Annotated in this window: 53 protein-coding genes (2 of these 53 cut by a window edge); 14 read left to right on the forward strand and 39 right to left on the reverse strand. The window is 59.4% G+C overall.

The window, feature by feature from the left end; genetic code table 11:
• Both CFB10_RS09150 and CFB10_RS09155 read right to left on the reverse strand, forming a co-directional pair.
• A protein-coding gene (locus CFB10_RS09150) for an SDR family oxidoreductase (RefSeq protein WP_020010908.1) crosses the window boundary here: on the reverse strand, positions 1-704 show its 5' portion. The gene continues 79 nt to the left of window position 1, outside the view; only the first 704 of its 783 coding nucleotides appear in the window; it begins with the start codon at positions 702-704; its stop codon lies beyond the left edge, outside the window.
• 84 nt (positions 705-788) lie between these two features.
• On the reverse strand, positions 789-1,652 hold the full coding sequence (locus CFB10_RS09155; protein ID WP_026363771.1) for a MurR/RpiR family transcriptional regulator: 864 nt from the start codon (positions 1,650-1,652) through the stop codon (positions 789-791).
• 243 nt (positions 1,653-1,895) lie between these two features.
• Here CFB10_RS09155 and CFB10_RS09160 point away from each other — a divergent pair, with 243 nt between their 5' ends.
• Positions 1,896-2,381, forward strand: a complete 486-nt coding sequence (locus CFB10_RS09160; protein WP_020010906.1) for a hypothetical protein — start codon at positions 1,896-1,898, stop codon at positions 2,379-2,381.
• A gap of 151 nt (positions 2,382-2,532) precedes the next feature.
• Here the strand turns inward: CFB10_RS09160 and CFB10_RS09165 are convergent, their stop codons facing one another.
• From CFB10_RS09165 to CFB10_RS09190, 6 genes are all read right to left on the reverse strand, one after another.
• Complete coding sequence (locus CFB10_RS09165) at positions 2,533-3,645, reverse strand: ABC transporter ATP-binding protein (protein WP_020010905.1); 1,113 nt, start codon at positions 3,643-3,645, stop codon at positions 2,533-2,535.
• Positions 3,646-3,830: 185 nt separating this feature from the next.
• Positions 3,831-5,063, reverse strand: coding sequence for an ABC transporter substrate-binding protein (locus CFB10_RS09170; RefSeq protein WP_026363770.1), 1,233 nt, complete (start codon positions 5,061-5,063; stop codon positions 3,831-3,833).
• Positions 5,064-5,101: 38 nt separating this feature from the next.
• Positions 5,102-5,959 (reverse strand): carbohydrate ABC transporter permease, encoded by an 858-nt coding sequence (locus CFB10_RS09175; protein WP_004443724.1) that lies wholly within the window; start codon positions 5,957-5,959, stop codon positions 5,102-5,104.
• Complete coding sequence (locus tag CFB10_RS09180; protein ID WP_020010903.1) at positions 5,956-6,840, reverse strand: carbohydrate ABC transporter permease; 885 nt, start codon at positions 6,838-6,840, stop codon at positions 5,956-5,958. Before CFB10_RS09180 ends, CFB10_RS09175 begins: the two co-directional genes overlap by 4 nt.
• Positions 6,841-6,851: 11 nt before the next feature.
• Positions 6,852-8,033: a Gfo/Idh/MocA family protein gene (locus tag CFB10_RS09185; RefSeq protein ID WP_020010902.1), complete on the reverse strand. Its 1,182-nt coding sequence runs from the start codon at positions 8,031-8,033 to the stop codon at positions 6,852-6,854.
• Between the two features lie 115 nt (positions 8,034-8,148).
• Positions 8,149-8,331 carry a hypothetical protein gene (locus CFB10_RS09190; RefSeq protein WP_020010901.1) on the reverse strand — a complete coding sequence of 61 codons (183 nt, stop codon included), beginning with the start codon at positions 8,329-8,331 and terminating at the stop codon, positions 8,149-8,151.
• Between the two features lie 153 nt (positions 8,332-8,484).
• Here CFB10_RS09190 and CFB10_RS09195 point away from each other — a divergent pair, with 153 nt between their 5' ends.
• The 4 genes from CFB10_RS09195 to CFB10_RS09210 are packed head-to-tail and all read left to right on the forward strand — an operon-like array spanning position 8,485 to position 12,385.
• Complete coding sequence (locus CFB10_RS09195; RefSeq protein ID WP_003504923.1) at positions 8,485-9,237, forward strand: GntR family transcriptional regulator; 753 nt, start codon at positions 8,485-8,487, stop codon at positions 9,235-9,237.
• 26 nt (positions 9,238-9,263) lie between these two features.
• Positions 9,264-10,286 carry an SIS domain-containing protein gene (locus tag CFB10_RS09200; RefSeq protein ID WP_020010900.1) on the forward strand — a complete coding sequence of 341 codons (1,023 nt, stop codon included), beginning with the start codon at positions 9,264-9,266 and terminating at the stop codon, positions 10,284-10,286.
• On the forward strand, positions 10,283-11,455 hold the full coding sequence (nagA, locus tag CFB10_RS09205; RefSeq protein ID WP_020010899.1) for an N-acetylglucosamine-6-phosphate deacetylase: 1,173 nt from the start codon (positions 10,283-10,285) through the stop codon (positions 11,453-11,455). The genes CFB10_RS09200 and nagA overlap by 4 nt, the downstream gene beginning before the upstream one ends.
• 3 nt (positions 11,456-11,458) lie before the next feature.
• A complete protein-coding gene (locus CFB10_RS09210) occupies positions 11,459-12,385 on the forward strand; it encodes an ROK family protein (protein WP_020010898.1) in 927 nt (308 codons plus the stop codon).
• 6 nt (positions 12,386-12,391) lie between these two features.
• Here the strand turns inward: CFB10_RS09210 and CFB10_RS09215 are convergent, their stop codons facing one another.
• Both CFB10_RS09215 and CFB10_RS09220 read right to left on the reverse strand, forming a co-directional pair.
• Positions 12,392-13,645, reverse strand: a complete 1,254-nt coding sequence (locus CFB10_RS09215) for an FAD-dependent oxidoreductase (protein WP_020010897.1) — start codon at positions 13,643-13,645, stop codon at positions 12,392-12,394.
• Positions 13,646-13,675: 30 nt separating this feature from the next.
• Entirely contained in the window at positions 13,676-14,377 is a 702-nt protein-coding gene (locus CFB10_RS09220) for a phosphatase PAP2 family protein (protein WP_020010896.1), read from the reverse strand.
• Between the two features lie 188 nt (positions 14,378-14,565).
• Between CFB10_RS09220 and dxr the strand changes: the two genes are divergently transcribed.
• Positions 14,566-15,759: a 1-deoxy-D-xylulose-5-phosphate reductoisomerase gene (dxr, locus tag CFB10_RS09225; protein WP_026363769.1), complete on the forward strand. Its 1,194-nt coding sequence runs from the start codon at positions 14,566-14,568 to the stop codon at positions 15,757-15,759.
• 35 nt (positions 15,760-15,794) lie between these two features.
• Here the strand turns inward: dxr and hemA are convergent, their stop codons facing one another.
• Positions 15,795-17,012: a 5-aminolevulinate synthase gene (hemA, locus tag CFB10_RS09230; protein ID WP_003504938.1), complete on the reverse strand. Its 1,218-nt coding sequence runs from the start codon at positions 17,010-17,012 to the stop codon at positions 15,795-15,797.
• Between the two features lie 371 nt (positions 17,013-17,383).
• Here hemA and CFB10_RS09235 point away from each other — a divergent pair, with 371 nt between their 5' ends.
• The 5 genes from CFB10_RS09235 (at position 17,384) to CFB10_RS09255 (ending at position 26,779) form a co-directional block, all read left to right on the forward strand.
• Positions 17,384-17,635, forward strand: a complete 252-nt coding sequence (locus CFB10_RS09235; RefSeq protein ID WP_003504940.1) for a YMGG-like glycine zipper-containing protein — start codon at positions 17,384-17,386, stop codon at positions 17,633-17,635.
• 175 nt (positions 17,636-17,810) lie between these two features.
• Positions 17,811-19,736: an autotransporter assembly complex family protein gene (locus tag CFB10_RS09240; protein ID WP_026363768.1), complete on the forward strand. Its 1,926-nt coding sequence runs from the start codon at positions 17,811-17,813 to the stop codon at positions 19,734-19,736.
• A 45-nt stretch (positions 19,737-19,781) separates the two neighbouring features.
• The gene (locus tag CFB10_RS09245) at positions 19,782-23,942 is read left to right on the forward strand and encodes a translocation/assembly module TamB domain-containing protein (RefSeq protein ID WP_020010892.1); all 4,161 of its coding nucleotides are present in this window, start codon (positions 19,782-19,784) and stop codon (positions 23,940-23,942) included.
• 265 nt (positions 23,943-24,207) lie between these two features.
• A complete protein-coding gene (locus CFB10_RS09250) occupies positions 24,208-24,684 on the forward strand; it encodes a chemotaxis protein CheW (RefSeq protein WP_003504949.1) in 477 nt (158 codons plus the stop codon).
• Between the two features lie 325 nt (positions 24,685-25,009).
• Entirely contained in the window at positions 25,010-26,779 is a 1,770-nt protein-coding gene (locus CFB10_RS09255) for a methyl-accepting chemotaxis protein (protein WP_020010891.1), read from the forward strand.
• 45 nt (positions 26,780-26,824) lie between these two features.
• Here CFB10_RS09255 and fdhD read toward each other — a convergent pair whose 3' ends face one another.
• From fdhD to CFB10_RS09300, 8 genes are all read right to left on the reverse strand, one after another.
• Positions 26,825-27,640: a formate dehydrogenase accessory sulfurtransferase FdhD gene (fdhD, locus tag CFB10_RS09260; protein WP_020010890.1), complete on the reverse strand. Its 816-nt coding sequence runs from the start codon at positions 27,638-27,640 to the stop codon at positions 26,825-26,827.
• A 354-nt stretch (positions 27,641-27,994) separates the two neighbouring features.
• Complete coding sequence (locus CFB10_RS09270) at positions 27,995-28,405, reverse strand: F0F1 ATP synthase subunit epsilon (RefSeq protein WP_003492358.1); 411 nt, start codon at positions 28,403-28,405, stop codon at positions 27,995-27,997.
• A gap of 130 nt (positions 28,406-28,535) precedes the next feature.
• Positions 28,536-29,990 carry a F0F1 ATP synthase subunit beta gene (atpD, locus tag CFB10_RS09275; RefSeq protein WP_026363767.1) on the reverse strand — a complete coding sequence of 485 codons (1,455 nt, stop codon included), beginning with the start codon at positions 29,988-29,990 and terminating at the stop codon, positions 28,536-28,538.
• 23 nt (positions 29,991-30,013) lie between these two features.
• Positions 30,014-30,892: a F0F1 ATP synthase subunit gamma gene (locus CFB10_RS09280; RefSeq protein ID WP_020010887.1), complete on the reverse strand. Its 879-nt coding sequence runs from the start codon at positions 30,890-30,892 to the stop codon at positions 30,014-30,016.
• Between the two features lie 30 nt (positions 30,893-30,922).
• Positions 30,923-32,452 carry a F0F1 ATP synthase subunit alpha gene (atpA, locus tag CFB10_RS09285; RefSeq protein ID WP_020010886.1) on the reverse strand — a complete coding sequence of 510 codons (1,530 nt, stop codon included), beginning with the start codon at positions 32,450-32,452 and terminating at the stop codon, positions 30,923-30,925.
• Entirely contained in the window at positions 32,452-33,018 is a 567-nt protein-coding gene (locus CFB10_RS09290) for a F0F1 ATP synthase subunit delta (protein WP_026363766.1), read from the reverse strand. Before CFB10_RS09290 ends, atpA begins: the two co-directional genes overlap by 1 nt.
• 261 nt (positions 33,019-33,279) lie before the next feature.
• Positions 33,280-33,666 carry a phage infection protein gene (locus tag CFB10_RS09295; RefSeq protein WP_020010884.1) on the reverse strand — a complete coding sequence of 129 codons (387 nt, stop codon included), beginning with the start codon at positions 33,664-33,666 and terminating at the stop codon, positions 33,280-33,282.
• Positions 33,667-33,745: 79 nt separating this feature from the next.
• The gene (locus CFB10_RS09300) at positions 33,746-35,962 is read right to left on the reverse strand and encodes a primosomal protein N' (RefSeq protein ID WP_020010883.1); all 2,217 of its coding nucleotides are present in this window, start codon (positions 35,960-35,962) and stop codon (positions 33,746-33,748) included.
• 121 nt (positions 35,963-36,083) lie between these two features.
• Here CFB10_RS09300 and CFB10_RS09305 point away from each other — a divergent pair, with 121 nt between their 5' ends.
• A complete protein-coding gene (locus CFB10_RS09305; protein ID WP_020010882.1) occupies positions 36,084-37,031 on the forward strand; it encodes a tyrosine recombinase XerC in 948 nt (315 codons plus the stop codon).
• Between the two features lie 80 nt (positions 37,032-37,111).
• Positions 37,112-38,212: a TraB/GumN family protein gene (locus tag CFB10_RS09310; protein ID WP_026363764.1), complete on the forward strand. Its 1,101-nt coding sequence runs from the start codon at positions 37,112-37,114 to the stop codon at positions 38,210-38,212.
• On the opposite strand, the gene CFB10_RS09315 is transcribed toward CFB10_RS09310, so the two are convergent.
• The 16 genes from CFB10_RS09315 to sdhC form a co-directional block, all read right to left on the reverse strand.
• The gene (locus CFB10_RS09315) at positions 38,196-38,684 is read right to left on the reverse strand and encodes a DUF2867 domain-containing protein (RefSeq protein ID WP_020010880.1); all 489 of its coding nucleotides are present in this window, start codon (positions 38,682-38,684) and stop codon (positions 38,196-38,198) included. The genes CFB10_RS09310 and CFB10_RS09315 overlap by 17 nt on opposite strands.
• Before the next feature lie 79 nt (positions 38,685-38,763).
• Positions 38,764-39,264, reverse strand: a complete 501-nt coding sequence (locus CFB10_RS09320; protein WP_026363763.1) for a cytochrome b — start codon at positions 39,262-39,264, stop codon at positions 38,764-38,766.
• 127 nt (positions 39,265-39,391) lie between these two features.
• Positions 39,392-40,798: a dihydrolipoyl dehydrogenase gene (gene lpdA / locus CFB10_RS09325; protein WP_020010878.1), complete on the reverse strand. Its 1,407-nt coding sequence runs from the start codon at positions 40,796-40,798 to the stop codon at positions 39,392-39,394.
• Positions 40,799-40,862: 64 nt separating this feature from the next.
• A complete protein-coding gene (locus CFB10_RS09330) occupies positions 40,863-41,507 on the reverse strand; it encodes a LysE family translocator (protein ID WP_020010877.1) in 645 nt (214 codons plus the stop codon).
• Positions 41,508-41,521: 14 nt separating this feature from the next.
• Positions 41,522-41,935 carry an MAPEG family protein gene (locus tag CFB10_RS09335; RefSeq protein ID WP_020010876.1) on the reverse strand — a complete coding sequence of 138 codons (414 nt, stop codon included), beginning with the start codon at positions 41,933-41,935 and terminating at the stop codon, positions 41,522-41,524.
• A 69-nt stretch (positions 41,936-42,004) separates the two neighbouring features.
• Positions 42,005-43,237 (reverse strand): 2-oxoglutarate dehydrogenase complex dihydrolipoyllysine-residue succinyltransferase, encoded by a 1,233-nt coding sequence (gene odhB, locus CFB10_RS09340; protein WP_020010875.1) that lies wholly within the window; start codon positions 43,235-43,237, stop codon positions 42,005-42,007.
• 53 nt (positions 43,238-43,290) lie between these two features.
• Positions 43,291-46,287 carry a 2-oxoglutarate dehydrogenase E1 component gene (locus CFB10_RS09345; RefSeq protein WP_020010874.1) on the reverse strand — a complete coding sequence of 999 codons (2,997 nt, stop codon included), beginning with the start codon at positions 46,285-46,287 and terminating at the stop codon, positions 43,291-43,293.
• A gap of 175 nt (positions 46,288-46,462) precedes the next feature.
• A complete protein-coding gene (gene sucD / locus CFB10_RS09350; RefSeq protein ID WP_003504982.1) occupies positions 46,463-47,365 on the reverse strand; it encodes a succinate--CoA ligase subunit alpha in 903 nt (300 codons plus the stop codon).
• Positions 47,366-47,383: 18 nt separating this feature from the next.
• Positions 47,384-48,577 carry an ADP-forming succinate--CoA ligase subunit beta gene (gene sucC / locus CFB10_RS09355; protein ID WP_020010873.1) on the reverse strand — a complete coding sequence of 398 codons (1,194 nt, stop codon included), beginning with the start codon at positions 48,575-48,577 and terminating at the stop codon, positions 47,384-47,386.
• Between the two features lie 31 nt (positions 48,578-48,608).
• Positions 48,609-49,571, reverse strand: coding sequence for a malate dehydrogenase (gene mdh, locus CFB10_RS09360; RefSeq protein WP_003504984.1), 963 nt, complete (start codon positions 49,569-49,571; stop codon positions 48,609-48,611).
• A 178-nt stretch (positions 49,572-49,749) separates the two neighbouring features.
• A complete protein-coding gene (gene zapE / locus CFB10_RS09365) occupies positions 49,750-50,913 on the reverse strand; it encodes a cell division protein ZapE (RefSeq protein WP_020010871.1) in 1,164 nt (387 codons plus the stop codon).
• A 92-nt stretch (positions 50,914-51,005) separates the two neighbouring features.
• Positions 51,006-51,548, reverse strand: coding sequence for a protease inhibitor Inh/omp19 family protein (locus CFB10_RS09370; RefSeq protein ID WP_003504986.1), 543 nt, complete (start codon positions 51,546-51,548; stop codon positions 51,006-51,008).
• A 205-nt stretch (positions 51,549-51,753) separates the two neighbouring features.
• Positions 51,754-52,533: a succinate dehydrogenase iron-sulfur subunit gene (locus CFB10_RS09375; protein WP_003504987.1), complete on the reverse strand. Its 780-nt coding sequence runs from the start codon at positions 52,531-52,533 to the stop codon at positions 51,754-51,756.
• A gap of 15 nt (positions 52,534-52,548) precedes the next feature.
• Complete coding sequence (gene sdhA, locus CFB10_RS09380; protein WP_020010870.1) at positions 52,549-54,390, reverse strand: succinate dehydrogenase flavoprotein subunit; 1,842 nt, start codon at positions 54,388-54,390, stop codon at positions 52,549-52,551.
• 7 nt (positions 54,391-54,397) lie between these two features.
• A complete protein-coding gene (gene sdhD / locus CFB10_RS09385; protein WP_020010869.1) occupies positions 54,398-54,778 on the reverse strand; it encodes a succinate dehydrogenase, hydrophobic membrane anchor protein in 381 nt (126 codons plus the stop codon).
• An 11-nt stretch (positions 54,779-54,789) separates the two neighbouring features.
• Positions 54,790-55,182 (reverse strand): succinate dehydrogenase, cytochrome b556 subunit, encoded by a 393-nt coding sequence (gene sdhC / locus CFB10_RS09390; protein WP_020010868.1) that lies wholly within the window; start codon positions 55,180-55,182, stop codon positions 54,790-54,792.
• 306 nt (positions 55,183-55,488) lie between these two features.
• On the opposite strand from sdhC, the gene CFB10_RS09395 reads away from it, so the two are divergent.
• The gene (locus CFB10_RS09395; protein ID WP_026363762.1) at positions 55,489-55,869 is read left to right on the forward strand and encodes a hypothetical protein; all 381 of its coding nucleotides are present in this window, start codon (positions 55,489-55,491) and stop codon (positions 55,867-55,869) included.
• Between the two features lie 54 nt (positions 55,870-55,923).
• Here the strand turns inward: CFB10_RS09395 and CFB10_RS09400 are convergent, their stop codons facing one another.
• The 4 genes from CFB10_RS09400 to CFB10_RS09415 form a co-directional block, all read right to left on the reverse strand.
• Positions 55,924-56,568 (reverse strand): methyltransferase, encoded by a 645-nt coding sequence (locus CFB10_RS09400; protein ID WP_020010866.1) that lies wholly within the window; start codon positions 56,566-56,568, stop codon positions 55,924-55,926.
• Positions 56,569-56,575: 7 nt separating this feature from the next.
• Entirely contained in the window at positions 56,576-57,019 is a 444-nt protein-coding gene (locus CFB10_RS09405) for an EVE domain-containing protein (protein ID WP_003504993.1), read from the reverse strand.
• Between the two features lie 6 nt (positions 57,020-57,025).
• Entirely contained in the window at positions 57,026-57,319 is a 294-nt protein-coding gene (locus CFB10_RS09410; RefSeq protein WP_003504994.1) for a YciI-like protein, read from the reverse strand.
• 89 nt (positions 57,320-57,408) lie between these two features.
• Positions 57,409-57,671, reverse strand: partial view of an NAD(P)H-dependent glycerol-3-phosphate dehydrogenase gene (locus CFB10_RS09415; RefSeq protein ID WP_020010865.1) — the final stretch only. Its footprint extends 721 nt past the window's final position; the window shows 263 of its 984 coding nt (coding positions 722-984); its start codon lies beyond the right edge, outside the window; it ends in the stop codon at positions 57,409-57,411.

The raw sequence follows: 57,671 nt of genomic DNA on the forward strand, positions 1-57,671 counted from the left end.
ACGCCGCTGATGGCGGCGGCCTGCGGACTGGCGAGGAAAGCGACCGCATTGGCCACATCTTCGGGCCGCACGATCCGCTGCAGCGGATACCAGTGCTTTGCCTCCTCAAAGACCTGAGGATTGACGGCGGCCCGCGCCTCCCATGCCTGCGTGCGCACGGTGCCCGGCGCAACGGCGTTGGAGCGGATACCGAATTTGCCGTATTCGACAGCGATCAGCTTCGTCAGATGGATCAACCCGGCCTTCGCCGCGCTGTAGGCCGGGTGGCCGAATACCGCCATGCCATTGACAGACGTGATGTTGACCACCGACCCTTGCGTCCGCTTCAGCGCGTCCTCGAAAGCCCTGAAGCAGAGAAACGGCGCTTCGAGATTGAGGGCATTATCCTTGCGCCATATATCGGCGGTCGTGTCATGCAGGCTGACGGCCCTTGCGGCACCCGCATTGTTGATGAGGGTCGCAACATCGCCCAGTTCCGCAACCTCAGCGGCCAGCCTCGCAAGGTCCTGCGGATCGGTGACATCGCAGGTTTTCGCAACGAAATGCGGACCGGAAAGCAGGGATAGCGCGCCCGAAAGAGCGTCGGAATCGATATCGACCAACATTACCTTTGCATGGCTTTCAGCGAGCGCCGCGGCAATTGCCCGGCCAATATCACCTGCTGCGCCGGTAACGACGGCGAGCTGATCTTTCCTGTCCTTCATCTCCTACCACTCCCTTGAAGCTTTCCGACCCGCCCAAAAGCCGGGTCTCAGGCAAAGCAGCCTGTATTTTTCGGCATACCGCCCTCAATCACCGAGCAATTGCTTGTCATCCGGGTCACGGTGTTCCACGAGCTGCTGCTTGATATGACGCAACGTCACCATCGATCGTTGCCGTTGGTGATAGGCAGCAAGCGTCGCCAGAACATCGACGGCGGCCAGATAGGCGTAGCGCGATGAGGTGGGGCGGAAGATATTGTTTCCCTCGGGTACATTGACGGCCACCACCATGTCGGCGGCCGCAGCGACAGGCGTGTCACTCTGGGTGAGCGCAATGGTGGTTACCCCCATTTCCCGCGCCAGCCTGAAACATTTCACCAGTTCCATGTTACGGCCGGAAAAGGACGAACCAATGATGACGTCTTCCTTGCGCGCTGCAGCCGTCATCATCAGCTGCATGCTGTGATCGGCGCTGGTCGAAACGCGCAGGCCAAGGCGGAACAGCCGGTTCTGGATTTCCGAAGCGATCATCGAGGAATTGCCGCCTGCGCCGAAAGCATAGATCATGCCGCTATTGGCGATCTTGATCGCCGCTTCATCGGCAAGGGCGGGATCGAGCGTCCTGTGCAGCAGGAAAAGCGCTTCCTGCGCCTTGGCAAGCACCTCTTCCGCAACATCCGAGGGGCCAGTGCTGGACGGTTCGGAGGTGAGGTATCGGATACCCACATAGGCGGTCTTGGCGAGGCTGACCTTGAAATCTGAAAAGCTCTGGCAGCCGAGACGCCGGCAGAACCGCGTCACCGTCGGCGGAGACACTTCGGCCCGGGCCGCAAGCTCGATAATCGAGGCATTGACGGCGAATTCGAAGTCCGAAACCAGAATATCGGCGATCCGCCGTTCCGATTGCGAGAACTGCCCCTTGTCTTCCTGTATCCTTGCGAAAATATCCATGCTCATCGGTCTCCGTTCCGCCAAAACTTAAAGCCTGGCCCTGTTACCGATGCACCCTAATAAAGCGCGCCCGTCAACCGCATAGACCCCTGAATCGACCTTGTTTCGTCCCACTGACGACACGGCGGACACCTCTGATTTGAAAATTATTTTCTCTGTTGATTGACAGATGAGCATATGCCAACAATCCTCGCCAGAGAAAACTCCAAATCTTGAAAATAATTTCAAAAACGGACCCAAACCATGCGTGACCCCTTCAAAAACCCCTTTCCCGCAACGGACGTCGCCCGCCATTCCATCTGGGAGATGCTGGTGACGCGGGACATCGACGCATTCCTCGCCGCCGACTGGTCGAAGGTCGCGGATGATTTCGTCGAGGACGGCTTTCTCGGCATCAACGCCAACCGGGATGCGAACCCGGACAATTGGCGCCTGTCCTTCCCTTCGCTTGCCGCCTATCGCGACGAATGGCTGCGGCAGGCGCGGGATTTTCAAACCCAGCAATTCGCGGAGAATCCACGCGATGCGATCTTTGCGACCACCACGCTGGAAGAAATCGAAGTGGAAGGTGAGACCGCGCTGGTGCGCAAGAAGTTCGACGGCGGGCTTCGCAAGGCGGACGACAGCTTCGACGTCATGAAATGGCAGACGCTCTATTATTGCCGGCTGCATGAGGGACGCTGGAAGATCAGCGGTTTCACCGGCTACATGCCCAACCCCATGCCGTGATCCAGTGGACATGCAGTAAGGCTTTGCACGCCGGGCCAAAAGCCCGGCGTTGTTTTTTTGTCTGGAAGGAACGGGAAAATACTGCCTGAGACGGATCGCGTCAGGAACAGCCGGGCACGGGGAAACAGATTTCATGGCCCGTTTCCTGCCCCTATTGGATCAGCTTGAGAACTGAGAGATCAACGCGCCGTTCCAGCGCGATGCCGCTCTCATCGAACAGATGGCAATCCGATGCGTTGATGCCGGTGACGATCGGCTCATCCACGACTACAGGTGCGGAGCCGGAAAGCAGGGCGCAATAATTCTCACCCGTCGGCGCAACGCCATAAGCAATGGTATTTACCCCAAGCCGTTCGATCACGCTCGGCGCAACCTTGATATTGAGGTCTGCCGTTTCGAGGCCGGTATGTTCCGGGCGGATTCCGAGCGTCAACTGCCGGCCTTCAAGACCGGCACGCGGCTCGACCGGCACCGTAATCGTCTGGCCTTCATATTCCACCGTCACGCCCTCGGCGCTGACGGATTTACAGGTCACCTTCAGGAAATTCATTTTCGGATTGCCGATGAAGCCGGCCACGAACAGGTTAGCTGGCTTGTGATAAAGCTCGAGCGGCGCACCGACCTGGGCGATTTCACCGGCATTCAGCACCACGATCCGGTCCGCCATGGTCATGGCTTCCACCTGATCGTGGGTGACATAGATCATCGTCGCTTTCAGCGTGCGGTGAAGATTGGTGAGTTCGATGCGCATATCGGCGCGAAGCGCCGCATCAAGGTTGGAAAGCGGCTCATCGAACAGAAATATCTTCGGCTCTCGAACGATGGCACGGCCGATCGCCACGCGCTGGCGCTGGCCGCCGGACAACATGCCGGGGCGCTGCTGCAGGCGCTGATCGAGCTGGAGGATTTTCGCGACACCCTCGACCTTCTGCTTGATCTTGTCCTCCTCCATCTTCTCGACGCGGAGGGGAAAAGCGATGTTTTCGAAGACCGTCATATGCGGATAGAGCGCATAGGACTGGAACACCATGGCGATGCCGCGCTTGACCGGCGGCAATTCATTGACCTTCACGCCGTTAATGACGACGTCGCCACCGGAAATATCCTCAAGGCCCGCGATCATGCGCAGCAATGTGGATTTGCCACATCCCGAGGGGCCGACAAAAACGACGAACTCGCCATCCCTGATGTCGAGCTGAACACCCTTGATGACTTCGAAATGTCCATAGTTCTTGCGGACGTTGTTGAGATAAAGCTGACCCAAAACTTGCCTCTCCCGTCACCAGCCGACATCAGGCTGCGTTCAGAGACGTTCCGCAACACGGAAAAATCGCGTCGAACCGGAACGGTTGAAAAACACGAGACGCCCCTTCCGTCATAACGGCAGGCATTCCCGCGGCGGATTATGGGGTTGCGGGCGACCTGCGCCCGCAACCGTATCAATGTGGATTACTTGTACTGCTCGAGAGCGGCAGAGGCCTTCTTTGCGGCATCTTCCGGTGTTGCCTTGCCGGTGACGACAGACTGCACCATCTCGATCATCGTGTCCTGGAAGCCCTTGTAGTCGGTGAAGAGCGGCTCGGGGCCGCCATAGGCGATACCGTCGATCAGCGGCTTCCAGAAGGGATCCTTGGCGATGAATTCATCGACCTTCGGCGACGGACGCAGCGGAGTCAGACCCGCGCCGCCCTGCAGTTCGTATTCGCCCTGCGGGCCGGGAGAGGTGATGAATTTGGCGAATTCGGTCGCCTTTTCTTCCACGCCGGTTCCCTTGAAGATCGCCAGGCTGTCGGTGATGAGCAGCGTGCCGGGACCCTTAGCTTCCGGGCCAAGCGGCAGCGTCGCAATGCCCCAGTTGATCTTGGTTTCCTGCAGACGGGTGGCCGCACCGGAGCCAGCCTGGATCATACCAACCTTGCCATCGAGGAAGATGGCGCGGATTTCGTTCTGCTCATAGGCCGTCGGACCTTCGACGGAATAGGGCGTGATGTCCTTGTAGGCCTTCAGCGCCGCTACAACCTGCGGGCTGTCGACCGTGATCTTGTCACCGTCGATAACCTTGCCGTTATTGGTGTAAACCCAGTGCATGAACTGGTGCATGGTGTTGTCGAAGGTCTTGGCGGGCAGGCCGTAACCGGCAATGCCGGTCTTTTCCTTGATCTGCTTGGCGAAGGCGATTTCTTCAGCCCAGGTCTTCGGCGGCGTTTCCGGATCGAGACCAGCCTGCTTGAACAGGTCCTTGTTCCAGTAAAGCGCCTTGGTCGAGAATGCGACCGGCACGCCCCACTGCGTGTCCTCGAAGGTCACCGTGTCAACGATATTGGGGTAATAGGTCTTCTTTTCGTCTTCCGTCATCGGCACCGGAACGATCAGATCGTTCTGCGCGAACTGCTTCAGCGTGCGCGAACCGACATAGGCCATGGCGACAGGCGTGCCGGCAGCGGCAAGCGTGGTCGCCTTGTCCTGGCACTGCGCCCAGCCGACGACCTCAGGCACAACCTTCCAGCCCTCGTTCTTGCCTTCCCATTCCTTGATGTATTTCTCATGGATAGGGTCCATCTTGTCGCCGCAATAGATCCAGCTGATCTCCTTGTCGGCGGCGTGCGCCGTCACCGTGGTAAGGGCAGTGGAACCGGCAAATGCGAAAGCGCAGAGCGCCAATCCGTAATGTTTCAGTGCCATAGGTAGTCTCCCGTTTTGGTGGTCGTTCCGGTTGTTGTTTATTTCACCGCGCCGGCGGTAAGGCCGCTGACGAGATATCGTTGCATGAAGAAGATCACGACCATGGCCGGCGCAATGCCGACGAAACTGGCCGCCATCAACTCATTCCAGATGACTTCCTGACGACCGAAATAGGCGAAGAGGCCGATGGGCAGCGGCATATATTCGGTCTTGGAATTGAAGGTGAGCGCAAAGATGAACTGCTGGGCATAGGCGCCGATGAATGTGGTGATGGAGACGACAGCGATGCCCGGCATCGCCAGCGGCAGGATCACCCGGCGGAAGGTGTAGAAGTAGCTCGCGCCATCCACATAGGCCGCTTCTTCCAGTTCCCGCGGGATACGCAGCATGTAGGTGCGCAACAGCCAGATGGCGGTCGGGATAAGGAAGGCGGCGCCGGGAATGATCATCGCCAGATAGGTGTTGAGCACACCCATGTTGCGCATCAACCGGTAAAGCGGGATCAGAAGCACCGCGCCGGAGAACATGTTGATCGCCAGAAATGCGCCAAGCAATTGCCCGCGACCGCGAAACTGGAACCTGGCAAAGGCATAGGAGGCCGGAACCACCAGAAGCAGAACGATGATCGTCGAGATCGTCGAAATGAAGAAGGAGTTGAAGACGTAGCGGGCAAAGCCCGGAACGCTGACCCACATGGTGCGGTAGGCCTCGAAGGAACCGTTCGTCGGCCAGAATTTGTAGGGCGAGGAGAAAAGCAGGCTCAGCGGTTTCAGCGAAACCAGAAACCCTTCCACGAAGGGCGCCAGCACGAAGGTCAGGAATACGGCGATGCCGCAATAGATCCCGACAATTTCATACCACCTGTAGCGGTTGATCATCGCATTCTTGTCGGTCATCGGCTGGCCTCCTGCGAGATACGGCTGGTGATGCGGAAGTAGAAATAGGTGAAGATCGACAGGAAGATGCAGATCAGCACGGCGCGCGCCGCACCCTCACCGTATTTGTAGGAGCCGATCGCCGTCTTGTACGTGTCGATGATCATGGTCGTGGTCTGGCCGGTCGGGCCGCCCTGCGTCAGGATCCAGATGATATCGAAGGAATTGAAGGTCGAAATCAGCGAGATCATCGACATGGTAATCATGGCGGGCAGCATCAGCGGCAGCGTGATACGGCGGAAGCGGTAGGCGCGGCTGGCGCCGTCCGTCCACGCCGCCTCATAGAGATCCTGCGGAATGGCCTGAATGGCCGCCAGCAGATAAAGCGTCACCATCGGCACACCGATCCACACGTCGGTGATGATCGTCGCCCAGAAGGCGGTGTTGCCATAAGCAAGGAAAGCAACAGGCCCATTCACAAGCCCGAGATTTTGCAGCACGCCGGAAATCATGCCGAACTGGCCGTTATACATCCAGCCCCACATGAAGATACCGATAGCCATCGGCACGATCCATGGCGGCATGGTCAAAAGGCGAAACAGCGCCCGACCGGGAACGGCCGAATTCAGCAGTACTGCACCAAATGTGCCGATGATCATCTTTATCGAGACGGAAAAGAACGTCCAGATAAAGGTCCGCGTGATGACCTCGGCAAAAGTCGCGTTGAAAATTTTCTCGTAGTTGATGAATCCCACCCAGTTCGTCGTTTTTCTAAGCGACGCATCGGTGAAGGACAGGATGAAGGTATCGACGAGCGGATAAGCAACGATAACCGTGATGTATAAAAGCGCCGGCAGAAGAAGAAGCCAGGCGAAGACGACCGCGCTGCGTTTCGCATCCATCGCCGCGCCCCTCAAGCCGATTTCACGGCGGGGGATTTGGGCTGCCCGTGCAGCGCCAGATCATATTCCTCCCACACCGGCTTGAGATCGATCACTTTACGGCCATGGCGCGCTTCATCCATGGCAAGCGCCAGAATTCCGGCCTCGATCGCGTCGAGCGCGGAAACCGGGAGCGGCGTACCCTTGACGATATGAGCGATAACGTCCTCGGCCATCTGCTCATCCGCGCCATAATGCTGCGAGAGCGTGGTTGCCGCCGAATAGGTCTTGGCGACAGTCTTTTCATTGGTCCGGGCGTTGTGCACGTTCAGAAAACCGCGAACAAAATCGCCCTCGGCCATGCCCTTGGCGCCGATCACGCAGAAGCGGCGGAAATCGTCGGGAACGTTGAGATTGGTATGGAAGGCAAGCGACGCGCCGTTCTCGTATTCGACGATCGCCGTCTGGTAGTCGATGATATCACCGTCGCTGTCGAAGACCTTGTCGGAACCCATCCATCCGCTCGGCTTGCGATGGTAAACCTCCATGTCGTTGATGCCGTCATTCTGCGGCGCGTTCGCCGGCGTGAAGCTCTTGCGCCCGCCGAAACTCGATACGAAACGCGGCCGCGCGCCGACCACGCCATTATAGAGATCGAGGTCGTGGCAGCATTTTTCCAGCATGAAGGAACCGGAATAATTCTCGTAACGCCGCCAGTCGCGCATGAAGAATGCGCCGTGATAGGGCGGAATATGCTCCGAGGCCTCGATGGAAACGACATCACCCAGCTTGCCTTCGGCCTGCGCGGCGCGCAGATCGCGGTAAAGCGGGGAGTAACGCAGGACCAGACCAACGAGCAGCCGCTCGTGGCCGTGCTTGTTGAGCAGCCGGGCGAGTTCGAGGCTTTCCTCGATGCTGACGACGATGGGTTTTTCGGAGAAGATGGTGCAACCGGCCTCAAGCCCGATACGGATATGCTCAAGATGCATATGGTTCGGCGAGCCGATCATCAGCAGATCGAATTTTTCGTTTGCGATCAGCGCCTCGGGGCTATCGTAAGCCTTGCCGGCCGAAATGCCCTTCTCCTGCAGGCCCGGCAGGCCCGCCGGCGCGGGATCGACATAACCGACGATCTCGAAATCCCTGTCGATCTCATGAAAAACGTAGCCCAGATAACCGAGACGGAATCCGAGTCCGATAATTCCCACCTTCATGAACTTTGTTCCCTGTTCATTCGTAATTCATTTTCGCAGAAGCGACCATTTCTGTGCTGGCCATCCAGTTATCTGCGATAATTTTCCGCCACGATGAAATTAATTTTCACGACGGTCAAGTTAAATTCGATTTCACAAATGCTGCCGCCAGCTCGAAACCGACTTTTTCGTCGAGACCGGCGCGAAACAGATCGCCGCCCGCCTCCAACGCAAAAAACAATACCAAAAAAATGCCAATCGTCCAGAGCAATTCCGCTATCGAGAAATTTTTTTTGGTTAATGCGAAAATATCAAGCATGTAGCCTTATTATCAGGCAAAACATCGAAAAAATCACCGATTAATCGTACAAATCCGACAATGGTTTTATTTTGGTATTGCCGATTACGCGGCATATGATATAGCCAGAGCCGGCCATATCGCCGACCACATGGATCGTGACAGAGGTTATGGATGAACGGGGCAGCGCTTAATCTGGATGACCTGCAATCAGGCGGCGGCCCGCTTTACCTGAAACTGCGCCAGACGATTGAAGACGCCATCAATGGCGGCCGCCTGAAACATGGCGACGCTTTGCCGCCGGAGCGCGATATTGCCGAAAGCGCCTGCGTCAGCCGCGTCACGGTGCGCAAGGCGGTGGACGATCTCGTCCGCGATGGTCTTCTGGTCCGCCGGCACGGCTCAGGCACTTTTGTCGTCAAGCCCATCACCCGCATGCAGCAGCCCCTGACCAAGCTCACCTCGTTTACCGAGGACATGCGCCGGCGCGGGATGACGGCGAGCACCCGCTGGCTGGACAGGGGCCTGTTCCACCCGACCGGCGACGAGATGATGGCGCTCGGGCTTTCCCAATCCGCCATGGTGGCGCGGCTCACACGTCTGCGTCTCGCCAATGACCAGCCGATCGCACTCGAAGTCACGAGCCTGCCAGGCGATATTCTGCCCGACCCGCAACTGGTTGAAAACTCGCTTTATCTGGAGCTCGAGAAAAGCGGCATCCGCCCCGTGCGCGCCATTCAGCGCATCTCCGCCCGCAATCTCACCGATGAGGAAACATTGCTGCTTGGGGTCCCGCCGGGCTCGGCAGCGCTTTCCGTTCAGCGAATGGCCTATCTGGAAAGCGGGCGCCTCATGGAAATATCCCGCGCACTGTACCGCAGTGACGCCTATGACCTCGTCGCCGAACTGACGATGGGTCCCGAGTGACAAACCCTGATCAAGGACACGAAACGATGACAACCCTGATGCGCCAGGAAATCGATGAGATTCCCGATGCAGTCGCCCGCCTGCTGGACAATGCCGATGCCGATTTCCGGGAAGCCGGCGCTCACCTGAAGGCCCGTGACCCGGCCGTTATCGTCACCATCGCACGCGGTTCCTCCGACCACGCCGCGCATTTCCTGAAATATGCGATCGAATTGCAGACCGGGCTGCCGGTCGCCTCGCTCGGCCCCTCGCTCGCCTCGATCTACCAGACGAAGCTGCGGCTGGAACGGGCGGCGGCCTTCGCCGTCTCACAATCCGGTAAAAGCCCTGACATCGTCGCTCTCGCAGAAAGCGCCCGCAGGGGTGGCGCGCTTACCTTCTCGCTCGTTAACACCCTACCCTCCCCGCTCGGCGACGCGGCGAATCACGCCATCAACATCCAAGCGGGTCCTGAAAAAGCTGTGGCGGCAACCAAATCTTTCGTCAACTCCATCGTCGCCGGCCTCGCGATCCTTGCCGAATGGACGGAAGACAGCCTGCTTGCCAAGGCCGTCAGCGCCCTGCCGCAGAATTTCGCCAAGGCCATCGCGCTGGACTGGAGCCAGATCGGCGAAGCAGTCAAGGGCGAGGAATCGCTTTATATGCTAGGCCGCGGTCCGGCTCTCGCCATTGCCGCGGAAGCGGCCCTGAAATGCAAGGAAACCTGCGAACTCCACGCGGAGGCCTATTCTTCGGCGGAAGTCATGCACGGCCCCGTTTCGCTGGTCGCGCCGAAATTTCCCGTCATCGCTTTTGCCGCGCGTGACCGCGCCGAAACCTCCGTGACTGACATAGCGGCCGGTCTCGCCGGCAAGGGCGCAAGCGTTTTCGTCACTTCCACAAAAGGCAACCCGGCCAAGCCCCTGCCGTTTGTGGAAACCAATCACCCGCTCACCGACGCCCTGTTGCTGATCGCGCCATTTTACGGCTTCATCGAGCAATTGTCGCGCGCACGGGGCTTCAATCCGGATGCGCCCGTGGCGTTGAAGAAGGTGACGGAAACCCAATGAGCAGCAGCAAGGCATTTGTCGGCGCCCGCATTTTCGATGGCGCCGCATGGCACGATGGCAAGGTGCTGGTGATCAGCGACGGCCGTGTCGGCGACATCGTCGACCGCGTGTCCGTGCCCGCGGACGCCGACATTATCGATGCGGAAGAACTGCTCATTGCGCCGGGCTTCATCGACCTTCAGGTCAATGGCGGCGGCGGCGTGATGTTCAACAACAAGCCGGATGTAGAGGGCATTGCCCGCATCTGCTCGGCCCATGCGCAATTCGGCACCACGGCGCTGATGGTCACCCTCATCACCGACCGGCCGGATATAACAGCCAAAGCCGCCGAAGCCGGCATCGCCGCCCACAAGGCTGGGGTGCCCGGCTTCCTCGGCCTGCATTTCGAAGGGCCGCATCTTTCCGTCGCCCGCAAGGGCACCCATGATCCAGCGCTGATCCGAAAGATGGAAACGGCCGACCTTGCGATTCTGACCGGCTGCAAGGCGAAACTTCCTTTCGTGCTGACAACCATCGCCCCGGAAAACGTAACCGAAGAGCAGGTCGCAGCGCTGCGCAAAGCCGGTATCGTTGTCAGCCTCGGCCATACCGATGCGGGTCTCGGCGTGGCGACGGCCTATGCCGAGGCCGGCGCCTCCATGGTGACACATCTCTTCAACGCCATGAGCCCGCTCGGCCACCGCGAGCCGGGGCTGGTGGGAGCGGCACTTTCGAACGGCAAGCTGGATTGCGGGCTGATCGCCGACGGTTTCCATGTCGATCCCGCGGCGATCGGCATCGCGCTTCGCGCCAAGAATAGTCCCGGCCGCATTTTTCTCGTTACCGACGCCATGTCCACCATCGGCACGGACGATGATGGTTTTGAACTGAATGGCAGGCGTGTCTATCGCAACGGCGGCCGGCTGACGCTTGAAGACGGCACGCTGGCGGGGGCGGATATCGATATGCTCTCCTGCATCCGCTTCATGCATGAAAAGCTGGACACACCTTTGGAAGAGGCCTTGAGAATGGCTTCCGCCTATCCCGCCGACGCGGTCGGCGCTTCCGGCAAGGGCAAACTCCTGCCCGGTTTCGATGCGGATTTCGTCATGCTGACACCCGACCTTCAGATGCATTCGACATGGATATCAGGAGAAAAAATCCACGATGCCGCACGTTTCGGAGCCTGAATCATGATCGTTTGTTTCGATATAGGCGGAACGACCATCAAGGGTGCGATTGCATACGCTCCCGACGATATTCGCCCCGTGCCGCGCATCCCGACGCCCAAGACCAGTTTTGAAGACTTCGCCGCCGGCCTGAAATCCGTCATCGATAATAGCGGCGGTACACCCGCCTGCGTGTCGCTGTCGATTGCCGGCGTCATCGACGCCGACACCGGTAAGGCCACTGTCGCCAATATTCAGAGTATCCACGGCAGGGTATTGAAGGACGAGCTGGAAAAGGCGCTGCACCTTCCCGTCATCGTATCGAACGATGCCGATTGTTTCGTGATCGCCGAATCGGAAATCGGTTCCGGGCGCGGCCATCGCGTGGTCTTCGGCGTTATCCTCGGAACGGGTGTCGGTGGCGGCCTTGTCATCGACGGCAAGCTCATCAACAGCGACGGCGGTTTCGCCGGCGAATGGGGACACGGACCGGTGGCAGCGACATTGGCCGGAAACCCGCCGGTTTCACTGCCGCGTTTCGAATGCGGTTGCGGCCTTGCCGGCTGCGTCGACGCAATCGGCAGCGCCCGTGGCATGGAAAAACTGCATTCGCATCTTCACCGGCAGGAGATGACCAGCGAGGACATCATTGCGGCCTGGCAGGCGGGCGATGCGAAGGCCACAAGAACCATTGATGTCCTCATCGATATTCTCGCCTCGCCTCTGGCGATGGTAATTAACGTCACCGGCGCAACCATCGTGCCGGTCGGCGGCGGACTTTCCAATTCGAAGGCGCTTCTCGCGGCTCTGGACGAGGTGGTCAGGAGCCGCATTCTCAGACGCTTCGATCGCCCTCTGGTCGTGCCCGCGATCTGCCGCATTGAGCCGGGGCTGATCGGTTCCGCCGTTATCGGGCTGAAACATGAGAAAGAAACCGCCGGCGCTGCCTGAGCGGCGTCACACCGTCTCGATCTTTTCCCGGCGGAAACCCAGCCCTACCAGCCGGCCGGTCAGATGTGAAAGGAGCGGAAACCGCATGATGGCCAGCACAAAGGCTGGCGGTCCTTTCGGTTTTTCCGCATCGGCCCGTCCCTTTTTGCCGCCGATACGCATCATCCGCTGCAGAAATTGCGTGGCCTTGGTCGGGAAGGATCGCCGCTTTTCAATTGCGGCGAGATCGTCGTCGGTAACGGCGCGGCCGGATACGAGCACCGGCACCAATATATTGGCCGCCGCAACCGCATCCTGAATGGCCAGATTAATGCCGACACCGCCGACAGGCGACATGGCATGGGCCGCGTCACCAATACAGATCAGACCCGGTTTCCACCAGCGCTTCAGCCGGTCGATACGGACGGTCAGGAGATGCACGTCATCCCAGCTCTTGAGCTCATCCAGCCTTTCGCGCGGGAAAGGGCAGATTTCCGCAACCCTGTCCCTGAAGGCTTCAATTCCCTGCAGCTTTATGTCCGCGAAAAATCCCTTTCGCACCACATAACCGCATTGCCAGTAGTCACCCCGGTTGATCATGACGAAACCCTGACGCGAGCCGGCATGCCCCATGGTTTCCGTTGGATCACCGGGCTGTTTCGAAAGACGCAACCACAGCACCTCGGTCGGAATGCCGAAACGCTGCACCTCCAGCCCCGCCGCCTCGCGGACGGTGGAGCTACGCCCATCCGCCCCCACCACCAGATCGGCCTCGATCTCGATGATGCCTTCCGGTGTGCTGACCGTGAGACCGCCAACATGCCCGCCACGCTCGATCAGGCCGGTCACCGGCGCATTCATCAGCAATCGGAAATTTTCGTATTGCCCCGCCTTGCCGACGATGAAATTGAGAAAATCCCATTGCGGCATAAAGGCGATGAAGCGGTGGCGGACCGGCAGGCGGGAAAAATCCGCTATCGTGACACGCTCGCCGCCGATGACGGCATTCAGCCTTGGCGCACGCGTATGCGGCAGGCTCAGGAACTCATCGACAAAACCGAGTTGCTCCATCAATTCAAGCGTTGAGGGATGGATGGTGTCGCCACGAAAATCGCGGAGAAAATCCCCATGTTTTTCGACGACGACGACATCGATACCGCTGCGCGCAAGCAGCAGGCCAAGCATCATGCCCGCCGGCCCGCCGCCGGCCACGGCGACGGTTGTACGGATATGCTGAACGGACTTGCCGTCATTTTCCGGAGCGTTTGTCGCTTCCTCCATCACCTTCCCCCTATGGCCCGCTGAAAGTCTCTATCGTGTATCCGCCGCCGGAAGATTTGCATTTTTCGGTTGCGGCCAGCCCTGCGCATCGAACCGGAACAGCATTTCGGACCGGGCAAAGATAAAGGCGAAGGCCATGGCCGTCCACATGCCGAGCAACAGTCCGGCGGCGACATCGCTTGGATAATGTGCGCCGACGATGACACGCGAAACACCGATGACGAGGGCAAACAGGAGAAACACCCAGCGGAAGCGCGGCATCAACATGGCGAAAACACCGAAAAACGCCCCGGCAGCTGTCGAATGGCCGGAGGGAAAACTTTCATAGAGATTGTCGCCGGTGAAAGGAGTGAGGCTGTAGGCACCCATTTCAAGAAGAAGCTCCGGCCTTGCCCGACCGATCAGGAATTTCAGCGTATGGACGAGAATGCTCGCCGTTCCGATCGTCAGGAAGAAATAAGCCAGAAGCCGCCATGCCGTCCTCAGGCGTCCATTGTAGGTCTGTGCCTTTAAAACCCGTGCGGCAACATAGGCCAATATCGCCAGAAGGCCGGTGGAATAGAGCATCCAGCGGAAGGTTCCGAAATCGGTAATCGCGCGGTTAAAGGAAACCACCCCACCCGGCAGGGCCTGCGCACTTTCGGAAAGACGCGGATCAAAAGGAATGAAGACCAGGACCAGCACAAGGCTTGCCGCAAAAATCCACCCGCTGGAAACCAGGAAACGTCGCATCAATATCCTCTCATTGTTTTTCTTGCATATGGCTTTGCCCTCCGCAAAAACAATAGCCCGGGCTTTGTCCTTGTTATGGCTGGTTTTCGCGAGTAGAGGCTAATGCATGTTGCCCGAAAGTGCGTAGCGATTTCGGGAGAACGACAGGCACCAAGAGGTGCGAACCGGAAAAGACCGACGGACTGAAAATGACGGATGCCAGTGAAATGCCACGCAAGCTGACAATATTGGGTTCGACGGGTTCGATCGGCACCAGCACGCTGGATGTGGTCCGTCAGCTGGGTGGCCGCGACGCGTTCGAGATCACGGCGTTGACCGGCGCAGGCAACATTGCTCTCCTTGCGGAACAAGCGCGGGAATTCGGCGCGCGGCTGGCAGTCACGGCTGAAGATGACAAATACGAAGCGCTGAAATCGGCCCTTGCCGGCACCGGCATAGAGGTTGCGGCAGGCAAATCCGGCCTCGAAGAAGCGGCATCGATGGATGCCGGCTGGGTGATGGCAGCGATTGCCGGAACCCCCGGTCTCGCGCCGACGCTGACAGCCGCGCAGCGTGGCGCAGATATAGCCCTCGCCAACAAGGAATGCCTGGTTTCGGCTGGTGATGTTTTTCTGCGTACGGTCAAGCAGGGCGGCGGCAGACTGATCCCCGTTGACAGCGAGCACAGCGCAATCTTCCAGTGCCTGACGGGCGAACATAAACAGGCCGTGGAGCGCATCGTGCTGACGGCCTCCGGCGGGCCGTTCCGCACCTGGTCGCGCGACGAGATGGCCAATGTCACGGCGGATGTCGCCCGCGCCCATCCCAACTGGTCGATGGGGCTGAAGGTCTCCATCGGCAGCGCCTCGATGTTCAACAAGGGGCTGGAAATGATCGAGGCGAAATATCTCTTCGATCTCAGGCCCAATCAGGTGGAGGTGATCGTCCACCCGCAGTCGATCATCCATTCGATGGTGGGTTATACCGATGGTTCCTATATCGCCCAACTCGGCTCTCCCGACATGCGCACCGCTATTTCTTATGCCCTCACCTATCCGCAACGCGGCAATCTGAATGTCGAGCGGCTGGATTTCGCAAAACTGGCGCGGCTCGATTTCGAAGCACCGGATGAAGCCCGCTTCCCGGCGATCCGTCTGGCCCGCACGGCGCTGGAACGCGGCGGCTTGCAGGGCGCAGCCCTGAATGCCGCCGAAGAGACCGCCTTCCACGCCTTCGTCGCAGGCGGCATCGGTTTTCTCGATATGGCCGAGATCGTCGAAACGGTCATGGACCGCATGCATGACGGCCGATCTGCCGCGACCATTGAAGACGTCTTCGCAGCGGATGAGGAAGCCCGCCGTCACGCCCGTGAATTGATCGCCACAAAAGAAAAGGCCGCGTAAACGCGGCCCGGTCTTCTTTTATCTTAACTGCGGCCTCACGCCACCGCACGCGCCAGTGCACAATGTGACCAGAGCTGGTGCAACGCGCCAACGAGATGCTCGATATCCGCATCGCTGTGCAGCGGCGTGGGCGTGATACGCAGGCGCTCGGTCTTGCGCGGCACGGTCGGATAGTTGATCGGCTGCACGTAAACGCCGTGACTGTCGAGCAGGATATCCGAAATCCATTTACACTTGGCGGCATCACCCACCATGACCGGCACGATGTGGCTGGGATTGTCCATGTGCGGAATACCGCGTGCATCGAGAAGACCGCGCAGCTTGCGCACGCGATCCTGATGGCGGGCGCGCTCGAAGGGGCTTGCCTTCAGATGCTGGATCGAAGCGATCGCGCCGGCGGCAAGCGACGGCGGCAGGGCCGTCGTGAAGATGAAGCCGGAGGCGAACGAGCGAATGAAGTCGCAGACCGCGGTGGACCCGGTAATATAACCACCCATCACACCGAAGGCCTTTCCGAGCGTACCCTCTATGATCGTCAGACGATCCATCAGGCCTTCGCGCTCGGCAATGCCGCCGCCGCGCGGACCGTACATGCCGACAGCGTGAACTTCATCGAGATAGGTCATGGCGCCATAACGGTCGGCCAGATCGCAGATTTCCTTGATCGGCGCGATGTCGCCATCCATCGAATAGACGGATTCGAAAGCGATCAGCTTCGGCGCGTTCGGATCGGCGGCCTTGAGCTTGGCTTCGAGATCTTCGAGATCGTTGTGTTTCCAGATCACCCGCTCGCAACGGCCATAACGGATGCCTTCGATCATCGATGCATGGTTCAGCGCGTCGGAGAAAATGATGAGGCCCGGAATTTTCTGGCCGAGCGTGCCGAGGGTAGCCCAGTTGGAAACATAACCCGACGTGAAGATCAGCGCCGATTCCTTGCCGTGGAGGTCGGCAAGTTCCTGCTCCAGCAGGACGTGATAATGGTTGGTGCCAGAAATGTTCCGGGTGCCTCCCGCACCCGCGCCACAGTGATCGATGGCGGCTTTCATGGCTTCGATGACCTTCGGGTTCTGGCCCATGCCGAGATAATCGTTGGAACACCAGACGGTTACGTCCTTGCGTTCGCCATTGGCGTTGTACCGTGTCGCGCGGGGAAAATTGCCCTGCTGGCGTTCGATATCCGCAAAAACGCGATAGCGTCCCTCAGAATGCAGGCTCTGCAGTTCCGTTGTGAAAAATGCCTCGAAGTCCATGCCATGCTCCAGAATTGACCAGATCGTTTTCTGCCTCGACACCGGGACCGTCAACCCTTGCGAGCTGCTTTAACCACGTCTGCGTCAATTCGCCGTTGTTTTGAACCATTCCAATAAACCGTTTATAGACGCTGATGAAAAGTACAAAATTGATTCACATCAAAAAACCGCGAGATTTGGAACCTTTTTCGCGTGGCGCCGTTGTCTGGCACACAATCGATTTACGCTCGCAGGAATGCCTGGAAGATGAGGCTTCCCTAAACGACATCGAATTGTTAGTTATCTGTGGCGGTCGGAGGTAGCAGTCGCCGCAGATAAATATGGGACGCCTACCGAGCCGAAGAGCTCATTGTAACGTTGGAGAGAGTTTCATGAAAAAGGCAATCATATTTGCGCTGGTCGGCCTGTCGCTTGCAAGCTGCACGCAGACGGAAAAGGGCGCTTCGATCGGTGCCGTTTCCGGCGCTGTTATTGGTGGAGCCATCACGGGTAACGTTCGCGGCGCAGCAGTTGGCGCAGCGATCGGCGGTGTTGGCGGCGCTCTGATCGGCAATGCTTCCGAGCCGGGCTATTGCTATTATCGCGACCAGTACGGTCAGCGTTACACGGCGCGTTGCCGCTAATCGCTTCGCGAAATACCGTTGCACAGAAGCCCCGGTCGTCCGGGGCTTTTTGCGTTATGGCGGGCAAAAGACGGGGCGGAGGGTCCTCAAAGCCGTTTATTTATGATTAAATTGCAATGTTAACGGACAGGAAACGGGTTAGGGCGACAATAAAAGCTCAACCATAAAGCAGCTTATGCGAAGAACACGAACTAACCCGAAGACAGGTATTGCGTATCGGAAAGCCGGCACCGCGCTCGCGGTTGCTGTGACGTTCGCCCTGTATCCGGCATTTACCCGTGACGCCTTCGCCTTCAAACTGTTCGGCATGCGCCTCTGGGGTTCGGAAGAACCGGAGGTCGAGGTTATCAATCCGGTCAAATATGCCGTCACGCTTGATGCCCCGGACGCCGATAAATCCCTGAAAGACAGCCTGGAAAACAGCTCGCTTCTCCTTGCGGACAAGGAGAAGCCGGCCTCGGGCGATCTTGGCCTTCTGATAAAGGCAAGAGACGACAGGGACAGGCTGATTGCGGCGCTTTATGAAAACGCCCGTTACGGCGGAATCGTCAAGGTCACCGTCGCCGGCAAGGATGTGGATAGCCTGCCGCCCAATCCGGTGTTCGATCATTCCGCTCCCGTGCCCGTGGTGATCACGGTAACGCCCGGCCCGGTCTTCAAACTCGGCAATGTCCGGCTGGAAGGCGATGTGACTGGCCGTAACCTTGAGGAATACGGCCTGATAGCCGGGGGTGACGCCGGTTCTCTCGCCATCATCCGCGCCGGCAACAAGCTGATCGATGATCTGAAGGCCGAAGGCCGTCCGCTTGCGAAACTGACGAAACGCGAGGCGGTTGCGAACCACGCAACGAACACCGTCGACATCACCATGGCAGCCGAAGGCGGTCCCGTGGCGCCCCTCGGCACGGTGACCGTGACAGGTGAAAAAACCGTCGATGGCGATTTCATCCGCCGTTACTCGCGCCTCAATGGCAGCGAGCCCTATTCCCCGGAGAAACTGCGCAAGGCCGCCGACCGGCTGCGGCAGCTGGGCGTCTTTTCCAGCCTGACCATCAAGGAAGCGGGAACGCTGGCGCGCGACGGCACCATTCCGCTCACCATCGAGGTCTCGGAAGGCAAACACCGCTATTTCGGCGTCGGCGCGCAATACTCCACCACAGAAGGCATCGGCCTTCAGGGGTATTGGGGCCATCGGAACCTGTTCGGACAGGCGGAATCGCTGCGTATCGAAGGTTCTGTCTCGCGCATCGCCGAAGCATCGAGCGTCGAAGGCATGGATTATTCGGCGGGCATTACTTTCACCAAGCCCGGCATGTTCAATCCGCGCACCACCTTCAAGACCAGCCTGATTGCCAAGACCGAACACCCCGATACATACGACGCCAAGACAGTGACGGGCACAGCCGGTTTCGCCTACGAGCTCAACGATACCGATACAGCCGCAGCCGGCCTTGAGGTGCAATGGGCCGATACGGAAGACGCATTCGGCAAGAACGAATATCTCACCACCTCCATCCCGCTGGAATTCGTTCGTGATACACGCGACGACAAGCTCAACCCCACCGAAGGCTTCCGTGCCTCTGTGGCCGCCAAGCCTAGCTATGAAGCGCTGAACGGCACCTTCTTTTCCTCTTTCGAAGGCTCCATCTCGGGCTACAAGGGGATTGGCGCCGAAGACCGGCTGATCATGGCCGGAAAGCTTTCCGGCGGCGTGCTCGTCGGCGGCAGCGATCTGCAGGACATTCCCACCACAAGGCGCTTTTATGCCGGTGGCGGCGGATCGGTGCGCGGCTACAGCTATCAGGAAATATCGCCGTATAACGCCGCTGGCGACGCGACCGGCGGCCGCTCTTATGTGGTCGGCTCCATCGAAGCCCGCATCAAGGTCACCGATACGATCGGCATCGTGCCCTTCATCGACGCCGGTGTGGTTTCGGATGAAGTGACCCCCGATTTTTCCGATATCCGGGCTGGCGCCGGTATCGGCCTGCGTTACGCGACGCCCTTCGGGCCTCTGCGTCTCGATGTCGCCATGCCGCTTGAAAAATACGATGGTGGCAACAGTTTCGGCATTTATGCTGGCATCGGCCAGTCTTTTTAAACGCCGCAGTCGAACACCCTTGCAACAGAGTGTAGATTACCCTTTATGAAAATGTTGATTCGATTGCTGAAATGGCTGGGTTACGCTGCTTTGTTCGGCGTGGTGCTGGTTTTGCTCGCGGTTCTGTTCGTCGGTTTTACGCCGATGGGCGCAAGGATCGCCGCAACGCAGATTTCATCACTCGTTTCCACGCCCGATCAGGTGATCGAGATTTCTCCCCCGAGCGGCCTTTTGACCGGCCGCCTTCGGCTTGACAATGTCACGCTTTCAGACCGGCAGGGCCCCTATGCCCGCGTGAACCAGGTCGCCGTCGACTGGTCGCCGCTCTCACTGCTTGCCGGCACCTTCCATGCCGAGCGCGTCTCAGCCGGATCGATCGATGTCGAGCGCAAACCGCTTGCGTCAGAGCAGGCGGCAGCCAAGAGTTCCGCCAACTCCTCGCTGCCGATCGAAGTCGCCGTCGACAATTTCAGCTTTCCCGATATCAGCCTTGGACAATCACTTCTCGGCCGTCCTTTCGACCTGACCGCAGAAGGCAGCCTCAAGGCCGCCCGGGACGACATCAGGCTGTCGCTCACGGCCCACCGGCTGAATGCGCCGGATGCGGAGGTTAACGCCGACGTTGCTTTCCTTCCGAATGAAAACGTCCTGAAGCTGAAAGCGGAGATGAAGGAGCCCGAGGGCGGGCTTCTCGCCACATTGCTTTCGCTTCCCGGCACACCTGCGGTGGCGATAGACCTCAACGGTGAAGGCCCGCTTTCCGACTGGACCGGTAGCCTGCGCGGCAATGTCGCCGGTAACCCCGTCGTCAATGTGACCGGCCGCCACCTTCTTGGTGATGATGGCACACGCCGTATCGAAGTTGCGGGCGGTGGCCAGCCGGACCTGCTTCTGCCCCCGGCCTTCCGCCAGCTTTTTGCCGGCGAGACGAAGCTTGATGCAAATGCGACCCTTTCGCCGCAGGGCCGCATCGAAATAGGCGGCAGCACGCTGGAAACCGGCACGTTGCTGCTGACGGCATCAGGCTCCGTCGATCCGAACGGTGAAAATGATCTTGCCGCCAATCTCATCGGCACCGCCGGCCCCGTGGATTTTCGCTGGCCGCTGGAGAATGGCGAGGTTCAGGCTCTCATCAACGGCCTCGATCTTTCCCTCAAGGGTGGAGCGGAGGCTGCACATCTCAACACGACCGTATCGTTGCGCAGCCTTTCCCTGCCTCAAGGCCGGCTTGACGATGTCAAACTAACGGCCGAGAGCGCCGATCTCAACGTCGCCAACCGCAGTGGCACGATCGCGACGGTCCTGTCCGTGGCGCAATCGTCCTTCGTCAGCCCGGATATCGACCGGCTGGTGCGTGCGCCACTCACCATCAAGGCGCCGCTCAGCCTCACCTCTTCCGCTATCGGCTTCGATGGCGCGACGCTGGAAAGCGCCAGTGTCGGCGGCACGCTGAACGGCAGTTTCGATCTTGCCGGCAATCGCCTCACCTCCAGCATTCAGCTCTTCGCACTGCCCGCCACCCTTCCACCGGCGCTGGCGGAAAAATTCGATACGACCATTGCCCTCCAGGGCGATATCGACCTGACCATCGGTGGACGCACCAGCGTTGAAAACCTTGTCGTCAAATCGGGAACGATCGAAGCCACGGGCAATGTCAGCCTCGAAAACGAGGCATTAAGCGCCAGCTTGACGGGTAAATTTCCTGCGCTCGAGAAACTGACGCCGCAGGCAAAGGGCGTCGCCGATTTTGCAATCGAGGCCAGTGGTGCGCTTGCCGCACCGGATTTCAACGTCACCCTGAGTTCCGAAAGCGCCATTCTTGCCGGACGCACGCTGGAAGCGCTGAAGGTCAATGCAACAGGCAAGGCTGACCCGGCTGCGCCCCAGGCGAAACTCACCGCCAGCGGCAGTCTCGACCGGCAGAAGATCGATGCCAATGCCGATGTGGTGCAGACCGAAAACGGCACGGCGATGCCCGAGCTGCACGTTGCGGTAGGCCGGAATATCCTGAACGGGCAGCTGCAATTCTCGCAGCAGTTCCTGCCATCGGGCAGTCTTTCCTTCAATTTCCCCGACCTTGCGCTGCTCGCCGCACTCGCCGCGCAGCAGGCGGATGGCGATATTGCCGGCGACATCGCCCTGAGCAACGCCAATGGGCGGATCGCCGCGACGATAAAGGCCAATGGCAGCAGCATCCGCCAGGGCACGACAACGATCTCCAAGCTCGCCGCCGATATTTCCATCGATGACCTTCAGGCTCTTGCCATCAATGGCAAGGTCAGCGCCGATAGCGTCAATGCGGGCGCCGCCGCGATATCAGGCCTGAATGCCACCATCGGACATTCCGGCACGACGACCCAGTTCGACTTCAACGGCCGTTACGACAACGCACCGCTGGTGGTAAAGGGCAGCGCTGAGACCGGCGGATCGCCGATGACGGTGCGCGTCGATGCTTTTTCCGCCGCCCCCAAGGGCATTGCAGTACGACTTGAAAAACCAAGCACCATCGCCATCCAGAACGGCACGGCCCGCATTTCCGATCTGACCGTCATCACGGGCGAAGGGCGCATTGAGGTCAACGGCACTGCCGGGTCAACGCTCGACATCAATGCCGATATCCGTTCGCTGCCCGCCAGTCTCGCAAATGCTTTCGCCACCGGGCTGGATGCGGCAGGCAGCATCTCCGGCTCGGTGAGCGCCAAGGGTGCAGCGTCGAATCCGGCGGTCGACTACAATCTGAACTGGACAAATGCCGAGGTCGCGCAGACACGCGCGGCGGGGCTCGCTGCGCTCGGCATCAAGGCGAATGGCCGTTTCGCCGGCGGCACCCTGCAGATCGACACCAATGTATCCGGCCAGGGCGGCATGTCGCTTTCCGGCGGCGGCTCGCTCGGCATCGCCGGCAATCGTCCACTTTCCATGGCATTTTCCGGCAGGCTGCCATTCTCCGCCGTCGCATCACAAACCGCAGCGCAGGGCCTCGACGTGGATGGCAGCGCCGCCATCGATGTGAAGATTTCCGGCAGCGCTTCCGCACCTGTCGTGACCGGCAGCATCACCACCGATGGTACACGCCTGACCGACGTGCGCAGGAACCTGACCATCAACGATCTGGGCGCCACCATCACCTTCGACCGTGACCGCGCCGTCATTTCCCGATTGACCGGCAAGCTGGCGGGAGGCGGAACGATAGCGGGAACCGGCAGCGTCGGCATATCAGGCGGTTCGGGTTTCCCCGCCGATATATCGATCACGCTTAATCGCGCCGGTTATAATGACGGCACGCTAGTAACGACGGTGGTGAGCGGCACGCTGACGCTGAAAGGCCCGCTGCTGAATTCCCCCGTTCTGGGCGGCAATCTGACGCTGGACAGAAGCGCCATCACCATTCCGGAAAAACTTCCGGCCTCGCTGACGGAGATCGATGTCAAACACAAGAACGCCCCACCAAAGGTGCGCGCACAGGCCAAAGCGCTCGGGGCTGATCAGGGCGGAAGCGGCAGTTCGTCCACCATCAATCTCGATCTGCAGGTGAATGCGCCAAGCGGTATCTTCGTGCGCGGGCGCGGCATCGATGCGGAACTCACGGGTAATCTGACGATCCGTGGCACGGCAGCCGTTCCCGTCATTTCCGGTGGCTTTGAAATGCGCCGCGGCCGGCTGGAAATCCTCACTCGCCGCCTCGATTTCACGACAGGCAATATCAGTTTTGGTGGCGGCCTCGTTCCGGTCCTCGATATGAAGGCGGATTCGACGGTCGGCTCAACGACTATCACCGTGTCCGTTTCCGGCACCGCCAACGATCCGACCTTTGCTTTCTCCTCGGCGCCCGCCCTGCCGCAGGACGAGGTGATGGCCCAGCTGATCTTCGGCCAGTCCATGTCGAAACTCTCGGCTCTGCAGATCGCGAGGCTCGCAGACGCCGCCGCCCAGCTGGCCGGCGGGCGTTCCACCTCGCTGTTCGACAAGCTCAGAAGCAATCTCGGCGTCGACGATCTCGATATTTCGACCGACTCCGAAGGGCAGGCCCGTGTTTCCGCCGGTAAATATCTGAACGAAAGAACCTATCTCGAGCTGCAGCAAAGCGGCGAGTCCGGCGCAAAAGCCATCATCAACCTCGATGTCGGGCGGGGTGTGAAGCTACGCGGGGAAGCGGGTGGCGATGGCGAAGGCGCAGCCGGCATATTTTACGAGAAGGAATATTAGCATTTCCAATAAAAGTGCGTAGCGGTTTTACGTCCGGACAATGCGTAAAATCAAAGAGAGTATTTTCGTGATTCGAAGAAAAGCGAAAATACTCCAGGGCCGCTTCGCATTTAGGTTTGCGAAACCATCTCATGTTACGAATCTTCCATTGAAGACGGAAATATTGTTTCCGGCTGTTCAGGCACCAGGCAGAACGCCAAATCCGCATATGCAAGTGTCGGTGCACTTGCGCCGGCCTCCACAGCGAGCATTGGGAAGAATTCTGATGGCTATGATTAACTCTACCAATTTTGGCGGTGAGACGCTCGAAATCATCGCGTTCCGCCTGCATGATCAGGAATTCTGCGTGAAGACGACGACCATCCGCGAAATTCGCGGCTGGGCGCCTTCGACGCCCATTCCCCACGCGCCGAAAGACGTCATCGGCGTCATGAACCTGCGCGGCTCTGTCATTCCGATCATCGATCTGGCCCACAAGCTCGGCATGAAAAGCACCGTCGCCAATGAAAGAAGCGCCATCGTGGTGGCGGAAGTGCACAACATGGTCATCGGCATGCTGGTCGACCGTGTGTCCGACATTCTGACGATCCCGGCAAACCAGGTTCAGCCGGTTCCGGAGATTTCGGCCTCTTTCGACAAGTCGTATTCGGAAGGCATCATCGCCAACGAACACGGCATGATCTGCTTCCTGAACCTCGCAAAAATGTTCAAGGGAACCGAAGCGGAAGACCTCGCCGCTTAATCAGGCCTTTTGGCTGGCCTTGCCAGACGAGGATCATCAATCAACCCAGACCGCCGGAGCACTCGCCCGGCGGTTTTGTTTTCCTTTACCCCGCCTTATTGAATAAGAACATTTTAATATTATGGATATCTAATATTAAAAGCCGTAGATCAGTATCGCGCCAGCACGACTATCACGCGGGCCAATACCTGACCAAGGCGAAGAGACAAAAGTGCCTGCATTGCTGCCTTCGGCGGCAAAACCTGTTCGTGTTCAATATGATACGACGTGGACCGCATGTCCTGTGCGGCTCGCCGCGCCGTGGGCTGATTTTGGGGGACGTGTAATGCTGGGGTTAGGAAAAAGCGCAGATAATAAAAATATACTCGATGCCATATCGAAATCACAGGCGGTCATAGAATTCGATCTCAAAGGTAACATTCTCACTGCAAATAAAAATTTCTGCGCGGCGCTGGGTTATGATCTCGCCGAGATCGTCGGCAAGCACCATCGCATCTTCTGCGACAGCGAACTCACCGCGTCGCGGGCATATCAGGAATTCTGGGCCTCTCTCGCCCGCGGCGAGTTCCAGGCCAGGGAATATCGCCGTATCCGTAAGGACGGCTCGGTCATCTGGATCGAAGCCTCTTACAACCCGGTTTTCCGTTCGGGCAAACCCTACAAGGTCGTGAAGATCGCCACCGACATCACCGCCAAGAAGATCAAGGCCGTAGACGATGCGGGCAAGCTGGAGGCGCTCTCCCGTTCCCAGGCAACCATCGAGTTTTTGCCCGATGGCACCATCATCACCGCCAATCCGAATTTCTGCGCCACGGTGAATTACGACGTCAAGGAAATTGAGGGCAGGCACCACCGTATGTTTTGCGATCCCGCCTATGCCGCCTCGCCTGCCTATGGCAATTTCTGGCCGCGGCTGGCGGCGGGGGAATTCATCTCGGATGAATTTGTTCGCTATGGAAAGAACGGCAAGGAGATATGGATCCAGGCTGCCTATAATCCGGTGCTGGACGAGGCCGGCAAGGTGGTGAAAGTGGTGAAGTTCGCCACCGACGTCACGCCGCGCATGAGTGCCATCAGCGTGCTTGCCGATGCTCTGCGGGCGCTCGCCGAGGGTGATCTTGTGCAGCGTCTCGACAACAGCTTCGTGCCCAGCATGGAAAAGCTGCGTGCGGACTTCAACGAGGTCGTCGCCAAGCTGCAGGCCACCATGCAGAACATCGCCCATAATGCCTCGACAATCGCCTCCGGCTCAGGCGAAATCCGCATCGCCGCCGATCAACTTTCGCAACGCACCGAACAGCAGGCAGCCTCGCTGGAAGAGACCGCAGCCGCGCTGGAGGAAATCACCACCACCGTGTCAGATGCCAGCCGGCGCGCCGGCGAGGCCGGCAAACTGGTGCTGCGAACGAGAGAACATGCCGAACATTCCGGCGACATCGTCCAACAGGCAATCTCCGCCATGGACGCGATTTCCCGGTCCTCGGGTGAAATCACCAACATCATCGGCGTTATCGACGATATTGCTTTCCAGACCAATCTTCTGGCCCTGAATGCGGGGGTCGAAGCCGCGCGGGCCGGGGAAGCGGGCAAGGGTTTCGCCGTTGTGGCGCAGGAGGTCCGGGAACTCGCCCAACGATCCGCCGTTGCGGCCAAGGAAATCAAATCCCTCATCAACACCTCGCGCGAGCAGGTCGCCAATGGCGTGGATCTGGTTGGCAGAACCGGCGGCGCCCTGCGGGATATCCAGTCGCAGATGGGCGAGATCGACACCAATGTCTCGGCGATCGTTGAAGCCTCGCGCGAACAGGCAAATGGCCTCAGCGAAATCAATCAGGCCGTCAACGTCATGGATCAGGCCACCCAGAAAAACGCCGCCATGGTGGAGGAGACCACCGCCGCCAGCCACGGCCTCGCCACGGAGGCGGAAAATCTGCACGAATTGCTGCGGCAGTTCAGAATATCCCACGAGGCATCGCCCGCCCGGCCGGCCGACAAAAAACCGGCCGTCGTCACCCGGCTCCCGACACCGCAACCGCGATATGCCGCCGCGCCAAGGTCTCAGGGAAATGCAGCCGCCGAATGGGCGGAATTCTAGGCCCGCTCTGACGCCAAGGGCCGCCGGGAAACGGCGGCCTCAACGTTATAGAATGATACGATCCGCCCGGGTGAAGATTTCAAAATCCTCACCCCGCACCAGCGCCACAAGCGTGATACCCGAGCTCTCAGCCGTTTCAATGGCAAGCGCGGTGGGCGCGGAGATCGCCGCCAGAATGGGGCTGCCAAGGATGGCCGTCTTCTGGACCATTTCCACCGACAGGCGGCTCGTGACCACCACAATGCCCGCGTCGGGAGACAGGTTCGCGTTGATAACCGCACCTGCGAGCTTGTCGAGCGCATTGTGCCGGCCGACATCTTCGCGGACAGCAAGCAGCCCTTTTTGAGGATTGTAGAAACCCGCGCCGTGAACTGCCCGCGTTTCGCGATTGAGGCTTTGCGCTTCATTCAGCGCTTTCACCGCAGCAACGATGTCATCTCCGTCAACGGAGACTTCCACGCCGCCCAACTCCGGTACTACGCGGACCGCCTGTTCTATAGATTCAATGCCACAAAGACCGCAGCCTACGGGGCCTGCCATATGCCGCCGTCTTGCCCTCAGCGCATCCGCGTTGGCATCCTGCAAATCCACCTGTACATCAAAACCCTGCCCGGCCTCGATCACTTCAATGGAACGGATTTCCGCCCTGGTGGATATGATACCCTCCGTAAGACTGAAACCGATTGCGAAATCGACAAGATCGGCGGGGCTTGCCATCATCACCGCGTGGGTGCTGCCGCCATAAGAAAAGGCAACCGGCACCTCCTCAGGCACCGCCCGCTCGCCCTCGACTATGGCCCCTTCCCGCAGAGCGGTTCTTGCGACCCTTCGGTAACTTGCCTTTGCCGACACGCTGAGCACTCCTCCATGACGAAAATCTGCCTCGTCTCGCTAAGGATCCAAAGCAGCATTTCTTCCCGCCACCACATCTAACCTATAGCCATGAAAATCGGAATCGGTTTCCGGGTTCACCCGTTGAAGGCGCGTTATTATCCCTGCTTTACCCATTGTCTGCCCGTGAATCGTCGGCGTAATTCGCTAGCGACATTCCGACGCCCGCGCCGAACTGACGGACGGCCTCATGCGCGGAGACGGGCATTTTTTGCTTGGACAGGGCGGCGGACACTAGCCCAAAAACAAAAAAGCGACCGAACCGGCCGCTTTCTGTTTTGAATTTTTTGTGGGCAGTCATTCTTTCGAACCCGCCCGGTGCTTTCAAGCAGCGACGAGAACCTCATGCAGGTTCGTCAGTTCGTAAAGGTGCTTTTCAAGCTTGGTCAGATGCTCGTGGTGATGATTGCCCTCTTCGATTTCGGCCTTGGCCGCATCGATACGCTTCTGCAGCGTGTCAGGAGACATATCATCAGCCGAAACCGCGGATTCCGCAAGAAGCGTGCAACCGGTCGGCAAAATATCGGCAAAACCACCGAAAACCACATATTTATGGGTCTCACCGGAAGCGAACTTCACCGTCACCAGACCCGGCTTGATCGTGGTCATCGTCGGCGCGTGATTGGCCAGAACGGTCATTTCACCCAGCGTAGCCGGGATGACGACTTCCGTAACCGTTTCGGAAACGAGCAGACGCTCCGGGGAAACGAGATCGAATTTGAAACTGTCAGCCATGGCTATTCACTTCTTTTCAATTACGCGGGCGTCACGGACTTGTCTTCTACAACGCCGGCGAAAGCCGTTCCGGTTTCGCCGTCATTGCCGGCAAGGCGCGCGGTTGAACCACGCGCCCGCCAATTCATGATCAGGCAGCTTCGCCAGCCAGCTTCTTTGCCTTTTCGATGGCTTCTTCCATCGAACCGACCATGTAGAAAGCGGCTTCCGGCAGGTTGTCGTATTCGCCGTTGACCAGGCCCTTGAAGCCCTTGATCGTATCTTCGAGCGCGACGAGCTTGCCCGGAGAACCGGTGAAGACTTCGGCGACGAAGAACGGCTGCGACAGGAAGCGCTCGATCTTGCGGGCGCGAGCAACCGTCAGCTTGTCTTCTTCCGACAGTTCGTCCATGCCGAGGATGGCGATGATGTCCTGGAGAGACTTGTAGCGCTGCAGGGTCGACTGAACCTTACGGGCAACCTCGTAGTGTTCTTCACCGACGATCATCGGGTCGAGCATGCGCGAGGTGGAGTCAAGAGGGTCAACAGCCGGGTAAATACCCTTTTCGGCGATCGAACGCGACAGAACCGTCGTTGCGTCAAGGTGCGCGAACGAGGTGGCCGGCGCGGGGTCGGTCAAGTCGTCGGCGGGAACGTAAATAGCCTGAACCGAGGTGATCGAACCCTTGTTCGTGGTGGTGATGCGTTCCTGCATCTGGCCCATGTCCGTTGCGAGCGTCGGCTGGTAGCCCACGGCCGAAGGAATACGGCCAAGCAGAGCCGACACTTCCGAACCAGCCTGCGTGAAGCGGAAGATGTTGTCCACGAAGAACAGAACATCCTGGCCTTCATCACGGAAGTTTTCAGCGATCGTCAGACCGGTCAGGGCGACGCGGGCGCGGGCGCCCGGCGGTTCGTTCATCTGGCCGTAAACGAGCGCAGCCTTGGAACCTTCGCCGCCGCCAAGCTTGTTGACGTTGGACTCGATCATTTCGTGGTAGAGGTCGTTGCCTTCGCGGGTACGTTCACCCACGCCGGCGAATACCGAGTAACCGCCGTGCGCCTTGGCGACGTTGTTGATCAGTTCCATGATGAGAACCGTCTTGCCAACGCCGGCGCCGCCGAACAGGCCGATCTTGCCGCCCTTGGCGTAAGGAGCCAGAAGGTCGACGACCTTGATGCCGGTGACAAGGATCTGTGCTTCGGTCGACTGCTCGACGTAAGACGGCGCATCCTGGTGGATGGCGCGCTTCTTGGCCGTAACGATCGGGCCCGCTTCGTCAACCGGCTCGCCGATGACGTTCATGATGCGGCCGAGCGTTTCAGGACCGACCGGAACCTCGATCGGAGCGCCCGTGTTGCTGACGGGCTGACCGCGGACGAGACCTTCGGTCGAGTCCATGGCGATCGTGCGGACGACGTTTTCGCCGAGATGCTGCGCGACTTCCAGAACGAGGCGGTTGCCGTTGTTCTCGGTTTCGAGCGCGTTCAGGATCGGAGGCAGTTCGCCTTCGAACGCCACGTCGACAACAGCGCCGATAACCTGGGTAACCTTGCCCGCGCCGTTCACCGCTGCGGTTTTCTTGGGGGTAGCTGCCTTAGCCATTATCCTTACCCTCTTTCCTTACCTCAGAGCGCTTCCGCGCCCGAAATGATTTCAATGAGTTCCTTGGTGATCTGAGCCTGACGCTGACGGTTGTAGGAAAGCGTCAGCTTGTTGATCATTTCACCGGCATTGCGCGTTGCATTGTCCATCGCGCTCATCTTGGCGCCCATTTCACCGGCAACGTTTTCGAGCAGAGCCCGGAAAACCTGAACCGAAATGTTGCGCGGAATAAGGTCTTCCAGAATAGAAGCCGCATCCGGCTCGTATTCGTAGACGGCGCTCTGCGTTGCCGCATCCTCTTCCACAACAGGCATTGCGGCGGGAATAAGCTGCAGGCCGGTCGGGATCTGGCTGATGACGGACTTGAATTCCGAATAGATCAGCGTGCAGACATCAAACTCACCCGCGTTGAAGAGCGAGATCACCTTCTTGGCGATCTGGTCGGCGTTTTCAAAACCGACCTTCTTCACTTCACGCAGTTCGATGCGTTCGATGATGTTGGCTGCAAATTCGCGGCGAAGGCTGTCGTAACCCTTCTTGCCGACCGTGATGATCTTGACCGTCTTGCCTTCCGAAATCAGCTTGCGGGCGTGATCGCGGGCAAAACGGGCGATTTGCGAGTTGAAACCGCCGCAAAGACCACGTTCAGCCGTGCAGACGACGAGCAGGTGCACGTCGTCCTTGCCGGTGCCGGTCATCAGCGCCGGAGCAACGTCCGCCTCGACCGCCTTGGCGATGTTGGCAAGAACGGCGCTCATGCGCTGAGAATAAGGCCGGGCGGCCTCCGCAGCTTCCTGGGCGCGCCGAAGCTTCGCCGCGGCGACCATTTTCATCGCCTTGGTAATCTTCTGCGTCGCCTTTACGGAGGCAATGCGGTTTTTCAGATCCTTTAGTGAAGGCATCCGTTATCCGTCCGAGTAAAAGAGCCCTGATTACGAGAAAGACTTGGCGAAGCTATCAAGAGCGCCCTTGAGCTTGCCCTTGGTATCGTCGCTGATAGCCTTTTCCGTGCGGATGGTGTCGAGGATCGCCTTGCCTTCCGACCGGAGGTAGGAGAGCAGACCCTGCTCGAACTTGCCGACCTGCGCGACCGGAACCTTGTCGAGGTAACCGTTGACGCCGGCGAAGATCACCGCAACCTGTTCTTCCGTCTTGAGCGGAGAGAACTGCGGCTGCTTCAGAAGTTCGGTCAGGCGGGCGCCGCGGTTGAGCAGGCGCTGCGTGGAAGCGTCGAGGTCCGAACCGAACTGGGCGAAGGCGGCCATTTCACGATACTGGGCAAGTTCACCCTTGATCGAGCCTGCAACCTGCTTCATCGCCTTGACCTGGGCGGCGGAGCCAACGCGCGAAACCGACAGACCGACGTTAACGGCCGGACGAATGCCCTGGTAGAACAGGTCGGTTTCAAGGAAGATCTGGCCGTCGGTGATCGAGATCACGTTGGTCGGAATAAAGGCCGAAACGTCGTTACCCTGGGTTTCGATGACAGGCAGAGCCGTCAGCGAACCTGCGCCCATTTCGTCGGAGAGCTTTGCAGCGCGCTCGAGAAGACGGGAGTGAAGGTAGAAAACGTCGCCCGGATAAGCTTCGCGGCCCGGAGGACGACGCAGCAGAAGCGACATCTGACGATAGGCAACGGCCTGCTTGGAAAGGTCGTCGTAACCGATGAGAGCGTGCTTGCCGTTGTCACGGAAGTACTCGCCCATGGCGCAACCGGCAAACGGAGCGAGGTACTGCATCGGAGCCGGATCGGAAGCGGTCGCAGCAACGATGATCGAATACTGCAGTGCGCCGCGCTCTTCCAGAACCTTCACGAACTGGGCAACGGTCGAACGCTTCTGACCGATAGCGACGTAAACGCAATAAAGCTTGTCGCCGTCAGGACCATTGTCGTGAATGGCCTTCTGGTTCAGGATCGTGTCGAGAATGATCGCGGTCTTGCCGGTCTGGCGGTCGCCGATGACGAGCTCGCGCTGGCCGCGGCCAACCGGAATGAGAGCGTCGATGGCCTTGAGGCCGGTCGACATCGGCTCATGAACCGACTTGCGCGGAATGATGCCGGGAGCCTTGACGTCAACACGCGAACGCTTGGCGGCATTGATCGGGCCCTTGCCGTCGATCGGGTTACCGAGCGCGTCAACAACGCGGCCGAGCAGTTCCGGGCCGACGGGAACGTCAACGATAGCGCCAGTCCGCTTTACGGTGTCGCCTTCCTTGATGTCACGGTCCGAACCGAAGATAACCACACCGACGTTGTCGGCTTCGAGGTTGAGCGCCATGCCGCGAATGCCGCCGGGAAACTCGACCATTTCGCCGGCCTGAACATTGTCGAGGCCATAGACGCGGGCGATACCGTCACCGACGGACAGCACCTGACCGACTTCGGAGACTTCCGCCTCGTTGCCGAAATTTTTGATTTGATCTTTCAGAATTGCGGAAATTTCCGCGGCGCGGATATCCATCAGCCAACCTCTTTCAGTGCAAGCTTAAGGGTGGAAAGTTTGGTGCGAAGAGACGTATCGATCTGGCGAGAGCCGACCTTGACGATCAGGCCGCCGAGGATCGACGGGTCGACGGTAACGGAAATCGTCACATCCTTGCCGGTAACGCTCTTCAGCGCCGCTTTCAGTTCAGTTTCCTGCGCCTCGTCGAGCGCATGTGCCGAGGTAACCTCGGCGGTGATTTCGCCGCGGTGGGCGGCAGCGATGGTGCGGTAGGCGCGGATCATGCCGGGAACGGCAAAGAGACGGCGGTTATTCGCAACAACCTTGAGGAAATTCAGAGCGAGACCGGAGATGCCGGCCTTTTCGCAGATCGCGGTGATTGCCTTGAACTGATCCTCGGCGGAAAACACCGGGCTCGCAACCAGACGCTTCAAATCGTCGCTTTCGTCGAGAAGGGCGCCAAACTTGTCCAGTTCGGCCTGAACCGCTTCGACCGCCCCCGCTTCCAAAGCAAGCTCGAAAAGCGACGACGCATACCTTTCCGCTACACCGGATGTTCCCTGGGAGGTCTCTGCCACGGGCACTTTTTCCCTGCTAATCGTCCAAGACCATCAGCGATGGGGCTCCACCGCATCAAATTCTTGAAATCGTTTCAATTTCCCCGAAAAAGACCGGAATTCCCCCCTGCCTTTTCCCAATTTCGCGGTCCGTCTAGCATAGGACGCCGGGACTCGCAACACGCGTAATAGCGGAAAGCGCCGTTTGGGCAAGGGGGAATGCGTTTAAATTTTCCGATTTCGCTCAGGATGCGGCTCTGGTGCGGCACAAAAGCCAAAAAGCCCGTCTCAGACCAGCCCGAAGACGTAGCTCAACGCGAGTGCGGACAGCAGAAAGTGTACAACCAGAAGTAAGAAATTCCGCATGGTTGCGCCACCATCTGACAATATGGAGAGAATGCCGCCGAAAACGCTGAGGCCGAATGCCGCACCAAAGGCGAGATAGACCATAGGCTGCGCGAGAAGCAGGGCGGCAGCGCCAAGACCGAGATAGAACCCCGCAAGCGACGAACGCACGAGTGTATAACCGTCCCTGCGCTCACCAGCCGGCTGCAGACCGAAGGCGCGCAGCGTAATGCCCGGCGCAAACATGAAAAAAAGGCCCATCACGACCGATACCACCGCCGCGCCGAAGGCCAGCTGCTCGCCGAACTCGGCGGGAAAATAAAACTCCATCTCGTTCCCCAAATCATTTTGATTGCCTGTTGCGTTATGACACGGTCATGACAGCGGGAAAACGCCTCGTCGGCGAAGTTCAAAGGAAACTTTGCGGATCGATATCGAGCTGCACATGCACGCTGCCCCGCTCCTTCGGACCATTGGCCAGCAAAGTACGAAGAAAAGACTGCATGTCGGAATTGCGCCGCCCATGCACCAGGAGGCGGAAACGGTGGCGGCCGCGAATGAGCGCGAGCGGCGCTTCCGCCGGGCCAAGCAGCATGATGCCGGTAACCTGTGGGGCCGCGGCCCTTAAACCTCGCGCATGGGTCTCCGCCTCCCCGCGCGTATCGGCGGAAACGATGATCGAGGCAAGACGCCCGAAGGGCGGCAGAACGGCCTTTTCCCGCTCCACGATCTCACGCTCGTAGAAGGCCGAGGCATCGCCAGAAACGATGGCCTGCATGACGGGATGCTGCGGCTGATAGGTCTGTAGCAGACCGTGACTCTTGCGCCCCGTTCGCCCGGCGCGCCCCGTCACCTGCGAAAGCAGCTGGAAGGTTCGCTCCGCCGCACGCGGATCGCCATTGGCAAGTCCGAGATCGGCATCGACAATTCCGACGAGCGTCATAAGGGGGAAATTGTGCCCCTTGGCGACCAGCTGCGTGCCGATGACGATATCCGCTTCACCCTTGACGATCGCCTCCAGCTCCAGACGCAACCTCTTGACGCCCATGAGATCGGAAGAGAGCACGATGGTGCGGGCCTCCGGGAAATGTTTCTCCACCTCCTCGGCGATACGCTCCACGCCGGGACCGCAGGCCACCAGATGATCGAAGGTGCCGCATTCCGGGCAATGATCGGGCATCGGCTCGCTGTGGCCGCACTGGTGGCACTGCAATTGATTGCGGAAGCGGTGCTCCACGAGCCAGCTGGAGCATTGCGGGCACTGGAAACGGTGGCCGCAGACACGGCAGAGCGTCAACGGCGCATAACCGCGACGATTGAGGAAGAGGAGCGCCTGTTCACCCTTTTCGATGGTCTTGCCGATGCCACGCAGCAGGACGGGTGAGAGAAATCCTCCCCTTTCCGGCGGATGGCGGCGCATATCGACCAGATGCAGATCCGGCATCGCCGCATCGCCGAAACGGGTATGCAGGTGAATGGTATTGTAACGTCCCGAACTGCCGTTGACCTGACTTTCAACCGAAGGCGTGGCCGACACCAGCACGACCGGGAACTCGGCGATCCGCGCCCTGACGACGGCCATATCACGAGCATTATAAAAGACGCGGTCTTCCTGCTTGTAGGCCGGGTCGTGCTCTTCATCGACGATGATGAGACCGAGATTGTCGAAAGGCAGGAAAAGCGCCGAACGCGCACCGGCAACCACCTTCACTTCACCAGTGACGGCCTGCCGCCAGACCTTTTCACGCATGCGCGGTGACAGGTCCGAATGCCATTCCGCCGGCTTTGCACCGAAGCGGTCCTGAAACCGCTCGAGAAAGGCTGCGGTCAGAGCAATTTCCGGTAACAGGATGAGGACCTGCTTGCCCTGCTTCAGCGTCTCGGCCACCGCCTCGAAATAGACCTCGGTCTTGCCCGAACCGGTCACGCCATCGATGAGCGAGACGTGAAAACCACCCTTGCGCACATCTTCCAGTATCTCCGACGCGGCCTGTTTCTGCGGGCCTTCCAGGCGCGGCTCGACATAATCAGGGTCGGGCTCAGCGACGACAGGCGGCGCCGGCAGAAAAACCGTCTCAAACACGCCCTGTTTGACAAGGCCATCGATGACGCTGGTCGAGACACCGGCGGCATGGGCAAGCCCGCTCTTCGTCCAGCCGTGTCCTTCGGCCGCCAGCTCCATCACCCGCTCGCGGGCGGGGGTAAGGCGCTCCGGCCTGCCTTCGGTCAGCCGCAACCCCTCGATCATCGGTTCGGGATCGAAGGCGGCGGGCGCACGCAGCGCCATGCGAGCCACCAGGCCGGGCGGAGAAAGCGTATAGGCGGCAACCCAGTCAATGAAGCGGCGCATCTCCGCCTTCAGCGGCGGGCATTCAAAACTCTTGGTGATGGGCCGCAGCTTCTTCGGATCGATGCCCTTTTCGCCGGCATCGTCCCACACCACGCCGAAGACCTGCCGGGGACCAAGCGGCACCTGAACGACGGAACCGGTTTCCACCACCATATCCTCAGGCACGGCGTAGCTGTAGGGCCCGGGCGCCGGCATGGGCACGAGAACGGGCACCGTGCGCGTGGGCGACGGCAGGTCGAACAGAGCCCCAAACAGATCGGACGAATCTTTTGCCATGATGTGGCGACCATGCCCCGACGACAGGAAAAAGGAAACCGCCCGGATGTAGTGGGCACGCCTTGCAAAGTCCACCTCTTAACCAAATGCTGATCATAAGCGCATAGTTTCGGGACATGGAATGGAGCGCCACGTGACCGAAATCCTGACATTTGCTGAACCCGATCTCCTGAACGAGCGTCAGTCCTGGCTCGCCGCCCTTGCCGGCGAACGACGGCTTTCGGACAATACCGTCGAAGCCTATGAACGCGACACCCGCCAGTTCCTGACTTTCCTTACCGGTTACATCGGCAAGCCAGCTTCCATCACCGATATTGCCGATCTACGTCCGGTCGATCTTCGCGCCTTTCTGGCCAACAGGCGCAAGGAGGGTGCGGGCGCGCGATCGCTCGGGCGGCATCTGGCCGGACTGCGCTCCCTGCTGCACCACCTGCAGAAAAAGGGCCTCGTCAACGCAGCGGGCGCAACTGCCATGCGCGCGCCAAAACAGCCGAAATCCCTGCCAAAACCACTGACCGACCGGCAGGCGCTGAAAATCACCACGGCCGAGGCGCAATTGAACGAAGAGCCCTGGATCGCCGCGCGCAACGCGGCAGTCCTCTCGCTTCTCTATGGCTGCGGCCTTCGCATTTCCGAGGCGCTCGGCCTCACACCCGCCGATTTCCCAACGGGGGGCCGCAGCCTGCGCATCACCGGCAAGGGCAACAAGATGCGGGTCGTACCGTTACTGGCGGTGGTGACAGAAGCGGTCGACACTTACAAGAAGCTCTGCCCCTACGCCCTGTCGGCGGATCAGCCCCTCTTCCTTGGCGCACGCGGCGGCAAGCTGCAGCCCGCCATCATCCAGCGGGAAATGCAAAAACTGCGCGGCGCTTTCGGCCTGCCGGAGAACGCCACGCCACATGCGCTGCGCCATTCCTTCGCCACCCATCTTCTGGCCGGCGGTGGGGATTTGCGCACCATTCAGGAACTGCTCGGCCACGCCAGCCTTTCCACCACACAGGTCTACACCGGTGTCGATACCGCAAGATTGCTGGAAATCTACGACAATGCCCACCCGCGTGCATGAAGCGGGAAATGGTTAACCATAATCATTAACCAGACATCCAAGCCGCCGTTCTATAAGCGAAGAACAACCGGATTGGACCGATGCATAGCCTGATAAGATCACAAAATCTCACCGCCACCCTGATGGGCAAGACCGGCGATGCCCTGCTCTGGCTGCTTGCGGCCCTGCATGTCACGGCCGTTGCAATCCTGCTCATGACCCTGTTTTCGCTGGGGCAAGCGGAAGCCGCAGAGCAGCAGCAGATCACGTGCACGGGCAATGACATTCTCGTGGAAATGCGCAAGACCGATCCGCAGGCCTTCGCAAAGATCGAACAGGAAGCGGCCGCCATCCCGAACGGCAAGGGCAATTTCTGGCGCATCGAAAAGGCAGGCATGGCTCCGTCCTATCTTCTCGGCACCATGCATGTCACCGATCCGCGTGTTCTCGAAATGCCTGCCGCCGCCAGCCCCGCCTTTGAAAAAGCCGCGATTGTCGTCGTGGAGTCGGACGAAATCGTTGACGACAAGAAGGTCGCGACCTCGTTGCTGAGCAAGCCTGAGCTCACCATGTTTCTGGATGGCAAATCGATCACCGACATTCTGTCGCCCGAAAATGTCGCCCGCCTCGAAAAAGGCCTTAAGGAACGCGGCATTCCGCTGAATGCCGTTTCGCGGATGAAGCCGTGGATGCTTTCGAGCTTCGTCGCCCTTCCCGCCTGCGAATTCGCCCGCAAGGCGACCGGCCTTTCCTTTCTGGACAAGAAGCTGGCCGAAGATGCGATTGCGGACGGCAAGCGCCTTGTCGGGCTGGAAACCATGGTCGAGCAGCTGACGGCCATGTCCGAACTGCCGATGGAATTTCATCTTCAGGCGCTGATCGAAACGCTTGAGCTCGGGGAGCGTATGGATGACGTGATGACGACCATGACCGATCTTTACGTCGCCGGCGATATCGGCATGACCATGCCGATGCTGAAAAGCCTCGATCCCAAGAAGGCCGCGGCTGAAAACGAACAGGGCTACGCCGCCTTTGAACAGCGCATCATTACCGACCGCAACCACGTCATGGCGGAACGGGCAGCCCCCGAGCTTGCCAGGGGCAATGTCTTCATGGCCGTCGGCGCGCTGCATCTGCCCGGCGAGGAAGGCGTTATCGAACTTCTGCGCACCCAGGGTTTCACGCTCACGCGGGTTGACTGACCCGCTCACGCCCGATGCTGACGGGCCGGACATTGGCGCAGAACGGCCGCATCGTCGCCGGCACGATGCGGCGGTGAAACGGCCCGACGACAAGAAGATAGAGCCGCCCAAACATGTTCTTGCGCCTGACGATGGTGGTGACAGTCACCAGCTGGCGGTTCCCCTCCTCTTCTAGATCGACAACGATCCGGAAATCGAGATGACGGTCGTCGAAGCCAAGCACTGTCCGCTCCCGGGTGGAAGAAAGAACGGGAAAACCGCCCGCCGACGTGCCAGCGGCCAGTTCGACCGTTCTTAAACCGAAAAACGAGACGACACGGTTTCGAAGCAACATGAGGCTGCTGATCCATGCCGGAGGATGATCGAGAAGGAGCCTGCTCGCATCGAGAGAGGACGGCTCCGGCGTCACCATCTCTCCCTGATAGCGATCCCGCCAGTCTGCGCCCGGCAATATGTCTTCGATCTCCTGCATTCCTGAACCCCCGCCGCGCTATGCGGCAAGGGTCACATTCCTCTTTTTCCGCACAACCGGGAACGCGACAAACCGCCGCTTAGCCGTGCGTCATGCGTTTCAGGACATTGGTGCGCCAGTAGAACTGGTGAACCAGAACGGCACCAATGTGACCGGCGATCAACACCCACATCAGCGCCTCGAAGGGACCGGAATGCAACTGTCCGGCCGGCTGAGCACCGAAATAATAAGCAGCGATACCGGACAGGGGCAGGACGATGAACAGGGCATAGAAGGTGAAATGCGCAACCTTCGCGGCGATCTGAAACGGACGCGGTTCTTCAACCGGATGCGGCGGCACGCCCTGAAAGAAGCGCAGACAGAGGCGTAGAACCGCAAGAAACAGCACGGCAAAACCGACATAGGCGTGGATATTGGCTGAATAAATCTGCTCCGGCGTCAGTGTCTCGCCCCGCCGCATCAGCCGATAGGCATGTTCCATACCATCGGGAAACAACAGGTTGAAGAAGATCAGAAGCGCCATCGCCCAATGAATGACGCGCTGTGGAACCGAAAAGGAAACTTGAGTTGAAAATGCCATTTTATTGCTTTTTATCAAAAGGTTAGACAGGCTATGGCGCAAGTATGGAAAACCCCGGCCTGCATGGCAAGCCGGGGTTTGGCAGATAACTGAAATTTAATGTTGGAGCAAAGGGCTCCAGAACCGATCACATATGGATCGGCTTGAAGAAGGTCGCCAGCGCTGCTTCCTTCACCGCTTCCGACATGGTCGGATGCGCATGGCAAGTGCGGCCGAGATCTTCCGAAGAACCACCAAATTCCATCAGCACGGTGATCTCGTGGATCATTTCGCCAGCGCCGAAACCGACGATATGGCCGCCGAGAACCCGGTCGGTTTCCTTGTCCGCAAGGATCTTCACGAAACCATCCGTCACCTGCATGGCGCGGGCGCGGCCATTGGCCGTGAACGGGAACTTGCCGACCTTGTAAGCGACGCCAGCGGCCTTCAGTTCTTCTTCGGTCTTGCCGACGGAAGCGATTTCGGGCTGCGTATAGACGACTGCCGGAATCACGTCGTAGTTCACATGGCCGCGCTGGCCAGCGAGAATTTCCGCGAGCGCAACGCCCTCGTCTTCCGCCTTGTGCGCCAGCATCGGGCCCTTCACCACGTCGCCGATCGCGTAGATGCCATCGACATTGGTCTTGTAGTGGCCGTCGATTTCAACGCGGCCGCGGCTGTCGAGCACGACGCCCGCTTCCGCAAGGCCGAGACCTTCGGTGTAGGGCTTGCGGCCGGTGGAGATCAGCACGACGTTCGCTTCCAGCGTTTCGGCAGCGCCGCCCTTGACCGGCTCGAACACAACCTTTGCACCGCCAGCGGTCTTTTCAACGGCCGTCACCTTGGCGCCGAGCTTGAAATCGAGACCCTGCTTGGCCAGCAGACGCTGCGCCTGCTTGGAAACTTCACCATCCATGCCGCCGAGAATATTGTCGAGATATTCGACCACGGTCACCTTGGCGCCGAGGCGCGACCAGACCGAACCGAGCTCGAGGCCGATGACGCCGCCGCCGACAACGATGAGTTTTTCCGGAACCTTGGAAAGAGCGATCGCGCCGGTGGAGGAAACGATGACGGTTTCATCGATATCGACCTGAACGCCTGGAATGCCCGCAACATCAGAACCGGTGGCGATGACGATGTTCTTGGCTTCGATTTCCTGTGTCTCGCCCTTGTCGTTGGTGACGGAAACCTTGCCGGCGGAAACCACCTTGCCGGTGCCCTGGAAGGCATCGATCTTGTTCTTCTTGAACAGGAAGGAAACGCCGTCGACATTGGCCTTCACCACACCGTCCTTGTGGCCCATCATCTTGTCGAGGTTCAGCTTCGGAGCGGCAACTTCGATACCGAGCGTATCGACGCCATGGGCAACATGCGCAAAGGTTTCGGATGCATGCAGCAACGCCTTGGACGGGATGCAGCCGACATTGAGGCAGGTGCCGCCATAGGTCGCGCGCTTTTCGATGACGGCGACCTTGAGGCCGAGCTGTGCCGCCTTGACCGCGCAAACATAACCGCCGGGACCCGTACCGATTACAACTACATCATATGCCATGTTTCTGTTCCTGATTGATTGCGGGCAGGATTTTGAACCGCCCTGCTTCCGTTTGACCTGAAACTCAGGCCGCTTTTTCCGTTGCGAGTTTTATACCGAGAGCGATGAACACCACACCGCTGGTGCGGTCGATCCATTGGCTGGCGCGCTGAAATGCGGCGCGCATGCGGGGCGTCGTCATGAACAGGCTTACCCCGACGAACCACAGGATAAGGCAGCTTGCCATGACGAGGCCGTATCCGAATTTGATGGTGACGGGCGTATGCGCATGAACCACCGTCGAAAAGATCGACAGGAAGAAAAACACCGGCTTGGGATTGAGCGCATTGGCGGCAAAACCGAGTGTGAAGGCCTTAAGCCCGGTCTGTGTGCTTTTGGCTCGAACGCCGCCCTCACCTTCAGCCGTCGGCAATTCTGTCTTGCCGGCGCGCAGCGCCTTGATGCCGATATAGATCAGATAGGCGACGCCCAGCCACTTGACGATGTTGAAGAGATAGATCGACTGGGAAATGATGAGACCAAGTCCGAGGATCGTATAGGTGACGTGGAACATCAGGGATGTGCCGACACCGAAGCTGGTGATGATGGCCTGCTTGCGCCCATGCACCATCGCCTGACGCATGACCATTGCCAGATCGGCGCCGGGGGAAACGATTGCGAAAGCGAAGATCGCCATCAGGGATGCAAGTTCGATCAGATACTGATGCATCGGAAAATCAACCTCTAAAACATCAACACGAAAAGCATCAGCGCAAGGCCGAGTATCGAACCGAGCCACACCAGCGAGCGGATATAGGGCACACCGGCCAGATAAAGTGGAATATAGACCACCCGGCAGATCAGCCAGATCCATGCGCCGGTGAGTGCCAGCCCGGACGGATCGCCGGCCATGATGACACCAAAGGCGAGCGCGATGAAAGCGGGATAGGTTTCCCGAAAATTTTCCGATGCGCGGGCTGCCCGACCGGTGAACCTGCCTTCAGGCTTCCTCTCCGCATCACGCGGGCCGGCATTCCAGTCCATCCCAAATTCCCGCGTCGCCGTCATGGCCTGCAGCATGATATGCACCGCAAGCAGCAGGACGCTGAGACCGATCAGCGGTAAAAAGGGTGAAGCGGCAAGAAATGTCGGCTGCACGTTCGCTCTCCTGATGGAATTTCAGCGGGGCCTCAATTGAAACCCCGCCGAAACGAAAAGCAAGACCGATCAGAGATCGAGAACCAGACGTTCCGGATCTTCGAGGCTTTCCTTGACGCGAACCAGGAAGGTAACGGCTTCCTTGCCGTCAACGATACGGTGATCGTAGGAGAGCGCGAGATACATCATCGGACGGATGACGACCTGACCGCCGATGGCGACCGGACGCTCCTGGATCTTGTGCATGCCGAGGATGCCCGACTGCGGCGCGTTGAGGATCGGCGAAGACATCAGCGAACCGTAGACACCGCCATTGGTGATGGTGAAGGTGCCGCCCTGCATGTCGGCCATGCCGAGCGAACCGTCGCGCGCCGCCTTGGCGAGGCGACCGAGTTCCTTTTCAACGCCCGCGATGGAGAGCTGGTCGGCATCGCGGATAACGGGAACAACGAGACCCTTGTCCGTGCCGACAGCCATGCCGACGTGACAATAGTTCTTGTAGATGATGTCCGTGCCGTCGATTTCAGCGTTGACGGCGGGCAGTTCCTTCAGCGCGTGGGTCACGGCCTTGGTGAAGAAGCCCATGAAGCCGAGCTTGACGCCGTGCTTCTTCTCGAACACGTCCTTGTAGCGGTTGCGCAGGTCCATGACGGCGCTCATGTCCACCTCATTATAGGTGGTGAGCATGGCGGCCGTGTTCTGCGCATCCTTCAGGCGACGGGCGATCGTCTGGCGCAGGCGGGTCATCTTCACGCGCTCTTCGCGAACCTGATCCTGCTCGGCCGAAACCGGGCGAGGTGCAGCGGCCGGAGCCGGAGCGGCGGCAGGCGCCGAAACGCCCTTGGCGACAGCGGCGAGAACGTCGCCCTTCAGAACCTGGCCACGCTTGCCCGAACCGTCGACCTGGTCGGCAGACAGGTTGTTTTCTGCAAGCAGCTTGCCGGCGGCAGGCGCCGGCGGCATGGCGCTGGCAGCCGGAGCAGCGGCGGCAGGTGCCGGCGCTGCTGCGGCAGCAGCAGGCTTTGCCGGTTCGGCAGCGGGTGCGGAGGTCGCAGCGCCGGCAGCACCTTCGGCGATCTGGCCGAGAAGGGCGTCGAGGCCGACGGTTTCGCCGTTCTGCGCAACGATTTCGGTGAGAACGCCCGAGGCAGGCGCCGGGACTTCGACGGTAACCTTGTCGGTTTCGAGTTCAACGAGCGGTTCGTCGGCCTTGACGGTATCGCCGACCTTCTTGAACCAGGTGCCGACGGTCGCTTCGCTGACGGATTCGCCGAGGGTTGGTACGCGGATTTCAGTTGCCATGATCTAGTTCCGTTATTCGGGTGTCTTTTTTGCGGGGCGATGCGGGAGAGTTCTCACTCTCCCAGCGCGTCTTCCAGGAACGCAGCAAGCTGCGCCAGGTGCTTGGACATCAGGCCGGTCGCCGGAGAGGCGGCAGCCGGACGGCCCGTGTAACGGACCTTCTGGTACTTGGCGTCGATATGCGCCAGAACCCATTCGAGGTAAGGATCGATGAACGACCACGCACCCATGTTCTTCGGTTCTTCCTGGCACCAGACCATCTCCGCATTGCGGAAACGGGAAAGCTCGTTGATGAGAGCCTTGGCCGGGAACGGGTAGAGCTGTTCGACACGCAGCAGGTAGATGTCGTCGATACCGCGCTTTTCACGCTCTTCGAGAAGATCGTAATAGACCTTGCCCGTGCACATGACGACGCGGCGGATCTTCGAATCCTTCTGCAGCTTGATCGGACCGTCCTTGATGACTTCAGCATCGTCCCACAGGAGACGGTGGAAGGAGGACTCACCCGCAAGCTCGGCCAGCGAAGACGTCGCACGCTTGTGACGCAGCAGCGACTTCGGCGTCATCAGGATCAGCGGCTTGCGGAAGTCGCGCTTCACCTGACGGCGCAGGATGTGGAAGTAGTTGGCCGGCGTCGTGCAGTTGGCAACCTGCATGTTGTCTTCGGCGCACATCTGCAGCCAGCGCTCCAGACGGGCGGAAGAGTGTTCCGGACCCTGGCCTTCGTAACCATGCGGCAGCAGGCAGACGAGACCGGACATGCGCAGCCACTTGCGTTCACCCGAAGAGATGAACTGGTCGAACACCACCTGCGCGCCGTTGGCGAAGTCGCCGAACTGGGCTTCCCAGAGCGTCAGAGCGTTCGGGCGAGCAAGCGAGTAGCCATATTCGAAACCGAGAACGGCTTCTTCCGAAAGCATCGAGTTGATGACTTCGTAACGGGCCTGCGTCGGCGAAAGATTGGCAAGCGGAATGTAACGCTCTTCGGTTTCCTGATCGTAGAGAACCGAGTGACGCTGCGAGAAGGTGCCGCGTTCGCAATCCTGACCGGAAAGACGGATCTTGTGGCCATCGGCAACGAGCGAACCGAACGCAAGCGCTTCCGCCATTGCCCAGTCGATGCCTTCGCCAGTCTCGATCATCTGCGAGCGGTTTTCCATGAAGCGCTGGATCGTGCGGTGGGCGCTGAAGCCTTCCGGAATGGTCGACAGTTTCTTGCCGATTTCCTTCAGCTGCTTCATCGGCACGCCGGTCTTGCCGCGACGCTGCTCATCGGCATTGTCGGCGGCGCGCAGGCCGGACCACTGGCCATCCAGCCAGTCAGCCTTGTTGGGCTTGTAGGACTGGCCTGCCTCGAATTCCTGTTCGAGATGAGCGCGCCAGTCGGCCTTCATCTTCTCGAATTCGCCTTCGTTCATCAGACCTTCCGCGATCAGGCGGTCGGCATAGATGCGCGCGACTGTCTTGTGGCCACGGATGACCTTGTACATCTTCGGCTGCGTGAACGCCGGCTCATCGCCTTCGTTATGGCCAAAGCGGCGGTAGCAGAACATGTCGATGACGACAGGCTTGTGGAACTTCATGCGGTATTCGGTCGCGACCTTGGCCGCATAGGTAACCGCTTCCGGATCGTCACCGTTGACGTGGAAGATCGGCGCCTCGATCATCTTGGCGACGTCGGACGGATAGGGCGACGAGCGCGAGAAGGCCGGGTTCGTCGTAAAACCGATCTGGTTGTTGATGATGAAGTGCATGGTGCCGGCAACGCGGTGGCCGCGCAGGCCGGAAAGGCCGAGAATTTCGGCAACTACGCCCTGACCCGCAAAAGCGGCATCGCCGTGCAGCAGGAGCGGCAGCACCTTGGCGCGTTCGGAAAGCGGAATGATGTCGCCGTCCCATGTCTTGGCCAGCTGGTCCTGCTTGGCGCGCGCCTTGCCCATGACAACGGGGTTGACGATTTCAAGGTGCGACGGGTTGGCCGTCAGCGACAGGTGAACCTTGTTGCCGTCGAATTCGCGGTCCGAGGAAGCGCCAAGGTGGTACTTCACGTCACCGGAACCTTCGACGTCGTCAGGCTTGAACGAACCGCCCTTGAACTCGTGGAACACGGCGCGGTGCGGCTTGCCCATGACGTTGGTAAGAACGTTAAGGCGGCCGCGGTGTGCCATGCCGAGCACGACTTCTTCAAGACCGTCCTGGCCGCCGCGCTTGATGATCTGCTCGAGCGCCGGGATCAGCGATTCGCCGCCATCAAGGCCGAAACGCTTGGTGCCCTTGAAACGTACGTCGAGGAACTGCTCGTAACCTTCGGCTTCAACCAGCTTCGACAGAATGGCCTTTTTGCCTTCCGCCGTGAAGGCGACGCCCTTGTCCGGCCCTTCGATGCGCTCCTGGATCCAGCCTTTTTCTTCCGGGCTGGACATGTGCATGAACTCGACGCCGATGGTGGAGCAGTAGGTGCGCTCCAGAATATCGATCATCTCACGCACGGTCGCATATTCGAGGCCGAGAACGTTATCGATGAAAATCTTGCGGTCGTAGTCGCTTTCCTCGAAGCCGTAGGACTTCGGTGACAGCTCGTTGTAATCTTCAACCGCAACGGCAATGCCGAGCGGATCGAGCTTGGCATGCAGGTGGCCGCGCATGCGATAGGCGCGGATCATCATGATGGCGCGAACGCTGTCACGGGTCGCCTGCAGCACTTCAGCTTCGCTGACCGGTTTGCCGGTGTCGGCGCTCTTGGCTTCGGCCTTTGCCTGAACCTTTTTCTCGATGGCCTTTTCGACCGTGGCCCAGTTACCGTCCAGTGCGGATACCAGTTCGCCATTGGCCGGGATCGGCCAGTTGGCGCGCTTCCAGGAGGCGCCCTTGGCCGCCTTCTTCACGTCTTCCGGATTATCGGACAACGCCTTGAAGAAGCTCTGCCACTCCGGCGACACGGAAGAGGGATCCTCTTCGTACCGGGCATAGAGCTGCTCGATATAGGCTGCATTCGCGCCGTCCAGAAACGACGTGATCTGAAACTGCTCGTTCGCTTCTTGCCTTGCCATTGTGTTCTTGCGGACTTATCCGTCCGCCTCCTCGATGCCGTTAGGGCCGTTCGCCGGCCTGCCGCTTTGATTACTGCTGCCTGCCGCCGGGGGCGGTATGCCGTCTGTCTGTCTTCTTGCGGCATCGGGCAGCGAGGCATCAAAGCCGCGCCGCCCGCACCGATGTCATGTGGTCTCAGCCCTTGAGGACTTCAACCAGCGTCTTGCCGAGGCGCGCCGGGGAAGGCGAAACCTTGATGCCAGCCGCTTCCATGGCCGCGATCTTGGATTCCGCATCGCCCTTGCCGCCGGAAACAACAGCGCCGGCGTGGCCCATGGTGCGGCCCTTCGGAGCCGTACGGCCTGCGATGAAGCCGGCCATCGGCTTCTTGCGGCCCTTCTTGGCTTCGTCGATCAGGAACTGCGCCGCATCTTCTTCAGCCGAACCGCCGATTTCGCCGATCATGATGATCGACTGCGTGGCTTCGTCAGCGAGGAACATTTCCAGCACGTCGATGAACTCGGTGCCCTTGACCGGGTCGCCGCCGATGCCGACAGCCGTGGTCTGGCCGAGGCCTTCGTTGGAGGTCTGGAACACGGCCTCATAGGTCAGCGTGCCCGAACGCGAAACGATGCCGACCGAACCCTTGCGGAAGATGGAGCCCGGCATGATGCCGATTTTGCACTCTTCCGGCGTCAGGATGCCCGGGCAGTTCGGGCCAAGCAGGCGCGACTTCGAACGGTCGAGGCGAGCCTTGACGCGCACCATGTCCATCACCGGAATACCTTCGGTGATGCAGGTGATGAAGGGGATCTCGGCCTCGATGGCTTCGATGATGGCGTCCGCAGCACCTGCCGGCGGAACGTAGATCACGGATGCGTCTGCACCGGTCTTTTCCTTGGCTTCGGCAACCGTTGCAAAGATCGGCAGGCTTTCACCCTTGGAACCGGTCCAGGTTTCGCCACCCTTCTTCGGGTGAATACCGCCGACCATCTGCGTGCCGTAATAGGCAAGCGCCTGTTCGGTGTGGAAGGTGCCGGTCTTGCCGGTCAGGCCCTGTACGAGGACCTTGGTGTCTTTATTGACGAGAATCGACATTATATCCGGTCCTTCAAATTAGCCGTTCACCGCTGCGACGATCTTTTTCGCCGCATCGTCGAGATCGTCAGCCGCGGTGATCGCAAGGCCGGACTCGTTGAGGATCTTCTTGCCAAGCTCGACATTCGTGCCTTCGAGGCGCACGACGAGCGGAACCTTGAGACCGACTTCCTTGACGGCTGCGATCACGCCTTCGGCGATGACGTCGCACTTCATGATGCCGCCGAAGATGTTGACGAGGATGCCCTCGACCTTCGGGTCAGCCGTGATGATCTTGAAGGCTGCCGCAACCTTCTCCTTGCCGGCGCCGCCGCCGACGTCGCAGAAGTTAGCCGGCTCTTTGCCGTAAAGCTTGATGATGTCCATCGTCGCCATGGCGAGACCGGCGCCATTGACCATGCAGCCGATGTTGCCGTCGAGCGCAACGTAAGCGAGGTCCCACTTGGAGGCTTCGATTTCCTTGGCGTCTTCTTCGGTCTCGTCGCGCAGCGCCTTGACGTCGTCATGGCGGAACAGCGCGTTGCCATCGAAGGACATCTTGGCGTCGAGAACGCGCAGATGGCCATTTTCCATGACGATCAGCGGGTTGACCTCGAGGAGAGCCATGTCCTTCTCGTTGAAGGCCTTGTAGAGGATCGGGAACAGCGCCTTGGCGTCTTCGGCTGCAACACCATCAAGCTCGAGAGCCGTGGAGATCGCGGCAACATCGGCGTCGCTCACACCCTTTTCCGGGTTGATGGCGATGGTGTGGATCTTCTCGGGCGTGTCGTGGGCGACAGCCTCGATATCCATGCCGCCTTCGGTGGAAACCACGAAAGCGACCTGACCGACGGAACGGTCAACCAGCAGAGAGCAGTAAAGCTCGCGGGCAATGTCCGCACCGTCTTCAATGTAGAGGCGGTTGACCTGCTTGCCGGCGTCGCCCGTCTGCGCCGTTACCAGCGTGTTGCCGAGCATGTCCTTGGCGTGGGAAACGACTTCGTCGATCGACTTTGCCAGGCGAACGCCGCCCTTGGCGTCGGGGCCAAGTTCCTTGAACTTGCCCTTGCCGCGACCGCCGGCGTGAATCTGGCTCTTGACGACGTAAAGCGGGCCGGGAAGCTGCTTTGCGGCAGCTTCGGCTTCTTCGACCTTGAGAATGGCGACGCCTTCAGCAACCGGCGCGCCGTAGCCCTTCAGAAGAGCCTTGGCCTGATATTCGTGAATATTCATGGAATAATCCCTGTTTGGAGCCGCTAGGCTATTACTTCAGCGACGGAGCGATGTTGACGCAGGCTTCGCAAAGACCAGCGACGGCGCCGACGGATTTCTGGAAGGCGGCTTCTTCTTCCTTGTTCAGTTCGATCTCGATGATGCGCTCGATACCGCCGGCGCCGATGATGGTGGGAACGCCGACATACATGTCATCAACGCCATACTGACCCGAGAGGTGGGCAGCGGCGGGCAGGACGCGCTTCTTGTCCTTGAGGTAGGATTCAGCCATTTCGATTGCCGAAGCAGCCGGCGCGTAATAGGCCGAACCGGTCTTCAGGAGGCCGACGATCTCCGCGCCGCCGTCACGGGTGCGCTGGATGATCTGCTCAAGACGCTCAGCCGTCAGCCAGCCCATCTTGACAAGATCGGTCAGCGGAATGCCGCCAACCGTGGAATAACGGGCGAGCGGCACCATCGTATCGCCGTGACCGCCGAGAACGAAAGCGGTGACGTCCTGGACCGAAACGTTGAATTCTTCAGCGAGGAACAGGCGGAAACGGGCGCTGTCGAGAACGCCGGCCATGCCGACGACCTTGTTCTTCGGCAGGCCGGAGAACTTCTGCAGCGCCCAGACCATGGCGTCGAGCGGGTTGGTGATGCAGATGACGAAAGCGTTCGGGGCATATTTCTTGATGCCGGCGCCGACCTGTTCCATCACCTTGAGGTTGATGCCGAGAAGATCGTCGCGGCTCATGCCGGGCTTGCGGGCAACACCGGCGGTTACGATGCAGACGTCAGCACCTTCGATGGCGGCGTAATCGGAAGCGCCGGTGAGCTTTGCATTGAAGCCTTCAACCGGGCCGGACTGGGCAATATCCAGACCCTTGCCCTGCGGGATGCCGTCAGCAATGTCGAAGAGGACGATATCGCCCAGTTCCTTCAGGCTGGCGAGATGCGCCAGCGTGCCGCCGATCATGCCAGAACCAATAAGTGCAATCTTTTTGCGAGCCATCGAATGCTTCCTCTTGAGCTTCAATTCAATTTCACCGCGCCAAACCGGCAGCCAAATTGTCGGACTTCGATTAGCCCCATTAGCCAAAATTGGCAACAGATTCTTTTGTGCTGAATGTTTTCAATCGTTTAGATCATTATTTTCTTACGTAAACGTAAGAAAATACGTCACGAAAGTGTCAAACTTTCTGCCGCTTTTCGTGATGAAGCGCCAGATAATCCGCACTGCGCATCTCGAACAGGCGCGAGGCGGTACGATCGAACTCGAAACCTTCGGTTCCCTTGCGTTTACCGAGCAGGTCTTCCGGCATGGCCGCAGCCGAGGCGAAAAGGCGGACGCTGTGATCGTACAGCGCATCTATGAGAATGATAAAACGCTTGGTTTCGTTCCGCTTGTCGGCATTGAGAAGCGGGATATGGTCGATGAAGACCGTATCGAAACGATTGGCTATGGCGAGAAAATCAGAAGCGCCAAGCGGCTTTTCGCAAAGGTCCGAGAAGGAAAAGCGCGCCACGCGGCCGCTGGCGCGCGGCACCAGAATGGAGCGGCCCTTCATGGGTATTTCCGTTGGGGCAACGAGATGACCGCCGGTCATATGCCGCCAGGCCATGTCCATCGCCTGATCCGCCGAGCCATCAAGCGGCGTAACGTAGACCGGCAGGCTTTCCAGCTTCTCCATCCGGTAGTCGGTGGGGCTGTCCAGCGTCACCACGTCAACATATTTCTTCAGCAGATCGACGAAGGGCAGGAAAAGGCCCCGATTGAGACCATCCTTGTAGAGGTTGTCGGGCACGACGTTCGAGGTCGTCACCAATGTGCAGCCATTGGCGAAGAGTTCGCTGAACAGCCGGGCGAGGATCATCGCATCGGCAATATCCGTGACTGTGAATTCATCGAAGCATAAAAGCTCCGCTTCCGCCAGAAGCTCCGCCGCGACGGGGGGAATGGGATCGGCCTGTTTGGTTTCGCCATTCTTCAGCTTCTGCCGATGCGCGTGCACACGATTATGCACATCCGCCATGAATTCATGAAAATGGCACCGCCGTTTGGAAGAGACGGGCGCCATCTCGTAGAACATGTCCATCAGCATCGTCTTGCCACGGCCGACGCTGCCATAGACATACAATCCCTTGACGGAGGCGGTAGGCCCGGACTTGCGCGCAAACATCCAGCCGAGCGCGCTCTTTTTCTTGGCGGGCTTACGTGCCTTCAGATCGGCAAGAATACGGTCAAGATGCGCCGCCACGCCTAGCTGGGCGGCATCGGCCTGCAAGGTGCCAGCTGCCGTCAATGCGTTGAGCTGTTCAACGACACTATGATTGTAATCAGGCAAAGGCTTCATGGACAAACGCCTCGGACGCGGGCGCACAAAGGCACCCGCGACGAATGAACAGGCTTAGAGCGAAAAGAGCGTTCCGGCTTCACCGGAAAAACTCATCGGCTGAGGCTGAGCGGCTGGCCGCTATTGGTCGTGCCGTCAAAGCGCGCATCGGCGCTCTTGTAGACGCGGCCGATCGTGTCACCCGAACGGTTCTTGAAGAGAACCATCTTGCCGGACACTTCCCAGGACCCCATCGCCGTCAACTCGCCCGCACAACCGCGCGTGCCGCCACGCGAGCCGCTGCCGAGATTGGTGAGCGTCAGGAACATGTCGCAATTGGCGCCGCCATTGGAAACGCGCCAGTTGCCGACCATGGATTCCTTGGTAACGTCAAGTGCGGCTGCCGGCGGGGCGGCGGAAGCAACATTGGTTCCGCCAGGGGCCGCCGAGGCCGGTGCCGAAGGGAACTGGCTGCCGGTGGCGCCACCGGGCGGCGGCAGGGCGCCGGACTGGACGGAGGGCACCGGCTGCGCCTGCAAAGGCGGCGTATAACCGGGATTGTTGCTGGTGTTGTTGTTGTAATCGTAGGAGGTACGTTGGCAACCGGCGAGAGTCATCACAACCGCAAGGCCCGTCACCACATATCTGAATTGCATATCAAGCTCCCGATTCTCTCGCTTCCGGAAAGATCATGATCAAACAAGAAGGCTGAATTATTACCAAAGCCTTATCTTGCGCAAGCGATGGCCGGGATAATTACCATTTCGGTCGATTTTTACCGAATTTTCCCACGCCGGGTTGTAAAAAGGGCCACGGTCGAGACCGCGGCCCGCTAGATTTTCTGTCGTCAGCGAATCGCCTTTAAACGCGGCGCTCGACCATCATCTTCTTGATTTCCGCGATCGCCTTGGCCGGGTTCAAGCCCTTCGGGCAAGCCTGCGCGCAGTTCATGATGGTGTGGCAGCGGTAAAGGCGGAACGGGTCCTCGAGATTGTCGAGACGCTCACCGGTTGCTTCATCACGGCTGTCGATCAGCCAGCGATAGGCCTGCAGCAGAACGGCGGGACCTAGGTAACGGTCGCCATTCCACCAGTAGCTGGGACAGGAGGTGGAGCAGCAGGCGCACAGAATGCACTCGTAGAGACCGTCCAGCTTCAGGCGATCCTCATGGCTCTGTTTCCATTCCTTGGCGGGCGTCGGCGAAACCGTCTTCAGCCAGGGTTCGATGGAGCGATGCTGGGCGTAGAAATTCGACAGATCGGGAACGAGGTCCTTCACGACAGGCATATGCGGCAGCGGATAGACCTTTACCGTACCCTTGATCTCTTCCATGCCCTTGGTGCAGGCGAGAGTATTGGTGCCATCGATGTTCATCGCGCAGGAACCACAGATGCCTTCACGGCAGGAGCGGCGCAGCGTCAGTGTCGGGTCGATGTTGTTCTTGATGTAAAGAAGCGCATCGAGAACCATCGGCCCGCAATCGTCGACATCGATATAATAGGTGTCGATGCGCGGGTTCTGGCCGTCATCCGGGTTCCAGCGGTAGATCCGGTACTCGCGAACGTTCCTGGCGCCGTCAGGCTTCGGCCAGACCTTGCCTTCGCTGATCTGGGAATTCTTGGGGAGAGCTAGTTCAACCATATCCAGTTCCTCAAATCAGTAGACGCGCGCCTTCGGCTCGATCTTTTTCGGATCGATGCCGTCGGCGATCAGGTCGGTGTGAACAGGGCGGTAGTCGAGCTTGACATCACCTTCGGGGCTGACCCAGGCAAGCGTGTGCTTGCGCCAGTTCACATCGTCACGACCGGCGAACGGACCGTCAACAAAATCCTCGCGGGCGTGCGAACCGCGGCTCTCCTTGCGCGCTTCGGCGCCATAGACCGTGGTGATCGCATTGGCCATCAGGTTTTGCAGCTCGAGTGTCTCGACCAGATCGGAGTTCCAGACCATCGAGCGATCGGTAACCTTGACGTCAGGCAGTTCCTTCCAGATGGCGGAAAGACGCTGGCAACCGCTTTCCAGCGACTCCTGCGTGCGGAACACGGCCGCATCGTCCTGCATGGCGCGCTGCATCTTGTCGCGCAGCACCGCCGTCGGCGTCGAGCCATTGGCATAACGCAGGCCGTTGAAGCGCTCCATGATCTTGTCGCAGGCAGCCGTATCGAGAGCGGGAACAGCCTCGTCACGATTGATGACCTGAGCGGCGCGGATCGCGGCGGCGCGGCCGAAGACCACGAGGTCGATCAGAGAGTTGGAGCCGAGGCGGTTGGCGCCGTGAACCGAGGCGCAGCCGGCTTCGCCGACAGCCATCAGGCCGGGCGCGATGCGTTCCGGGTTGTCGGCGTTGGCGTTCAGCACTTCACCCCAATAGTTGGTCGGAATGCCGCCCATATTGTAGTGAACGGTCGGCAGAACCGGGATCGGCTCGCGCGTCACATCGACGCCGGCGAAAATCTTGGCGCTTTCGGAAATGCCCGGAAGACGCTCGTGCAGGATAGCCGGATCGAGGTGGTCGAGATGCAGGAAGATGTGGTCCTTGTTCTTGCCGACGCCGCGGCCTTCACGGATTTCCATCGTCATGCAGCGCGAGACAACGTCACGCGAGGCAAGGTCCTTCGCGGAAGGCGCATAACGCTCCATGAAGCGCTCGCCTTCGGAATTGACGAGATAACCGCCTTCGCCGCGCGCACCCTCAGTAATGAGGCAGCCTGCGCCGTAAATACCGGTCGGGTGGAACTGCACGAATTCCATGTCCTGAAGCGGCAGGCCGGCGCGGGCAATCATGCCGCCGCCGTCGCCGGTGCAGGTGTGGGCGGATGTCGCCGAGAAATAGGCGCGGCCGTAACCGCCGGTCGCCAGAACCACCATCTTGGCGGCAAAACGATGGATCGTGCCGTCATCGAGGTTCCAGGCGACAACACCGGTGCAGCGGCCATCCGGAGACATGATGAGGTCGAGCGCGAAATATTCGATGAAGAATTCCGCATTGTTGCGCAGCGACTGACCGTAAAGCGTGTGCAGAATGGCGTGGCCGGTACGGTCAGCAGCGGCGCAGGTGCGCTGCACCGGCGGGCCTTCACCGTAATTCTGCATATGGCCACCGAAGGGGCGCTGGTAGATCTTGCCTTCTTCGTTACGCGAGAAAGGCACGCCGTAATGCTCAAGCTCATAGACCGCCTTCGGCGCTTCCATGGCGAGATATTGCATCGCATCAACGTCACCCAGCCAGTCGGAGCCCTTTACGGTGTCGTAAAGGTGCCACTGCCAACAGTCGGGCGTCATGTTGGTGAGCGAGGCGGCGATGCCGCCCTGCGCGGCAACCGTGTGGGAGCGCGTCGGGAAAACCTTGGTGATGCAGGCCGTGCGGAAACCCTGTTCCGCCATGCCGAGCGTTGCGCGCAGACCCGCGCCACCGGCGCCCACCACGATCACGTCGTAGGAGTGATCGACATAGGTGTAGGCCTTGCCATTCTGGGAAGGTGAACTGATCGATGCCATGGCGGACTTATCCTGCGAATGCGATTTTCAGAATGGCGAAGATGGAAAGACCGCCAATCAAAATCGCGAAAAACATATTGAGCATCAGAAGAACGAGCTTCGAAACCTCGGCGTGAACGTAGTCTTCGATGATGACCTGCATGCCGAGCTTCATGTGAATGAGGCCGGAGACCAGCACCAGAGCCATGATGACCGCGACGAGCGGGTTCGACAGCGCCGCGACGACTTCCGGATAGGGCGCGCCGGCATATTTAATGAGAAAGACCACAAAGAACAGGAGCAGCGGAACGTTGGCGACCGCAGTCACGCGCTGACGCCAGAAATGGTCGGTGCCTTCCTTGGCGGAGCCGAGGCCGCGGACCTTTCCGAGAGGTGTACGCATATCCATGAAAAATCTCCTCAGCGCACGATCAGGGCGATGACCCAGATCAGCGCGGTCAGACAGATCGACGCCACCCAAGAGGCCTTCGCCAGCTTGGTGGTAAAGTGCTTTTCGAAGCCGTAGCCCAGATCCCACATGAAGTGGCGAAGGCCGCCCAGCATGTGGTGGACAAGAGCCCAGGTATATCCGATCAGGATGAGCCTGCCGATGATCGTGCCCATCGCCCAGTTGACCCAGTCGTAATAGGCCGGACCCGAGGCGATTGCGATCAGCCACCAGGCGACCAGAAGCGTTCCGAAATAAAGCGCGCCGCCTGTGATGCGGTGCACGATGGAAGCAACCATCGTCGGAATCGGCTTGTAAATTTGAAGATGCGGCGACAGAGGCCGGTTATTAGTCGCATTCGCCATCAGAACCTCGCGGCGTTTTCCCGTGCGCCCACCAGACAGGACGCCCCCAAGCAACAGCACATGACGAAAGAATGTGCATTGCACCAACCGCGACGTTTAATCACATGGGAGCATCACCACAAGCACATTTCATAGCCGATTCCAATTTAATCGATTGGTTCACGAATTTTTTTTGGAATTTTTTTGCGTCAAAATAAAAAATCGAGCGTTTCCAAGATTTACGCCCTCAAAATATTTACCTTTACGTAATTCAGGAATCGTGTAATTTACCTTTTGTTAATGAGGAAAATCCGGAGAATGAGGCTCATGTTACAGCGCCGAATCGCCGCTTTGACCATGATGGTCGCAGGCGTCATTTTCACCGTAATGCCTCCGGCAGCGGCAGACGATTATTATGGCCGCCGTGATTATCAGCATCACTATCAACATCGTCAATCGCAGGTGAGCTTCTCAACGGACGGGCTGCCGTCCACTCTCTCAGGTGGCACTTATGTGGGCGCGATCTCGGCGCTACGCGTTCGCGGCAATGGCAATTACTTCGCGATTGGCGGCGGGCTTTCACGGAAAGGCGCAACGCTCACAAAAGGCTCGCAGCTTGCGCCAAAGGCGAAAATCATCAATGTCCGCGCTGAAACCGCTGACGACGCCTGCGCCTATGAACATGGCGTCTGCATCATCCGGCCCTAAAGCATTTCCGGCAAAAGCATGAAACGGTTTTACTGCAAATTTGCGCTGTGCTGATCAGATGAAACGCCACACCGTGGTTTTCTTCACTTCGCTGTCTTCCAGCGCCCGCGTCACCGGCACCTGATAGGTCGCCTCCGCGCGGAGCCGCTCTTTGGGCAAATAGGCCCGCCCCGGATCGCCGACGAGCACGCTCACGCCCTTTTCCGTCAGTTCCAGAAACCACGGCACGAGAAGATCGGCAAAGGCGCGATCGTAAAACACGTCGCCGGCCAGCAGAACATCCGCAGCGACCGGCTTCCCGACCAGATCAAGTCCGGTGAAGGCAATGTCCACCCCATTGAGAGCCGCATTCAGCCGAATGGCGGTCTCTGTCCACGGATCGATATCGGCCGCCAGAACCGCGCTGGCGCCCGCCTTTGCCGCGGCGATGGCGACAAGGCCGGAGCCGCTGGCGAAATCCAGCACGCGCCTGCCGGAGACGCTGTCGGGATGATCGAGAACATAGCGGGCAAGCCCCTGCCCGCCGGCCCAGGCGAAGGCCCAGAAGGGCGGCGGCAGGCCGATCGCTTCCAGCTCCTCCTCCGCCTTCAGCCACAGTTCATGAGCCTCCGTAGCAAGATGAAGACGCAATTCCGGCACATGCGGCGGGCGCATGATGCCGGTGTTGTCGAGAATGAAGCGTTCGGGATCGGTCCTCACCGAAGCATCAGTCCGGTGATTTCGGTGGATTGGCGAGGTTGCCCATGCGGCAAACCTCAAGATATTCCTCCTCCGTCACCGGCTGCACGGAAAGCCGCATGGAGGTGACGAGAGACATCTTTTCCAGCTTGGGATTGGCCTTCACATCCTTCAGCGAAACCGGCTGCGGCATATCGCAAACGGCGCGGATATCGACGCAATCCCACTTCAGATCGCCTTCAGCGGTCGAGTCCGGATGCGACAGCGCACAGACTTCGACAATGCCGACGACATCCAGCCCTTCATTGGAGTGATAGAAGAAACCCTTGTCGCCGATCTTCATCGCCCGCATGTTGTTGCGGGCCTGATAGTTGCGCACGCCGGTCCATTCTTCGCCGGCCTCGCCCTTCGCCTTCTGCATTTCCCAGGACCATTTGAACGGCTCGGACTTATAAAGCCAGTAATTCGCCATGTCCGGTCACGCTCCCGGATTGTTGAAGACCCAATTATAGGGCTTCACATCAACGCTTTCGAACAGGCCGGCCTTGGCATAGGGATCGGCATCGGCAAGCGCTTTGGCCGCATCGATATCGGCAGCTTCCACGATGACGAGGCTGCCATTCGGCTTGCCTTCGGCATCAAGAAACGGACCGGCGATCTTCAACGTGCCCTCGGCATTCAGCCTGTTCAGATGTTCCAGATGCGCCGGGCGCGTTTCCATGCGCACATTCAGATGGCCGGGCTTGTCCTTGCAGATAAAGGCAAACAGCATTTTCGTCTCCTCGCTGGAGCATGTCTCCCAAAAATGTCAGCGGTTTTGGGACCAGGACATGCGTAAAATATTATTCGACCGCCCCACCCTCATTCGGTGGTGATCGGCCGTGTCATCAATTGTTGCATGGCGCTCGCCACATCCAGATTGCCGTCAATGATGGCGGCCACCGCTTCGGTAACCGGCATGTCGACAGCGTGACTTTCTCCCAGCCGGGCGGCGACGGCAGCCGCAAAAGCGCCCTCCACCAGCCCGCTGGACATATCCTTGCCCTCGCCTCGGCCGAGCGCGATGCCGAAACGCAGGTTCCGCGACTGATGGCTTGTGGCGGTCAGCACCAGATCGCCGAGGC

Origin of the sequence: Agrobacterium sp. 719_389 (assembly GCF_900188475.1) — a bacterium.
In the GTDB taxonomy this organism is placed as follows: Bacteria; Pseudomonadota; Alphaproteobacteria; order Rhizobiales; family Rhizobiaceae; genus Agrobacterium; species Agrobacterium radiobacter.

Coding starts and splice junctions, on each gene's coding strand:
- CFB10_RS09155 (WP_026363771.1), bottom strand. CDS start 1,652: ATGGATATTTTCGCAAGGATACAGGAAGACAAGGGGCAGTTCTCGCAA.
- CFB10_RS09160 (WP_020010906.1), top strand. CDS start 1,896: ATGCGTGACCCCTTCAAAAACCCCTTTCCCGCAACGGACGTCGCCCGC.
- CFB10_RS09170 (WP_026363770.1), bottom strand. CDS start 5,063: ATGGCACTGAAACATTACGGATTGGCGCTCTGCGCTTTCGCATTTGCC.
- CFB10_RS09175 (WP_004443724.1), bottom strand. CDS start 5,959: ATGACCGACAAGAATGCGATGATCAACCGCTACAGGTGGTATGAAATT.
- CFB10_RS09180 (WP_020010903.1), bottom strand. CDS start 6,840: ATGGATGCGAAACGCAGCGCGGTCGTCTTCGCCTGGCTTCTTCTTCTG.
- CFB10_RS09185 (WP_020010902.1), bottom strand. CDS start 8,033: ATGAAGGTGGGAATTATCGGACTCGGATTCCGTCTCGGTTATCTGGGC.
- CFB10_RS09190 (WP_020010901.1), bottom strand. CDS start 8,331: ATGCTTGATATTTTCGCATTAACCAAAAAAAATTTCTCGATAGCGGAA.
- CFB10_RS09195 (WP_003504923.1), top strand. CDS start 8,485: ATGAACGGGGCAGCGCTTAATCTGGATGACCTGCAATCAGGCGGCGGC.
- CFB10_RS09200 (WP_020010900.1), top strand. CDS start 9,264: ATGACAACCCTGATGCGCCAGGAAATCGATGAGATTCCCGATGCAGTC.
- nagA (WP_020010899.1), top strand. CDS start 10,283: ATGAGCAGCAGCAAGGCATTTGTCGGCGCCCGCATTTTCGATGGCGCC.
- CFB10_RS09210 (WP_020010898.1), top strand. CDS start 11,459: ATGATCGTTTGTTTCGATATAGGCGGAACGACCATCAAGGGTGCGATT.
- CFB10_RS09215 (WP_020010897.1), bottom strand. CDS start 13,645: ATGGAGGAAGCGACAAACGCTCCGGAAAATGACGGCAAGTCCGTTCAG.
- CFB10_RS09220 (WP_020010896.1), bottom strand. CDS start 14,377: ATGCGACGTTTCCTGGTTTCCAGCGGGTGGATTTTTGCGGCAAGCCTT.
- dxr (WP_026363769.1), top strand. CDS start 14,566: ATGACGGATGCCAGTGAAATGCCACGCAAGCTGACAATATTGGGTTCG.
- hemA (WP_003504938.1), bottom strand. CDS start 17,012: ATGGACTTCGAGGCATTTTTCACAACGGAACTGCAGAGCCTGCATTCT.
- CFB10_RS09235 (WP_003504940.1), top strand. CDS start 17,384: ATGAAAAAGGCAATCATATTTGCGCTGGTCGGCCTGTCGCTTGCAAGC.
- CFB10_RS09240 (WP_026363768.1), top strand. CDS start 17,811: ATGCGAAGAACACGAACTAACCCGAAGACAGGTATTGCGTATCGGAAA.
- CFB10_RS09245 (WP_020010892.1), top strand. CDS start 19,782: ATGAAAATGTTGATTCGATTGCTGAAATGGCTGGGTTACGCTGCTTTG.
- CFB10_RS09250 (WP_003504949.1), top strand. CDS start 24,208: ATGGCTATGATTAACTCTACCAATTTTGGCGGTGAGACGCTCGAAATC.
- CFB10_RS09255 (WP_020010891.1), top strand. CDS start 25,010: ATGCTGGGGTTAGGAAAAAGCGCAGATAATAAAAATATACTCGATGCC.
- CFB10_RS09270 (WP_003492358.1), bottom strand. CDS start 28,405: ATGGCTGACAGTTTCAAATTCGATCTCGTTTCCCCGGAGCGTCTGCTC.
- atpD (WP_026363767.1), bottom strand. CDS start 29,990: ATGGCTAAGGCAGCTACCCCCAAGAAAACCGCAGCGGTGAACGGCGCG.
- CFB10_RS09280 (WP_020010887.1), bottom strand. CDS start 30,892: ATGCCTTCACTAAAGGATCTGAAAAACCGCATTGCCTCCGTAAAGGCG.
- atpA (WP_020010886.1), bottom strand. CDS start 32,452: ATGGATATCCGCGCCGCGGAAATTTCCGCAATTCTGAAAGATCAAATC.
- CFB10_RS09295 (WP_020010884.1), bottom strand. CDS start 33,666: ATGGAGTTTTATTTTCCCGCCGAGTTCGGCGAGCAGCTGGCCTTCGGC.
- CFB10_RS09300 (WP_020010883.1), bottom strand. CDS start 35,962: ATGGCAAAAGATTCGTCCGATCTGTTTGGGGCTCTGTTCGACCTGCCG.
- CFB10_RS09305 (WP_020010882.1), top strand. CDS start 36,084: ATGGAGCGCCACGTGACCGAAATCCTGACATTTGCTGAACCCGATCTC.
- CFB10_RS09310 (WP_026363764.1), top strand. CDS start 37,112: ATGCATAGCCTGATAAGATCACAAAATCTCACCGCCACCCTGATGGGC.
- CFB10_RS09315 (WP_020010880.1), bottom strand. CDS start 38,684: ATGCAGGAGATCGAAGACATATTGCCGGGCGCAGACTGGCGGGATCGC.
- CFB10_RS09320 (WP_026363763.1), bottom strand. CDS start 39,264: ATGGCATTTTCAACTCAAGTTTCCTTTTCGGTTCCACAGCGCGTCATT.
- lpdA (WP_020010878.1), bottom strand. CDS start 40,798: ATGGCATATGATGTAGTTGTAATCGGTACGGGTCCCGGCGGTTATGTT.
- CFB10_RS09330 (WP_020010877.1), bottom strand. CDS start 41,507: ATGCATCAGTATCTGATCGAACTTGCATCCCTGATGGCGATCTTCGCT.
- odhB (WP_020010875.1), bottom strand. CDS start 43,237: ATGGCAACTGAAATCCGCGTACCAACCCTCGGCGAATCCGTCAGCGAA.
- CFB10_RS09345 (WP_020010874.1), bottom strand. CDS start 46,287: ATGGCAAGGCAAGAAGCGAACGAGCAGTTTCAGATCACGTCGTTTCTG.
- sucD (WP_003504982.1), bottom strand. CDS start 47,365: ATGTCGATTCTCGTCAATAAAGACACCAAGGTCCTCGTACAGGGCCTG.
- sucC (WP_020010873.1), bottom strand. CDS start 48,577: ATGAATATTCACGAATATCAGGCCAAGGCTCTTCTGAAGGGCTACGGC.
- mdh (WP_003504984.1), bottom strand. CDS start 49,571: ATGGCTCGCAAAAAGATTGCACTTATTGGTTCTGGCATGATCGGCGGC.
- zapE (WP_020010871.1), bottom strand. CDS start 50,913: ATGAAGCCTTTGCCTGATTACAATCATAGTGTCGTTGAACAGCTCAAC.
- CFB10_RS09370 (WP_003504986.1), bottom strand. CDS start 51,548: ATGCAATTCAGATATGTGGTGACGGGCCTTGCGGTTGTGATGACTCTC.
- CFB10_RS09375 (WP_003504987.1), bottom strand. CDS start 52,533: ATGGTTGAACTAGCTCTCCCCAAGAATTCCCAGATCAGCGAAGGCAAG.
- sdhA (WP_020010870.1), bottom strand. CDS start 54,390: ATGGCATCGATCAGTTCACCTTCCCAGAATGGCAAGGCCTACACCTAT.
- sdhD (WP_020010869.1), bottom strand. CDS start 54,778: ATGGATATGCGTACACCTCTCGGAAAGGTCCGCGGCCTCGGCTCCGCC.
- sdhC (WP_020010868.1), bottom strand. CDS start 55,182: ATGGCGAATGCGACTAATAACCGGCCTCTGTCGCCGCATCTTCAAATT.
- CFB10_RS09395 (WP_026363762.1), top strand. CDS start 55,489: ATGTTACAGCGCCGAATCGCCGCTTTGACCATGATGGTCGCAGGCGTC.
- CFB10_RS09405 (WP_003504993.1), bottom strand. CDS start 57,019: ATGGCGAATTACTGGCTTTATAAGTCCGAGCCGTTCAAATGGTCCTGG.
- CFB10_RS09410 (WP_003504994.1), bottom strand. CDS start 57,319: ATGCTGTTTGCCTTTATCTGCAAGGACAAGCCCGGCCATCTGAATGTG.